At 72.4% G+C, this 56,740-nt stretch carries 52 protein-coding genes, 1 pseudogene and 1 riboswitch (1 of these 54 cut by a window edge); of the genes and pseudogenes, 34 read left to right on the top strand and 19 right to left on the bottom strand.

Translation table 11 applies throughout. From position 1 onward, the window contains the following. Nucleotides 1-127, bottom strand: a pseudogene (locus QSK45_RS32775) (transposase); the annotation flags it as partial. Nucleotides 128-397: 270 nt separating this feature from the next. On the opposite strand from QSK45_RS32775, the gene QSK45_RS32780 reads away from it, so the two are divergent. The 5 genes from QSK45_RS32780 (at nt 398) to QSK45_RS32800 (ending at nt 7,610) form a co-directional block, all read left to right on the top strand. Next, nucleotides 398-1,921, top strand: a complete 1,524-nt coding sequence (locus QSK45_RS32780; protein WP_285562542.1) for an aldehyde dehydrogenase family protein — start codon at nt 398-400, stop codon at nt 1,919-1,921. Between the two features lie 170 nt (nt 1,922-2,091). After that, the gene (locus tag QSK45_RS32785; protein ID WP_285562543.1) at nt 2,092-3,630 is read left to right on the top strand and encodes a GMC family oxidoreductase; all 1,539 of its coding nucleotides are present in this window, start codon (nt 2,092-2,094) and stop codon (nt 3,628-3,630) included. Continuing rightward, a complete protein-coding gene (locus tag QSK45_RS32790; RefSeq protein ID WP_285562544.1) occupies nt 3,627-4,724 on the top strand; it encodes a quaternary amine ABC transporter ATP-binding protein in 1,098 nt (365 codons plus the stop codon). Before QSK45_RS32785 ends, QSK45_RS32790 begins: the two co-directional genes overlap by 4 nt. Continuing rightward, the gene (locus QSK45_RS32795) at nt 4,724-6,649 is read left to right on the top strand and encodes an ABC transporter permease (RefSeq protein ID WP_285562545.1); all 1,926 of its coding nucleotides are present in this window, start codon (nt 4,724-4,726) and stop codon (nt 6,647-6,649) included. Before QSK45_RS32790 ends, QSK45_RS32795 begins: the two co-directional genes overlap by 1 nt. Before the next feature lies 1 nt (nt 6,650). After that, a complete protein-coding gene (locus QSK45_RS32800; protein ID WP_285562546.1) occupies nt 6,651-7,610 on the top strand; it encodes an ABC transporter substrate-binding protein in 960 nt (319 codons plus the stop codon). A 6-nt stretch (nt 7,611-7,616) separates the two neighbouring features. Here the strand turns inward: QSK45_RS32800 and QSK45_RS32805 are convergent, their stop codons facing one another. Continuing rightward, on the bottom strand, nt 7,617-8,351 hold the full coding sequence (locus QSK45_RS32805) for an isocitrate lyase/PEP mutase family protein (protein WP_285562547.1): 735 nt from the start codon (nt 8,349-8,351) through the stop codon (nt 7,617-7,619). After that, nucleotides 8,348-8,845, bottom strand: a complete 498-nt coding sequence (locus QSK45_RS32810; protein ID WP_285562548.1) for a carboxymuconolactone decarboxylase family protein — start codon at nt 8,843-8,845, stop codon at nt 8,348-8,350. The genes QSK45_RS32805 and QSK45_RS32810 overlap by 4 nt, the downstream gene beginning before the upstream one ends. A gap of 46 nt (nt 8,846-8,891) precedes the next feature. Between QSK45_RS32810 and pdxR the strand changes: the two genes are divergently transcribed. After that, the gene (gene pdxR / locus QSK45_RS32815) at nt 8,892-10,280 is read left to right on the top strand and encodes a MocR-like pyridoxine biosynthesis transcription factor PdxR (RefSeq protein WP_285562549.1); all 1,389 of its coding nucleotides are present in this window, start codon (nt 8,892-8,894) and stop codon (nt 10,278-10,280) included. A 53-nt stretch (nt 10,281-10,333) separates the two neighbouring features. Here the strand turns inward: pdxR and QSK45_RS32820 are convergent, their stop codons facing one another. Continuing rightward, nucleotides 10,334-11,179, bottom strand: a complete 846-nt coding sequence (locus tag QSK45_RS32820) for a DMT family transporter (RefSeq protein WP_285562550.1) — start codon at nt 11,177-11,179, stop codon at nt 10,334-10,336. A gap of 117 nt (nt 11,180-11,296) precedes the next feature. On the opposite strand from QSK45_RS32820, the gene QSK45_RS32825 reads away from it, so the two are divergent. The 5 genes from QSK45_RS32825 to QSK45_RS32845 all read left to right on the top strand — a co-directional run bounded on the left by QSK45_RS32825 (nt 11,297) and on the right by QSK45_RS32845 (nt 16,825). Continuing rightward, nucleotides 11,297-11,659 carry a hypothetical protein gene (locus QSK45_RS32825; protein ID WP_285562551.1) on the top strand — a complete coding sequence of 121 codons (363 nt, stop codon included), beginning with the start codon at nt 11,297-11,299 and terminating at the stop codon, nt 11,657-11,659. A gap of 11 nt (nt 11,660-11,670) precedes the next feature. Beyond that, entirely contained in the window at nt 11,671-12,855 is a 1,185-nt protein-coding gene (locus QSK45_RS32830) for a glutathionylspermidine synthase family protein (protein WP_285562552.1), read from the top strand. Between the two features lie 435 nt (nt 12,856-13,290). Next, nucleotides 13,291-13,379, top strand: a riboswitch (ZMP/ZTP riboswitch). 30 nt (nt 13,380-13,409) lie between these two features. Next, complete coding sequence (locus tag QSK45_RS32835; RefSeq protein ID WP_285562553.1) at nt 13,410-14,858, top strand: glycine hydroxymethyltransferase; 1,449 nt, start codon at nt 13,410-13,412, stop codon at nt 14,856-14,858. A 154-nt stretch (nt 14,859-15,012) separates the two neighbouring features. Next, nucleotides 15,013-16,038, top strand: a complete 1,026-nt coding sequence (gene trpS / locus QSK45_RS32840; RefSeq protein ID WP_395483650.1) for a tryptophan--tRNA ligase — start codon at nt 15,013-15,015, stop codon at nt 16,036-16,038. A gap of 202 nt (nt 16,039-16,240) precedes the next feature. Beyond that, nucleotides 16,241-16,825, top strand: a complete 585-nt coding sequence (locus tag QSK45_RS32845; RefSeq protein ID WP_285562555.1) for a 2'-5' RNA ligase family protein — start codon at nt 16,241-16,243, stop codon at nt 16,823-16,825. A 7-nt stretch (nt 16,826-16,832) separates the two neighbouring features. On the opposite strand, the gene dprE2 is transcribed toward QSK45_RS32845, so the two are convergent. Next, the gene (gene dprE2 / locus QSK45_RS32850) at nt 16,833-17,588 is read right to left on the bottom strand and encodes a decaprenylphospho-beta-D-erythro-pentofuranosid-2-ulose 2-reductase (RefSeq protein WP_285562664.1); all 756 of its coding nucleotides are present in this window, start codon (nt 17,586-17,588) and stop codon (nt 16,833-16,835) included. Between the two features lie 163 nt (nt 17,589-17,751). Between dprE2 and QSK45_RS32855 the strand changes: the two genes are divergently transcribed. Continuing rightward, nucleotides 17,752-18,663 carry a YihY/virulence factor BrkB family protein gene (locus tag QSK45_RS32855; RefSeq protein ID WP_285562556.1) on the top strand — a complete coding sequence of 304 codons (912 nt, stop codon included), beginning with the start codon at nt 17,752-17,754 and terminating at the stop codon, nt 18,661-18,663. Here the strand turns inward: QSK45_RS32855 and QSK45_RS32860 are convergent. Further along, nucleotides 18,611-19,831, bottom strand: coding sequence for a D-alanyl-D-alanine carboxypeptidase family protein (locus QSK45_RS32860; RefSeq protein WP_285562557.1), 1,221 nt, complete (start codon nt 19,829-19,831; stop codon nt 18,611-18,613). The two genes, QSK45_RS32855 and QSK45_RS32860, sit on opposite strands and share 53 nt — an antisense overlap. A gap of 79 nt (nt 19,832-19,910) precedes the next feature. Here QSK45_RS32860 and QSK45_RS32865 point away from each other — a divergent pair, with 79 nt between their 5' ends. Then, the gene (locus QSK45_RS32865) at nt 19,911-20,159 is read left to right on the top strand and encodes an SCO4848 family membrane protein (RefSeq protein WP_285562558.1); all 249 of its coding nucleotides are present in this window, start codon (nt 19,911-19,913) and stop codon (nt 20,157-20,159) included. Between the two features lie 228 nt (nt 20,160-20,387). Continuing rightward, complete coding sequence (locus QSK45_RS32870) at nt 20,388-21,932, top strand: ABC transporter substrate-binding protein (RefSeq protein ID WP_285562559.1); 1,545 nt, start codon at nt 20,388-20,390, stop codon at nt 21,930-21,932. 209 nt (nt 21,933-22,141) lie between these two features. On the opposite strand, the gene QSK45_RS32875 is transcribed toward QSK45_RS32870, so the two are convergent. The 8 genes from QSK45_RS32875 to QSK45_RS32910 form a co-directional block, all read right to left on the bottom strand. Next, nucleotides 22,142-22,894: a TetR/AcrR family transcriptional regulator gene (locus tag QSK45_RS32875; RefSeq protein ID WP_285562560.1), complete on the bottom strand. Its 753-nt coding sequence runs from the start codon at nt 22,892-22,894 to the stop codon at nt 22,142-22,144. A 37-nt stretch (nt 22,895-22,931) separates the two neighbouring features. Beyond that, nucleotides 22,932-23,342, bottom strand: a complete 411-nt coding sequence (locus tag QSK45_RS32880; protein ID WP_285562561.1) for a VOC family protein — start codon at nt 23,340-23,342, stop codon at nt 22,932-22,934. A gap of 54 nt (nt 23,343-23,396) precedes the next feature. Beyond that, nucleotides 23,397-23,924, bottom strand: coding sequence for a hypothetical protein (locus QSK45_RS32885; protein WP_285562562.1), 528 nt, complete (start codon nt 23,922-23,924; stop codon nt 23,397-23,399). 95 nt (nt 23,925-24,019) lie between these two features. Beyond that, nucleotides 24,020-24,799 carry a succinate dehydrogenase iron-sulfur subunit gene (locus tag QSK45_RS32890; RefSeq protein ID WP_285562563.1) on the bottom strand — a complete coding sequence of 260 codons (780 nt, stop codon included), beginning with the start codon at nt 24,797-24,799 and terminating at the stop codon, nt 24,020-24,022. Continuing rightward, nucleotides 24,799-26,553, bottom strand: coding sequence for a succinate dehydrogenase flavoprotein subunit (gene sdhA, locus QSK45_RS32895; RefSeq protein WP_285562564.1), 1,755 nt, complete (start codon nt 26,551-26,553; stop codon nt 24,799-24,801). Before sdhA ends, QSK45_RS32890 begins: the two co-directional genes overlap by 1 nt. Before the next feature lie 19 nt (nt 26,554-26,572). Then, on the bottom strand, nt 26,573-27,055 hold the full coding sequence (locus QSK45_RS32900; RefSeq protein WP_180329749.1) for a succinate dehydrogenase hydrophobic membrane anchor subunit: 483 nt from the start codon (nt 27,053-27,055) through the stop codon (nt 26,573-26,575). Nucleotides 27,056-27,060: 5 nt separating this feature from the next. Continuing rightward, nucleotides 27,061-27,441 carry a succinate dehydrogenase, cytochrome b556 subunit gene (sdhC, locus tag QSK45_RS32905; protein ID WP_078967379.1) on the bottom strand — a complete coding sequence of 127 codons (381 nt, stop codon included), beginning with the start codon at nt 27,439-27,441 and terminating at the stop codon, nt 27,061-27,063. A 191-nt stretch (nt 27,442-27,632) separates the two neighbouring features. Further along, nucleotides 27,633-28,205 (bottom strand): 2-oxo-4-hydroxy-4-carboxy-5-ureidoimidazoline decarboxylase, encoded by a 573-nt coding sequence (locus tag QSK45_RS32910; RefSeq protein ID WP_285562565.1) that lies wholly within the window; start codon nt 28,203-28,205, stop codon nt 27,633-27,635. Between the two features lie 157 nt (nt 28,206-28,362). Between QSK45_RS32910 and QSK45_RS32915 the strand changes: the two genes are divergently transcribed. From QSK45_RS32915 to QSK45_RS32950, 8 genes are all read left to right on the top strand, one after another. Further along, on the top strand, nt 28,363-29,979 hold the full coding sequence (locus QSK45_RS32915) for a beta-N-acetylhexosaminidase (protein WP_285562566.1): 1,617 nt from the start codon (nt 28,363-28,365) through the stop codon (nt 29,977-29,979). Between the two features lie 151 nt (nt 29,980-30,130). Next, a complete protein-coding gene (locus QSK45_RS32920; RefSeq protein ID WP_285562567.1) occupies nt 30,131-30,850 on the top strand; it encodes a DUF4328 domain-containing protein in 720 nt (239 codons plus the stop codon). 91 nt (nt 30,851-30,941) lie between these two features. Further along, complete coding sequence (locus tag QSK45_RS32925; RefSeq protein ID WP_285562568.1) at nt 30,942-31,481, top strand: hypothetical protein; 540 nt, start codon at nt 30,942-30,944, stop codon at nt 31,479-31,481. A gap of 403 nt (nt 31,482-31,884) precedes the next feature. Continuing rightward, nucleotides 31,885-32,226, top strand: a complete 342-nt coding sequence (locus QSK45_RS32930) for a hypothetical protein (RefSeq protein ID WP_285562665.1) — start codon at nt 31,885-31,887, stop codon at nt 32,224-32,226. A gap of 158 nt (nt 32,227-32,384) precedes the next feature. Next, a complete protein-coding gene (locus QSK45_RS32935; protein ID WP_285562569.1) occupies nt 32,385-33,005 on the top strand; it encodes an RNA polymerase sigma factor in 621 nt (206 codons plus the stop codon). Nucleotides 33,006-33,035: 30 nt separating this feature from the next. Then, nucleotides 33,036-33,680 carry a hypothetical protein gene (locus QSK45_RS32940; RefSeq protein WP_285562570.1) on the top strand — a complete coding sequence of 215 codons (645 nt, stop codon included), beginning with the start codon at nt 33,036-33,038 and terminating at the stop codon, nt 33,678-33,680. Between the two features lie 361 nt (nt 33,681-34,041). After that, nucleotides 34,042-34,788, top strand: a complete 747-nt coding sequence (locus tag QSK45_RS32945) for an RNA polymerase sigma factor (RefSeq protein WP_285562571.1) — start codon at nt 34,042-34,044, stop codon at nt 34,786-34,788. Then, nucleotides 34,788-36,014 carry a hypothetical protein gene (locus tag QSK45_RS32950; protein WP_285562572.1) on the top strand — a complete coding sequence of 409 codons (1,227 nt, stop codon included), beginning with the start codon at nt 34,788-34,790 and terminating at the stop codon, nt 36,012-36,014. The genes QSK45_RS32945 and QSK45_RS32950 overlap by 1 nt, the downstream gene beginning before the upstream one ends. Before the next feature lie 233 nt (nt 36,015-36,247). On the opposite strand, the gene QSK45_RS32955 is transcribed toward QSK45_RS32950, so the two are convergent. After that, nucleotides 36,248-37,012, bottom strand: coding sequence for a L,D-transpeptidase family protein (locus QSK45_RS32955; RefSeq protein ID WP_285562573.1), 765 nt, complete (start codon nt 37,010-37,012; stop codon nt 36,248-36,250). Nucleotides 37,013-37,091: 79 nt separating this feature from the next. Between QSK45_RS32955 and QSK45_RS32960 the strand changes: the two genes are divergently transcribed. After that, entirely contained in the window at nt 37,092-38,672 is a 1,581-nt protein-coding gene (locus tag QSK45_RS32960) for an acyl-CoA mutase large subunit family protein (RefSeq protein ID WP_285562574.1), read from the top strand. Nucleotides 38,673-38,744: 72 nt separating this feature from the next. Beyond that, nucleotides 38,745-39,395 (top strand): leucine efflux protein LeuE, encoded by a 651-nt coding sequence (gene leuE, locus QSK45_RS32965; RefSeq protein ID WP_285562575.1) that lies wholly within the window; start codon nt 38,745-38,747, stop codon nt 39,393-39,395. A gap of 192 nt (nt 39,396-39,587) precedes the next feature. Here the strand turns inward: leuE and QSK45_RS32970 are convergent, their stop codons facing one another. Genes QSK45_RS32970 through QSK45_RS32980 form a run of 3 tightly spaced genes read right to left on the bottom strand, consistent with a single transcriptional unit; the run spans nt 39,588 to nt 43,062 of the window. Continuing rightward, a complete protein-coding gene (locus QSK45_RS32970; RefSeq protein WP_285562576.1) occupies nt 39,588-40,748 on the bottom strand; it encodes an acyltransferase family protein in 1,161 nt (386 codons plus the stop codon). A gap of 5 nt (nt 40,749-40,753) precedes the next feature. Further along, entirely contained in the window at nt 40,754-42,088 is a 1,335-nt protein-coding gene (locus QSK45_RS32975; protein ID WP_285562577.1) for a polysialyltransferase family glycosyltransferase, read from the bottom strand. Further along, nucleotides 42,085-43,062, bottom strand: a complete 978-nt coding sequence (locus QSK45_RS32980; protein ID WP_285562578.1) for a glycosyltransferase family 2 protein — start codon at nt 43,060-43,062, stop codon at nt 42,085-42,087. Before QSK45_RS32980 ends, QSK45_RS32975 begins: the two co-directional genes overlap by 4 nt. 199 nt (nt 43,063-43,261) lie before the next feature. On the opposite strand from QSK45_RS32980, the gene QSK45_RS32985 reads away from it, so the two are divergent. From QSK45_RS32985 to QSK45_RS33000, 4 genes are read left to right on the top strand one after another with little or no spacing between them, the layout of a single operon-like run. After that, entirely contained in the window at nt 43,262-44,572 is a 1,311-nt protein-coding gene (locus tag QSK45_RS32985; RefSeq protein WP_285562579.1) for a DUF6716 putative glycosyltransferase, read from the top strand. 23 nt (nt 44,573-44,595) lie between these two features. Continuing rightward, nucleotides 44,596-45,825: an N-acylneuraminate cytidylyltransferase gene (locus QSK45_RS32990; protein ID WP_285562580.1), complete on the top strand. Its 1,230-nt coding sequence runs from the start codon at nt 44,596-44,598 to the stop codon at nt 45,823-45,825. 12 nt (nt 45,826-45,837) lie between these two features. Beyond that, nucleotides 45,838-46,776 carry an N-acetylneuraminate synthase family protein gene (locus tag QSK45_RS32995; RefSeq protein WP_285562581.1) on the top strand — a complete coding sequence of 313 codons (939 nt, stop codon included), beginning with the start codon at nt 45,838-45,840 and terminating at the stop codon, nt 46,774-46,776. Between the two features lie 36 nt (nt 46,777-46,812). Further along, nucleotides 46,813-48,153: a hypothetical protein gene (locus QSK45_RS33000; RefSeq protein ID WP_285562582.1), complete on the top strand. Its 1,341-nt coding sequence runs from the start codon at nt 46,813-46,815 to the stop codon at nt 48,151-48,153. A gap of 86 nt (nt 48,154-48,239) precedes the next feature. Here QSK45_RS33000 and QSK45_RS33005 read toward each other — a convergent pair whose 3' ends face one another. Next, the gene (locus tag QSK45_RS33005; RefSeq protein WP_285562583.1) at nt 48,240-49,241 is read right to left on the bottom strand and encodes a helix-turn-helix transcriptional regulator; all 1,002 of its coding nucleotides are present in this window, start codon (nt 49,239-49,241) and stop codon (nt 48,240-48,242) included. A gap of 92 nt (nt 49,242-49,333) precedes the next feature. On the opposite strand from QSK45_RS33005, the gene QSK45_RS33010 reads away from it, so the two are divergent. The 6 genes from QSK45_RS33010 to QSK45_RS33035 form a co-directional block, all read left to right on the top strand. Continuing rightward, complete coding sequence (locus QSK45_RS33010; RefSeq protein ID WP_285562584.1) at nt 49,334-49,714, top strand: VOC family protein; 381 nt, start codon at nt 49,334-49,336, stop codon at nt 49,712-49,714. A gap of 546 nt (nt 49,715-50,260) precedes the next feature. Then, a complete protein-coding gene (locus tag QSK45_RS33015; protein ID WP_285562585.1) occupies nt 50,261-51,490 on the top strand; it encodes an amidohydrolase in 1,230 nt (409 codons plus the stop codon). Nucleotides 51,491-51,800: 310 nt separating this feature from the next. Beyond that, the gene (locus QSK45_RS33020; protein ID WP_285562586.1) at nt 51,801-52,859 is read left to right on the top strand and encodes a BMP family lipoprotein; all 1,059 of its coding nucleotides are present in this window, start codon (nt 51,801-51,803) and stop codon (nt 52,857-52,859) included. A 226-nt stretch (nt 52,860-53,085) separates the two neighbouring features. Then, on the top strand, nt 53,086-54,612 hold the full coding sequence (locus tag QSK45_RS33025) for an ABC transporter ATP-binding protein (RefSeq protein WP_285562666.1): 1,527 nt from the start codon (nt 53,086-53,088) through the stop codon (nt 54,610-54,612). Next, nucleotides 54,609-55,739, top strand: a complete 1,131-nt coding sequence (locus tag QSK45_RS33030) for an ABC transporter permease (protein ID WP_285562587.1) — start codon at nt 54,609-54,611, stop codon at nt 55,737-55,739. The genes QSK45_RS33025 and QSK45_RS33030 overlap by 4 nt, the downstream gene beginning before the upstream one ends. Then, nucleotides 55,739-56,740, top strand: the 5' portion of a protein-coding gene (locus tag QSK45_RS33035; protein WP_285562588.1) for an ABC transporter permease. Its footprint extends 288 nt past the window's final position; only the first 1,002 of its 1,290 coding nucleotides appear in the window; its start codon is at nt 55,739-55,741; its stop codon lies off the right edge, out of view. Before QSK45_RS33030 ends, QSK45_RS33035 begins: the two co-directional genes overlap by 1 nt.

Below are 56,740 nucleotides of genomic sequence, written 5' to 3' on the forward strand. Positions count from 1 at the left end.
TGGCCCGCACCGCCTCCGCGGCCTGCCGGTCGGTCAGCCTCTCCACGAACTGCAACACCAGCACGAGCGCGAGCCGACCCGGGGACCAGGCGGGCTTGCCCCGGGCCGGGAAGAGGTCCTTGAACTCAACGTCGGCCTTCAAGACCACAACCGGGTCTTGAAGGCCGACGTCACGCAGGCCCCGAATTAACCAACAGCGTCCGGTTTCTCCGGAGCGGGGCCCACGTGTTCGTACCGCCGGGTCTGTCCGTTTTCCACCGCCTTTTCAGTGACGCCGCGCACTTTCGGTACCTGATTCCGCATGCAAACGGAGCGCTTGGGCAGGGGGCCACGGTCCCTGAGCCCGCCCTTCGCGTGACACAGGGGCGCCGAACAGTAACGGAAGGCGACACCGATCATGGCGGAAAGCAGCACGGCCCGACAGACCCGGGCGACCATCCACGTGGCAGGCGAGTGGCTGGCGGCGATCTCCGGGGCGACCCGGGAGATCCTCGACCCCGCGGACGCCCGGCCGTTCGCCGTGGTCGCGGAGGGGGACGAGAAGGACGCCGACAGCGCCGTGGCCGCGGCCCGGCAGGCGTTCGACGACGGCCCCTGGCCCCGCACCCCCGTCGCCGAGCGCGCCGCCCTGCTGCGCCGCGTCGCCGACCTCCTCGTACGCGATCGCGAAGCACTCGGCCGCCTGGAGGCCCAGGACGCGGGCAAGACCGTGGAAGAGGGCCGGATCGACGTCGACTGCGTCGCCGACGCCTTCCGCTACTTCGCCGACCTGGTGGCCGCCGAGGCACCCGGCCGCGTCGTGGACGCCGGCTCGCCCGACGTCCACAGCGTCGTCGTGCACGAGCCGGTCGGCGTCTGCGCGCTGATCACCCCCTGGAACTACCCGCTGCTCCAGGCCAGCTGGAAGATCGCGCCGGCCCTCGCGGCCGGCGACACCTTCGTGGTCAAGCCCAGCGAGATCACCCCGATGACCACCGTCGCGCTGATCGGGCTGCTCGCCGAGGCCGGGCTGCCCGCGGGCGTCGCCAACCTCGTCACCGGCCCCGGTCACACCGTCGGCGCCCGGCTCGCCGAGCACCCCGACGTGGACCTCGTCTCCTTCACCGGCGGACTGGCCAGCGGCACCGCGGTCGCCCAGGCCGCCGCCCCGAGCGTGAAGAAGGTCGCCCTCGAACTCGGCGGCAAGAACCCCAACGTGGTCTTCGCCGACGCGTGCGCCACCGAGGAGGGCTTCGACACCGCCGTCGACCAGGCCCTCAACGCGGCCTTCGTGCACAGCGGCCAGGTCTGCTCGGCCGGCGGCCGGCTCATCGTGGAGGAGTCGGTGCGCGAACGCTTCGTCGCCGAACTCGCCCGCCGCGCGGAGCGGATCAGGATCGGCCGCGGCACCGAGGACGGCGTCGAGGTCGGCCCGCTCGTCTCCGAGCGGCAGCGCGCGAAGACCGAGGCGTACGTCGCCTCCGCGCTCGCCGAGGGCGCGGTGCTGCGCTGCGGCGGCCGGCGCCCCGGACCCGCCCACGAGCGGCCCGGGTCCGGCTACTTCTACGAGCCGACCGTCCTCGACGGCTGCCACCGCGAGATGAGGGTCGTCCGCGAGGAGGTCTTCGGACCCGTCCTCACCGTCGAGACCTTCACCACCGAGGACGAGGCCGTGCGTCTCGCCAACGACACCGAGTACGGCCTCGCCGGCGCGGTGTGGACCGCCGACCCCGGCCGGGCCCGGCGCGTCGCGGCCCGGCTGCGTCACGGCACCGTCTGGATCAACGACTTCCACCCCTACCTGCCGCAGGCGGAGTGGGGCGGCTTCGGCAAGAGCGGCACCGGCCGCGAGCTGGGCCCCGCCGGGCTCGCCGAGTACCGGGAGACGAAGCACGTCTACCAGAACCTCGCGCCGAAGCCGGTGCGCTGGTTCGCCGGCTGAGCCCGACGCCGCCCGCCCGCGCCCCGACCCGCCTGCGCCCCGATCCGCCTGCGCCCCGATCCGCCCGCGCCCCGATCCGGCCGCGCCCCGATCCGGCCGCGCCCCGATCCGGCCGCGCCCCGATCCGGCCGGGCCCCGAGACTCCCGACACCCCCTGGAGCAGTACCCCCATGTCCCACACCCCCCACCTCTACGACTACGTCGTCGTCGGCGGCGGCACCGCGGGCTCGGTCATCGCCTCCCGCCTCACCGAGGACCCCGACGTCACCGTCGCCGTCATCGAGGGCGGACCGAGCGACATCGACCGCGAGGACGTCCTCACCCTGCGCCGCTGGCTGGGCCTGCTGGGCGGCGACCTCGACTACGAGTACACGACGGTCGAGCAGCCGAACGGCAACTCGCACATCCTGCACAGCCGCGCCAAGGTCCTCGGCGGCTGCTCCTCGCACAACACCCTGATCTCCTTCAAGCCGCTGCCCTCCGACTGGGACGAGTGGGAGCGGGCCGGCGCCGAGGGCTGGGGCGCGGTGCCGATGGAGGCGTACTACGCCCGGCTGCGCAACACCATCGTGCGCGTCGCCGACAAGGACCAGAACGCCGTCGCCAAGGACTGGATCGACGCGACGAAGACCGCGATCGGCGTCCCCGAGGTGATCGGCTTCAACGACAAGCCGTTCCACGAGGGCGTCGGCTTCCTCGACCTCGCCTACCACCCGGAGGACAACAAGCGCTCCTCCGCCTCCGTCGCCTACCTCCACCCGCACATGAAGGCCGGGGACCGCCCCAACCTCACCCTGCTGCTGGAGACCTGGGCGTACCGGCTGGAGCTGGACGGCAAGCGCGCCACCGGCGTCCACGTGCGCACCAAGGACGGCGAGGAGATACTGGTCGGCGCCCGCCGGGAGGTCGTCGTCTGCGCCGGCGCCGTCGACTCGCCGCGCCTCCTGCTGCTGTCCGGCATCGGCCCGAAGCGGGACCTGGAGGAGCTGGGCATCCCGGTCGCGCATGACCTGCCGGGCGTCGGCGAGAACCTCCAGGACCACCCCGAGTCGGTGATCGTGTGGGAGACCAACCGGCCGCTGCCGGAGAACTCGGCGATGGACTCCGACGCCGCGCTCTTCGTACGCCGGGACCCGTCGCTCGACGCCCCCGACCTGATGTTCCACTTCTACCAGATCCCCTTCACCGACCACCCCGAGCGGCTGGGCTACGAACGCCCCGCGCACGGCGTGTCGATGACCCCGAACATCCCCAAGTCCCGTGCGCGCGGCCGTCTTTACCTCACGAGCGCGGACCCGCGGGTCAAACCGGCCCTGGACTTCCGCTACTTCACGGACGAGGACGGCTACGACGCGCGCACCCTGGTCGACGGCGTGCGGATCGCCCGCGAGATCGCGCGGACCGAGCCGTTCGCCGGCTGGCTCGCGCGCGAGGTCTTCCCCGGCCCCGAGGTCACCGACGACGAGCAGCTCGGCGAGCTGCTGCGCAAGGCCCACCACACCGTCTACCACCCCGCCGGAACCTGCCGGATGGGCGCCGCTGACGACGAACTCGCCGTGGTCGACCCCGAGTTGAAGATCCGGGGCCTCGACGGCATTCGCATCGCCGACGCGTCCGTCTTCCCGACCCTTCCCGCCGTCAACCCGATGATCGGGGTGCTGATGGTCGGGGAGAAGGCCGTTGACCTGATCGGAGGCGATCGCCGATGACCACCACCGTCCCCACCCGCAAGCCGCCCACCACCGCGGACGCCCCGGTCTTCTCCGTCTCCGGCCTGTGGAAGGTCTTCGGTCCCAAGCCCGAGCGCGTCCCGGCCGACCCTGACCTCGGCGCCCTCGACGCGGCCGGACTGCGCGCCCGCACCGGCTGCACCGCCGCCGTCCGCGACGTCTCCTTCGACGTCCGCAGGGGCGAGGTCTTCGTGGTCATGGGCCTGTCCGGCTCCGGCAAGTCCACCCTCGTGCGTTGCCTGACCCGGCTCATCGAGCCGACCGCGGGCACCATCGCCATCGACGGCGAGGACGTACGGGCCATGGACAAGTCCCGGCTGCGCGAACTGCGCCGCCACCGCGCCGCGATGGTCTTCCAGCACTTCGGTCTGCTCCCGCACCGCACCGTGCTCGACAACGTCGCCTACGGTCTGGAGATCCAGGGCGTCGGCAAGGCCGAGCGCCGCGAGCGCGCCGCCGGGATCGTCGCCAAGGTCGGCCTCGCCGGCCTGGAGCACCGCCGCCCCGGCCAGCTCTCCGGCGGCCAGCGCCAGCGCGTCGGCCTCGCCCGCGCACTCGCCGTCGACCCCGAAGTGCTGCTCTTCGACGAGCCGTTCAGCGCCCTCGACCCCCTCATCCGCCGCGACATGCAGGACGAGGTGGCCCGCCTGCACCGCGAGGAGGGCCGCACGATGGTCTTCATCACCCACGACCTCGGCGAGGCCCTCAAGCTCGGCGACCGCATCGCCCTGATGCGCGACGGCCGGGTCGTCCAGCTCGGCACCCCCGAGGAGATCGTCGGCTCCCCGGCCGACGACTACGTCCGCGAGTTCGTCAGGGACGTACCGCGCGAGCAGGTGCTGACGGCGCGCACGGCCATGCGCCCCGCCTCCTCCACCGAGACCGGCAGCGGTCCCGCCGTACGCCCGGACGCCACGGTCGCCGAGGCCATCGAAGCCGTGGCCCGCGCCGGCGAACCGGCCCGGGTGATGGACGAGGGCAAGTGCCTGGGCGTCGTCGGCCACGAGCAGCTGCTGGGCGTGGTGGCCGGTGTGGCCGCCCCCCGGGCCCGCAGGACCCCGGAGGCCGTCTGATGGCAGCGCTCACCGTCCCCGTCCTCCGCACCAAGGCCCCCCTCCTCCGGAACCGGGCCGCGGCCAAGCTGCTCCTGCTCGCCCTGATCACGGCCGTCCTGCTCCCCCTGCTGCACGGCCACAGCTGGCCCCACCACCTCACGGTCAGCCTCACCAGGCCCCTGACCGACGCCAGCGACTGGATCATCGACAACCGCGACACCCACCCCCTCTTCCTCTACTTCTTCGGCTACGTCAGCAACGCCGTCGTCCTCTCCGTCCGCGCCGTCTACGTCGCCCTCCTCGCCATCGGCTGGCCGGGCGTCACCGCGCTGGGCGCCCTCGTCGCCTGGCGCGTCGCCGGCCCCCGCCTGGCCGCCGGCACCGCCGCCGCCTTCCTGGCCTGCGGAGCCCTCGGCATGTGGGAACCGACGATGCAGACCTTCGCGCTGATGGTCGTCGCCGTCCTCGTCTCGGTGCTTCTCGGCGCCGCACTCGGCCTCGCCGGCGGCCTCTCCGCGCGCCTCGACCGCGCCCTGCGCCCGGTCCTGGACACGATGCAGGTCCTCCCGGCCTTCGCCTACCTCCTCCCCGTCGTCCTGGTCTTCGGCATCGGCGTCCCCGCGGCCGTCCTCGCCACCGTCGTCTACGCCGCCCCGCCGATGGCCCGCCTCACCGCCCTCGGCCTGCGCGGCGCCGACCCCGAGGTCCTGGAGGCCGTGGAGTCGCTCGGTGCGACCCGCCGCCAGCGGCTGCTGACCGCCCGTGTCCCGCTGGCCCGCAGGGAACTCCTGCTGGGCCTCAACCAGACGATCATGATGGCCCTCTCCATGGCCGTCATCGCCTCCGTCATCGGCGCCGGCGGGCTCGGCGACCGCGTCTACCAGGCCCTGTCCACGGTCGACGTCGGCCAGGCCCTCGCCGCGGGCATCCCGATCGTGCTGCTCGCCGTGGTCCTCGACCGGGTCACCGGCGCGGCCGGCGCCACCCGGGACGAGGGGCCCCGGACGATCGGCCGGCCGTACGTGCTCGCCGTCACCGCGGCCGCCGCCCTCGCCGCCCGCCTCCTCGGCGTCCTCGACTGGCCGAACGGCTGGACGGTGCGGATCGCCGCCCCGGTCGACCACGCCGTCGACTGGATGACCTCCCACCTCTACTCCGGCGTCCCGGTCGTCGGCGGCACCGCCGACTGGGCGGCCCACTTCACCACCTGGGTCCTCGACCCGGTCCGCGACGGACTCCAGTGGCTGCCCTGGTGGTCGGTACTGCTGGTCGTCGCCGCCCTCGCCTGGCTGATCGGCACCTGGCGCACCGCGCTGACCGCCGTGCTCGCCCTGGCCGCGATCGGCGTGCTCGGCGTGTGGGAACCGTCCCTCGACACCCTCTCCCAGGTGCTCGCCGCCGTCGCCGTCACCCTCGTGCTCGGCTTCGCCACCGGCATCGCCGCCGCCCGCAGCGACAGGGTGGAGCGCGCCCTGCGGCCGGTCCTGGACGTCTGCCAGACGATGCCGCAGTTCGTGTACCTGATCCCGGTCGTCGCCCTGTTCGGCGTCGGCCGCGCCCCCGCCGTCGCCGCGGCCGTCGTCTACGCGCTGCCCGCCGTCGTCCGCATCACCGCCCAGGGCCTGCGCCAGGTCGACCCGGCGGCCCTGGAATCGGCGCGCTCGCTCGGCGCCACCGGCCGCCAGCAGCTGTGGCAGGTCCAACTCCCGCTCGCCCGACGCGCGTTGCTGCTCGCCGTCAACCAGGGCGTGGTCCTGGTCCTGGCGGTCGTCATCATCGGCGGTCTGGTCGGCGGCGGCGCCCTCGGCTACGACGTCGCCTTCGGCCTCGCCCAGGGCGACCTGGCGACCGGCCTGGTGGCCGGTGCCGCCATCGTCTGCCTGGGCCTGGCGCTGGACCGGGTCACCCAGCCGACCGGGCGCCGCCCGAGGAAGGGAGCCTGACATGCGGACCCGACCGCGTACGACGATCCCGGTCGCCCTCGCCGTGCTGGGCCTGGCCGGCGGCTGCGGCGCCGCCGACATGACCGAGCAGGCCAGCCCGTTCGCCCACACCGGCGGCGGCAGGAGCGTCACGCTGTCCGTGCAGTCCTGGGTGGGCGCCGAGTCCAACGTGGCCGTCGCCCGGTACCTGCTGGAGCACAAGCTCGGCTACCGCGTCGACACCGTCCAGGTGGACGAGGTGCCCGCGTGGGACGCGCTGAGCCAGGGCCGCGTCGACGCCATCCTGGAGGACTGGGGCCACCCGGACCAGGAGAAGCGGTACGTCGAGGACAAGAAGACCATCGCGCGCGCCGGCGATCTCGGGGTGACCGGTCACATCGGCTGGTTCGTGCCGACGTACCTCGTCAGGCAGCACCCCGACATCACCGACTGGCACAACCTGGACAAGTACGCCTCCCTCTTCCGCACCGCGGAGAGCGGCGGCAAGGGCCAGCTGATGGACGGCTCCCCGTCCTACGTCACCAACGACAAGGCGCTGGTGAAGAACCTGAGGCTGGACTACCAGGTCGTCTTCGCCGGTTCCGAGGCGGCGCAGATCACCCAGATGAAGCAGTTCGCCAAGGAGAGGAAGCCCTTCCTGACGTACTGGTACTCGCCGCAGTGGCTGTTCAGGAAGGTCCCGATGACCGAGGTGAAGCTGCCGCCGTACAAGGACGGCTGCGACGCGGACGCGGCGAAGATCGCCTGCGCCTACCCGCGCACCCCGCTCCAGAAGTACCTCAACGCGGACTTCGCCAGGTCGGGCGGCAAGGCGGCGGAGTTCCTGAAGAAGTTCCGCTGGACCACCGACGACCAGAACGAGGTCTCCCTCCTGATCGCCCAGGACAAACTGTCCCCCGACCAGGCGGCCGCGAAGTGGGTGGACGGCCACCCCTCCGTCTGGAAGCGGTGGCTGTCCTGAACGTCCTCAGGGAACGAGGCCAGCGGCGGTCTCCCGCAGCGCCGCCATAGCCTTGCGCTGGAGCCCCGGCCCGAACGTGATCCGGGTGGCCCCGAGTTCGCCGAGCGCGGCGGGCGAGGGGCCGCCCGTGTCCAGGCGGGCCAGCGCGTTCAGCGGTCCCTCGATCCCGGCGCGCAGCAGGGGCAGTACGTCCGCCGGGGCCATGATCGGATACACGCAGTCGGCGCCCGCCGCCACGTACGACGCCGCCCGCTCGATGGCGCGTTCGGGATCGCCGTCGCCGTGCACGAAGGTGTCGACGCGGGCGTTGAGGAAGATCCGCCCGGCGGCGGCCTCCCGGAACCCCGCCAGGTAGTCCGCGTGCTCCCGCGGGTCCTTGAGCACGCCCCCGGTGGAGTCCTCGATGTTGCAGCCGACGACCCCCGCCGCCAGCAGCCGCTCCACCAGCTCCGCCGGGGCGATCCCGTAGCCGTCCTCGACGTCCGCCGTGACCGGCACGTCCACCGCCCGCGCGATCCTGGTGACCGCTGCGAACATCTCGTCCGCCGGGAGGTGCCCGTCCTCGTACCCGAGCGCGGCGGCGACCCCCGCGCTCGGGGTGGCCAGGGCCGGGAACCCCGCCTGCGCGAGGGCCCGCGCGCTGGCCGCGTCCCAGGGGCCGGGCAGGATCAGCGGATCACCGTGCGGGCGCCCCCGGTGCAGCGCGCGGAACGCCTCCGCCTTGCCCGGAGCCGCGGTCACCGGTGCTGCCCCGGCTGGTAGTGGCCCGGGGTCATCCGGCAGGTGACGCCGAACCGGTTCCAGGCGTTGATCACCGTGATCGCGGCGATCAGACGGGCCAGCTCCGGCTCGTCGAACTGCTTGGCGGCCCGCTCGTACACGTCGTCCGGCACGAAGCCGTCGGTGAGCACCGTGACCGCCTCGGTCAGCTCGATCGCCGCCAGCTCCTTCTCCGTGTAGAAGTGCCGCGACTCCTCCCACGCGCCGAGCTGGATGATCCGCTCCACACTCTCCCCGGCCGCCAGGGCGTCCTTGGTGTGCATGTCCAGGCAGAAGGCGCAGTGGTTGAGCTGCGAGGCGCGGATCTTCACCAGTTCGAGCAGCTTCGGGTCGATCCCCTGCCGGGCGGCGATGTCCAGCCGGACCATCGCCTTGTACACGTCAGGGGCGTGCTCGCTCCAGTTCAGGCGGGGGGCGTGCTCGGTGGCGTACTCGGTGTTCTCGTCCGTGTTCATGCCTCCAACCTAGAAGCGAGGCAGCCCAGGGGTATGGTCCATTTCCATGGCGGAATCCTGGGCCACTTTGGGCGTCGACCTGCATCTGGAACCGGCCGGCGCGGGCGGGCTGCGCCGGGGCCTCACCGACGCCCTGCGCGACGCGGTGCGCACCGGCCGCCTCGCCCCCGGCACCCGGCTGCCCTCCTCCCGGACCCTCGCCGGCGACCTCGGCATCGCCCGCAACACGGTCGCCGAGGCATACGCCGACCTGGTCGCCGAGGGCTGGCTCACCGCCCGGCAGGGCTCCGGCACCCGGGTCTCCGAACGCGCCGTGGTCCCGCCGAGCGGCCCCGCCCGCCAGCCCCGCGTCCCCGCCCGGCCCACCCACAACCTGGTCCCCGGCACCCCCGACCTGGCCGCCTTCCCCCGTGCCGAGTGGGCCAGGGCCGCCCGCCGCGCCCTGACCGCCGCCCCCAACGAGGCGCTCGGCTACGGCGACCCGCGCGGCCGCGTCGAACTGCGCACCGCCCTCGCCGGCTACCTCGCCCGCGTCCGGGGTGTGCGCGCCGACCCCGACAACCTGGTCGTCACGGCGGGCTTCTCACACGCCCTGCGCGTCCTCGGGCAGGTGCTGCGCGCCCGCGGGGTGCGCTCGGTGGCCGTCGAGTCGTACGGCCTCGACGTCTACTGGGGCCTCCTCCAGACCGCGGGCCTCGCCACCCCCGCGCTGCCGTGGGACGAACTCGGCACGGACACCCGCGCGCTGGGCACCGAGGGAGCCGTACTGCTCACCCCGGCCCACCAGTTCCCCATGGGCATGCCCCTGCACCACGACCGGCGCGCGGCCGTCGTGGACTGGGCGCGGCGCAACGACTCCCTCGTCCTGGAGGACGACTACGACGGCGAGTTCCGCTACGACCGCCAGCCCGTCGGCGCGCTCCAGGGCCTCGATCCCGACCGCGTCGTCTACCTCGGCACCGCCAGCAAGTCCCTCGCCCCCGGCATCCGGCTCGGCTGGATGGTGCTGCCGCCGGCCCTCGCGGAGGAGGTGATCGGGGCCAAGGGGCACGCCGACACCGTGGGCGTCCTCGAACAGCTCACCCTCGCCGAGTTCCTCACCTCCGGCGCCTACGACCGCCAGGTCCGCTCCGCCCGGCTGCGCTACCGGCGCCGGCGCGACGCCCTCACCGCGGCCGTCGCCGAACGGGCCCCCGGCGTCCACGTCACCGGCATCGCCGCCGGCCTGCACGCGGTCCTGCGCCTGCCGCCCGGCACCGAACCCTCCGTCATCCAGGCCGCCGCGTGGCAGGGCCTCGCCCTGCACGGCCTCTCCTTCCACCGCCATCCCGAGGCCCGCGCGGAGCACGTGGACGCGCTGGTGGTGGGGTACGGGACGCCGCCGGACAGCGCGTGGTCGGCGGCGCTGGAGGCCCTGTGCAGGGCGCTGCCGTAGGCGATGCGAGGCCGGCCGAAGGCCCCGTCGAACGACCCTCGTGGACGACCCCCTCAGCCGGCCCCTGCCCCCTCGGCCGCCTCCTCCTGATCCGGCGCCTCCCCGAAGCGCGCCAGCGCCAGCGCTCCCGCCACCGCCACCAGGAACCCCAGGACGGCCAGCCAGGCCATGCCCTCGCGGGTGCGGTCGCCCAGCCAGACGACGCCGATCGCGGCGGGACCGATCGTCTCGCCGATCACCATCCCGGCCGTCGCCGTCGTGACCGAGCCGCGCTGGACGGCCGAGGTGAGCAGCATGAAGGCGGCACCCCCGCCGATCACCAGGGCGTAGGCGGCCGGGTTGGCGAGCAGTGTGCCCGGCGCGAGGCTGTCGATCAGCCGGACCGACACCTCGACCACCCCGAACCCGCACCCGGCCCCGAGCCCCAGCACGAGCCCCCGCGACCTCCCGGACAACCGCCCGCCCGCGAACCCGAGCAGCAGCAACCCGGTCGCCACCGCGAGCATCACCCACCGCAGCACGTCCGACCCGGCCCGCCCGCCCTCCGGCCCGGAGGCCAGCCCCAGCATCGCGAGCCCGGCGCACACCACGCCCACCGCGCCCCACTCGCTGCCGCTGAGCCGCACCCGCAGCAGCCGCGCCGCGACCACCGCCGTCACCGCGAGGCTGGCCGCGAGGGCCGCGCCGACCGCGTAGATCGGCAGCGAGCGCAGCGCCGCGATCTGGAACAGGAACCCCAGCCCGTCCAGCGCGAGCCCCGCGAGGTACCGCCACTGCCGCAACGCCCGCAGCAACAGCGCCGCCTCACCGCCCCCACCCGGCCCCGCCTGCCGCGCCGCGACCGCCTGCAACACCGTCGCGGTACCGAAACAGACCGCCGCGCCTAGGGCGCACACCATTCCAAAGAGCACAAAGGGACTCTAAACGAGTCCTGTCATGCTCACCCCCCTTGGCCGGTTCTCTCACCCATCTCTAGGCTTGGCGCACCGCACATCGCACACGGGGGAGACGAGAACATGGCCGAAACCAGGCGACGGCTGCGCTCCGGCACGGTGGTCCTCGGGGGTGTCGGGCTGCTGGCCGCCGCGCTCACCGCCTGTTCGTCGGAGCCGGACAAACGCTGCGTGGACCGGAACAGCTACGACTACGCCAAGGGCTACAAGGTCGTCTCGAACAAGAACTGCGGCTCCGTCAAGTCGGCGGTCGACGGCGCCTGGTACTACGGCGGCAAGAAGAAGGGCTCCTGGGTGGACGGCGGTTCCTTCACCGAGCCGCGCCACGGTTCCGGGCACTCCACGAGCCACTCCTCGACCCACTACGGCACCGGCGGGGTGCACCGCGGCGGCTTCGGCGGCGGTTCGCACAGCTCCGGCGGCTGACCGGGGCTCGGATGGAACGCCGTACCACCGCCCCGCGCCCGGACTGGCAGCGCACCGTCGAGGAGCAGGGGCTGATCTACCCGCTCACCCGCCACCCCGACGGAAGCCTGCGCCCGTACTGGGACGAGAGCGCGTACTACGTCTTCTCGCTCCCCGAGGTCGAGGCGCTGGAGGAGACCGTCGCCGAGCTGCACGCCATGTGCCTCGCGGCCGCCGGGCACATCGTGGCGGAGAACCGCCTCGCCGACCTCGGCATCACCGACCCGCGGGTCGCCGCCGCGGTCACCGAGTCCTGGCACCGCCGCGCCGAACTCCCCTCCTTCTACGGCCGTTTCGACCTGCGCTACGACGGCACGGGCCCGGCCAAGCTGCTGGAGTACAACGCGGACACCCCCACGTCCCTGGTGGAGGCCGCCTCTCCGCAGTGGTTCTGGATGGAGGACCGCTTCCCGGGCGCGGACCAGTGGAACTCCCTGCACGAACGCCTGGTGGACTCCTGGCGCAGGCAGGCCGCGCTGCTGCCGCCCGGCAGCCCGCTGCACTTCGCGCACTCCGCCGCCGACGAACTGGGCGAGGACCTGATGACGGTCGCCTACCTGAAGGAGACCGCGGAGCAGGCGGGGCTGGACACCGACTGGCTCGCCATGGAGGAGATCGGCTGGGACACCCTCTCCGGCCGCTTCGTGGACAAGCGGCTCCGGTTCATCCGCGCCCTGTTCAAGCTGTACCCCTGGGAATGGCTCACCACCGACGCCTTCGGCGGCCACGTCCTGGACACCCTGGACAACGGCGGCGGCACCGGCAGCACCCTGTGGATAGAGCCCGCCTGGAAGATGCTCCTCAGCAACAAGGCCCTCCTGGCCGTCCTCTGGGACCTCCACCCCGGCCACCCCAACCTCCTCCCGGCCCACCTCGACGGCCCCCGCGACCTCGCCGCCACCACCGGCTACGTCGCCAAGCCCCTCCTGGGCCGCGAGGGCGAGGGCATCACCCTGCACCCGCCGGGCACCCCGCCCGCCGACCACCCCGGTTCCCGCTGCTACCAGCAGCTCGCCCCCCTGCCCACCTTCGACGGCAACCACGTCGTCCTCGGTGCCTGGGTCATCGGCGACGAGCCCGCGGGCCTCGGCATCCGCGAGTCCACGGGTCCCGTCACGGACGAGTACGCCCGCTTCGTGCCGCACGTGATCCTCTGACGCCACCGGACCCTTCCTTCCTGACGGCGTCGGCAAGCGACCCCGCTCGTGCGCACGTCCGGGAACGCCCGCGCGCACGACGTCCTCCAGGCGGCGCACGCCGTCGTACAGCACGGTGGAGACCACGCGGACCGGGCGCCGCAGACCGCGGCGGGCCGTGGCCCGGTGACGTGGGGCGGCGCCCGCCGGGCCCACCGTGACCGGCGACCGGCCGGACGGCACGCCGAGCGCCGAGACCAACGGCGACCGGGTCCGCGAGGTCCACCTCGGCACGGGCCCGGACAAGCGCACGCCCGCCGGAGACGGACACGCCCGCCGGAGACGGACACGCCCGCGGAGACGGGGGGAGCGGCGGTCCCGGCCCCGGCACCGTCCACGCCCTCGCCCGCATGGTGGACGCCGGATCTCCGCCCTCCGGCGCGGCCGGTACGCTGAGCCACGGGCCGTGACTGGCGCGCTGGGATGGGACGGACCATCGGGGAGCGGCCTTGCGGGAATCAGTGCCGTGCGCCTGGGCCGAACGTGAACGCTGAGCACGCCGTCCGGAGGTCCCCATGCCAGAGCAGCCCCTGTCCACCGAGTCCACCGCCTTCCGCGCCGCCCTCGACGTGATCCGCGCCGTGGAGCCGCGCGTCGCCGACGCCATCGGCCAGGAGGTCACCGACCAGCGCGCGATGCTCAAGCTGATCGCCTCCGAGAACTACGCCTCCCCGGCGACCCTCCTCGCGATGGGCAACTGGTTCAGCGACAAGTACGCCGAGGGCACCGTCGGCCGCCGCTTCTACGCCGGCTGCCGCAATGTCGACACCGTCGAGTCCCTCGCCGCCGAGCACGCCCGGGAACTCTTCGGCGCCCGGCACGCCTACGTGCAGCCGCACTCCGGCATCGACGCCAACCTCGTCGCCTTCTGGGCCGTGCTCGCCGACCGGGTCGAGGTCCCCTTCCTGGAGAAGACCGGCGCCCGCCAGGTCAACGACCTCACCGAAGCCGACTGGGCCGAGCTGCGCCGGGCCTTCGGCAACCAGCGGATGCTCGGTATGTCCCTGGACGCCGGCGGCCACCTCACCCACGGCTTCCGCCCGAACATCTCGGGCAAGATGTTCGACCAGCGCTCCTACGGGACCGACCCGGCGACCGGCCTCATCGACTACGACGCGCTGCGCGCCCAGGCCCGCGAGTTCAAGCCGCTGATCATCGTGGCGGGCTACTCGGCGTACCCCCGGCTGGTGAACTTCCGGACCATGCGCGAGATCGCCGACGAGGTCGGCGCGACCCTCATGGTCGACATGGCGCACTTCGCCGGTCTCGTCGCGGGCAAGGTCCTCACCGGCGACTTCGACCCGGTCCCGCACGCCCAGATCGTCACCACCACCACCCACAAGTCGCTGCGCGGCCCGCGCGGCGGCATGGTGCTGTGCGACGACTCCCTCAAGGACCAGGTCGACCGCGGCTGCCCGATGGTCCTCGGCGGCCCGCTGCCGCACGTCATGGCCGCCAAGGCGGTCGCCCTGGCCGAGGCCCGGCAGCCCTCCTTCCAGGACTACGCCCAGCGCGTCGTGGACAACTCCCGCGCGCTGGCCGAGGGCCTGATGCGCCGGGGCGCCACCCTCGTCACCGGCGGCACCGACAACCACCTCAACCTGATCGACGTCGCCGGCTCCTACGGCCTCACCGGCCGCCAGGCCGAGGCCGCGCTCCTCGACTCCGGCATCGTCACCAACCGCAACGCCATCCCGGCCGACCCCAACGGCGCCTGGTACACCTCCGGCATCCGCATCGGCACCCCCGCCCTGACCACCCGCGGCCTCGGCACGGCCGAGATGGACGAGGTCGCCGGCCTGATCGACCGCGTGCTCACGACGACGGAACCGGGCACCACCAAGTCGGGCGCCCCCTCCAAGGCCGCCCACGTCCTGGACGAGAAGGTGTCGCGGGAGATCGCCCAGCGGGCGACGGACCTGGTGGCGGGCTTCCCGCTGTACCCGGAAGTCGACCTGGGCTGAGGAACGCCCTGAGGGGCGGCCGACCAAGGGGCGCGGGGCCGTGTCCGCCGCGCGGCTCCACCGCGGGGCGCGCCGGGCCACGGCCCGCCCGCGGTCTCCCGCGCCCGCGCCGCCCCCGCCTCAGGGGCCGATCCCACCCTCAGCCGATGAGAGAATGGGGGACATGGCCTCTGCTGAAAAGCCCCGCGTGCTGTCCGGCATCCAGCCCACCGCCGGCTCGTTCCATCTCGGAAACTACCTCGGCGCCGTTCGCCAGTGGGTGTCCCTCCAGGAGACCCACGACGCCTTCTACATGGTCGTCGACCTGCACGCGATCACGGTCCCCCAGGACCCCGCGGAGCTGCGGGCCAACACCCGCCTCGCCGCCGCCCAGCTCCTCGCCGCCGGTCTGGACCCGGACCGCTGCACCCTGTTCGTGCAGAGCCATGTCCCCGAGCACGCCCAGCTGGCCTGGGTGATGAACTGCCTCACCGGCTTCGGCGAGGCCAGCCGGATGACCCAGTTCAAGGACAAGTCCGCCAAGCAGGGCGCCGAGCGCGCCTCGGTCGGCCTGTTCACGTACCCGATCCTCCAGGTCGCCGACATCCTGCTGTACCAGGCCCACCAGGTGCCGGTCGGCGAGGACCAGCGCCAGCACATCGAGCTGACCCGGGACCTGGCCGAGCGCTTCAACGGCCGTTTCGGGCAGACGTTCACGATCCCGGCGCCGTACATCCTCAAGGAGACGGCGAAGATCTACGACCTCCAGGACCCGTCGACCAAGATGAGCAAGTCGGCGTCCACGCCGAAGGGCCTCATCAACCTCCTGGACGAGCCGCGGACCACCGCCAAGAAGGTCAAGAGCGCGGTCACCGACACCGACACCGTGATCCGCTACGACGCGGAGGCCAAGCCCGGCGTCTCCAACCTGCTCACCATCTACTCGGTGCTCACCGGCAGGTCGATCGCGCAGCTGGAGCAGGAGTACGAGGGCAAGATGTACGGCGCCCTCAAGACCGACCTCGCCGACGTCATGGTGGAGTTCGTGACGCCGTTCCGCGAGCGCACCCAGCAGTACCTGGACGACGCGGAGACGCTCGACTCGATCCTGGCCAAGGGCGCGGAGAAGGCGCGCGCCGTCGCGGCCGAGACCCTCGCACAGACGTACGACCGCGTCGGCTTCCTGCCGGCGAAGCACTGAACGAAGCACGGAACGGCACGGCCCGCGCCGAGGGGCACGGAACCGGCGCGAAGGCGCGTGACCGTTCGCACGCCCAGGTGGGCAGAGCGCTGCACATCACTTCCGTTGCGCCTGCCCACAGGACACCCATGGCCGTACAGTCGAAGCCGAAGGCCCGTACGAGTCGGCCGAGTAGACGACGGACGCGACGACAGGAGACGACGTGGGGACCGTAACGATCGGCGTGTCGATCGCGGTTCCGGAGCCTCACGGCAGCCTGCTCCAGGAGCGGCGCGCGGGCTTCGGCGACGCCGCGGCCTACGGCATCCCCACACACGTCACCCTGCTGCCGCCGACCGAACTGGACCGCGCCGCGCTGCCCGTGGTCCAGGCACACCTCGGCAAGGTGGCCGCCTGCGGTCGCCCGTTCCCGATGCGGCTGCACGGCACGGGCACCTTCCGGCCCGTCTCCCCGGTGGTCTACGTCCGCGTCGTGCAGGGGGCCGAGGACTGCGCCCTGCTCCAGCAGCGGGTCCGCGAGGGCTCCGGGCCCTGCGCCCGTGAGCTCCAGTTCCCGTACCACCCGCACGTCACGGTGGCGCACGGCATCGAGGACGAGGCGATGGACCGCGCCTTCGCGGAGCTGGCCGACTTCGAGGCCGAGTGGCCGTGCACCGGGTTCGCGCTCTACGAGCAGGGCGCGGACGCCGTCTGGCGCAAGCTGCACGAGTACACCTTCGGCGGCTCCGTCGTGCCGCCCCAGGCGGGCCCCGCCGACATCGGCCGCGGGACCATCGCCAGCCGGTAGGCGCGCCTCACAACGGCAGCCTGCGGAACAGCGCCCGCGGCAGGTGCCTCAGCACGGCCGCCACCAGCCGCAGCGCTCCCGGCACCCACACCGTCTCCGAGCCCCGGCGCAGGCCCAGTTCGATCGCGGTGGCGACCTCCTGAGGGGTCGTGGCGAACGGTTCGCGGGCCCGCCCCGCCGTCATCCGCGTGCGCACGAACCCGGGTCGTACGACCATCACCCGCACGCCCGTGCCGTACAGCGCGTCCCCGAGGCCCTGGGCGAAGGTGTCCAGGCCCGCCTTGCTGGAGCCGTAGATGAAGTCGGCGCGGCGGGCGCGTTCGCCGGCGGTGGCGGAGAGGACGACGAGCGAGCCGTGGCCCTGGCTCTGGAGCGCGCTCGCGGCGACGAGGCCCGCGGAGACCGCCCCGGTGTAGTTGGTCTGGGCGACCCGCACGGCGCGCAGCGGTTCGCGCTCGTCGTGGGCCTGGTCGCCGAGGAGGCCGAAGGCGAGCAGCACCAGGTCGACGGCGTCCTCGGCGAAGACCTTGCCGAGCCCGGTCTCGTGGGAGGCGGGGTCGAGGGCGTCGAAGGCGACCGTGCGGGTGTCCGCGCCGAGCGCGCGCAGACCCTCGGCGGCCTGTTCCAGGGCGGGGGAGGGGCGGCCGGCCAGCCAGACGGTGCGGGCGCCGCGGGCGATCAGCCGGCGGGCGGTGGCGAGCCCGATCTCCGAGGTGCCGCCGAGGACGAGCAGGGACTGGGGCAGGGCGGGGGCGTCCTTCACAGGCATGCCCGTGACCGTATCGTCAGCCTGTGCGCCCCTCGCCCCTGATCGTCACCTTGGCGGGCCGAAGATCACCCGAAGGTGGGACGGTCGACTCCGCCGCCCCGCGCGTGGTCGCGGGTACCCGGACATGGGACGTCGCGCAGAGGGCAGGAAACGGATCATGGACTGGCTCAAGAGACTGCCCGTCATCGGGCCGCTGGTGATCTGGCTGACGGCCACGCACGCGTGGCGGGCGTACGAGCGGCTCGACCGCGTGAAGTGGTCCCGGCTGGCGGCGGCGATGACGTTCGTCAGCTTCGTGGCGCTGTTCCCGCTGCTCACCGTGGCCGCGGCCGTCACCGCCGCCACCCTGGGCCCGGCGCGGCAGAAGGCGGTCGAGCACAAGATCGCCGAGCAGTTCCCGGGCGTCATCTCCAGCCGGCTCGACCTCACCTCGCTGGTCGACAACGCCGGCACCGTCGGCGTGATCGCGGGCACCGTGCTGCTGTTCACCGGCGTCGGCTGGGTCGGCCAGGTGCGGTCCTGTCTGCGCGCGGTCTGGGAGCTGCCGGACCCCGAGCAGAACCCGTTGGTCGCCAAGGCCAAGGACGCCGTCATCCTGATCGGCTTCGGCGGCGCCCTGCTGGTCACCCTCGCCGCGTCCACGCTCGCCTCGGCCGCCGTCGGCAAGGTCTCCGGACAGCTGGGGCTCGCCCAGCACGGCTGGGGCACCGCGCTGCTGCAGGCCGCCGCCTTCGCCGTCGCCGTGCTCGCCGACTTCCTCGTGCTGCTCTACGTTCTGACCCTGCTGCCCGGGGTGGAGCCGCCGCGCCGCCGCCTGTTGCTCGCGGCCCTGCTCGGCGCGGTCGGCTTCGAACTGCTGAAGCTGCTGCTCAGCGGCTATATCCAGGGGGTCGCCGCGAAGAGCGTGTACGGCGCGTTCGGCGTCCCCGTGGCGCTGCTGCTGTGGATCAACTTCACCGCGAAACTCGTCCTGTTCTGCGCCGCCTGGACGGCCACGCCGAGCGGGACGGCGAAGGTCACGGCCGCGGCCGACGGCGCATCAGATCCGGCAGCGGCCACCGGCGGTTGACCAGGAAGGCCCCGCCCACCAGCAGCACGAGCAGCCCGCCCGCGACGGCGAGCGCGGTGCCGATCCCGCGGGAGCCGGTCGTGGCGGCCGCCACCGGCGTGGAACCGGCCTGACCGGCGGGGGCGGACGCCTTCGGGGAGCCGCTCGGCGCACTCGTCGCACCGGCGTTCCTCGGCGGCACCAGCTCGCCCACCGGCGTGACCTTGCCGGCCGCCTGGAAGCCCCAGTCGAACAGCTTCGCCGTCTCCTTGTAGACCTCGTTGTGCTCGCGCTTCCGCGGGTTCATCACGGTGACGAGCAGCACCCGGCCACCGCGCTCGGCGACCCCGGTGAAGGTGGCGCCCGCGTGGGTGGTGTTGCCGTTCTTCACGCCCGCGATGCCCTGGTAGACGGGCACATCGGTGTCGCCGCTGAGCAGCCGGTTGGTGTTGCGGATCGTCTCGCCGCCGAATTCGGCGCTCACGGTGGAGCAGTAGTCCCGGAAGTCCTTCTTCTGGAGCCCGGAGCGGGCGATGAGCGAGAGGTCGTACGCCGACGACACCTGGCCCGGCTCGTCGTAGCCGTCGGGGGAGACCACATGGGTGTCCAGGGCCTGCAACTCGTCGGCGTGGGCCTGCATGTCCCTGACGGTCTGCGGGACGCCCTCGTTCATCGCGGACAGTACGTGCACGGCGTCGTTGCCCGAGCGCAGGAACACCCCGAGCCACAGGTCGTGGACGCTGTAGGTGCGGCCCGCCTTTATGCCGACCACGCTGGAGCCGTCGCCCATGCCCGCGAGGTCCCGCGCGGCCACCTTGTGCTCCATCGTCCGCGGGAAGCGGGGCAGCAGGGTGTCCGCGAACAGCATCTTCATCGTGGAGGCCGGGGGCAGCCGCCAGTGCGCGTTGTGCGCGGCCAGCACCTCGCCCGACTCGGCGTCGGAGACGATCCAGGAGCGCGCGGTCAGGTCCTTCGGCAGCACCGGGACGCCGGGCGCGAGGTTCACCTGGGTGCCGGGCTGTCCGAGCCGGGCGCCGCCGAGGGCCGACATGCGGGCCGGGGGCGTGGCCGCCGGGGTCCCGTCGGCGGCGGGGACGGCGAGGGCGGCGGGCGCGGTGGCGGCGAGGGACAGCAGGGTCGCGGCGCTGACCAGGAGTGATCGCCGGGTGGTCTTCGTGGATGCGGGCACGACCGAGAACGTACCGGTACCGGACCGGCCGGTCCCGCCCCAGCCCCCGTGGCGAAAGCGGGCACCGGATACTGGAGGTATGAAACTCAGCCGCCCGGTCTCCTGGTTCCTGCTCGCCTTCGGGGTGTGGAGCTGGTTCATCTGGGTCACTTTCGTAAAGAACCTGGTCAAGGACGGCAGCGGTCTTGCCTTCCACGACGGCCATCCGACCGCCTACTTCTGGGTGCACCTGCTGCTGGCGATCGTCTCCTTCGTATTGGGGACGGTCATCGGGGTCATCGGGTTGCGCGGTCTGCGGGCCCTGCGCCGGGGGCCGTCGCCCATGTGACCGGAATCTCTTCCTTCACCTATGGAGGAGCCGTGAAGGCCCGACGGACGTCGAGCGGAGACAACGTCTTGGGCAAGTTCTTCCACAACCGGTCAGAAAGCCCTTCCCACACCGAAACACCTGTGATTAGGTGAGCCGCGTCACTTTAGGGGAGTGGCTTGATTTGTGCTGACCAGGGGTAGGACCCGGCAGGGGTCTGGGGAGGGCACCACCGTGCGATCGGTTCGCATGCGGATACTCGTGACGTTGCTCGTACTGGCGATCGTGGGTATCGGCGGCTGGCAACTGCTGCCTTCGCAGGAGAACAAGAACAGGACCATCACAGTCGGGACGACGGACGCGGTCACGTCGCTCGACCCGGCAGGGGCGTACGACGCGGGGTCATGGGCCCTGTTCAGCAACGTCTTCCAGACACTGATGACGTTCGAGCCGGACGGCGTCGAGCCGGTGCCGGACGCGGCGAAGAGCTGCGCCTTCGTCGGCAGCGACCTGAAGACGTACCGGTGCACCCTGCGTGACGGGATCACCTTCCCCAGCGGGCGGGCGATGACCGCCGAGGACGTGAAGTTCTCCTTCGACCGGGTCAAGCGGATCAACTCCGACGTCGGCCCGTCGTCGCTGCTCGCCCTGCTCGCCTCGGTGACCGCCGACGACGCGCGGACCGTCACCTTCCACCTGTCGGCGCCGGACGCCACCTTCCCGCTGAAGGTCGCCACCGGAGCGGGCGCGATCGTGGACCGGGACACCTACCCGGCGAACGCGCTGCGCAAGGACTCCTCGGTCGACGGCACCGGCCCGTACCGGCTCACCTCGTACACCAAGGACAAGCAGGCCCGCCTCGCGCCGAACCCGAGCTACAAGGGCTACCTCGGCGCCACCGGCCGCCCGATCGCGCTGCGGTACTACACCGACTCGGCGCAGCTCGACGCGGCGTGGAAGGCCAAGGACGTCGACGTGGCCTCGCGGACGCTGCCGCCTGCCGTGCTCTCCCGGATGAACCCGAGCGACCCGAACGAACGGGTCACCGAGTCCGACACGTCCGAGACCCGCAACCTGTACCTGAACACCCGCACCAGCTCCCCGCTGCACGACGTGCGGGTGCGGCAGGCGGTCGCCTGGCTGGTCAACCGGGAGGAGCTGGCGGCCACGGTCTACCAGGGCACGGTGGACCCGCTGTACTCCCTGATCCCGACCGGCATCACCGGCCACACCACGTCCTTCTTCGACACCTACCCGACGCAGAGCGCGAAGAAGGCGCGCGCCCTGCTCACCCAGGCCGGGGTGAGCCTGCCGGTCCGCTTCACCTTCGCCTACGGCAAGGGCCAGGGACCGGGCGAGCAGGAGGCCGCGGCGCTGAAGAAGCAGCTGGAGGCGGGCGGCCTGTTCAAGGTCGACGTCAAGGGGTACGAGTGGACGGACTTCCAGGAGCGGATGGCCGCGGGCAAGCTCGACGCCTGGGCCGTCGGCTGGGTCGCGGACTACCCCGACGCCGACACCTTCGGCCAGCCCCTCGTCGGCACCGGCTCCACCATGGCCACCGGTTACAGCAACAAGACCGTCGACCAGCTCATCCGCAGCAGCCAGCAGTACGCCGACCGCGGCCGCGCCGCCTCCGACTTCGAGCAGATCCAGTCCACCATCGCCACGGACGTCCCGCTGATCCCGCTCTGGCAGCGCAAGGAGTACACGGTCACCTCGGAGGACGTCGGCGGCGGCCAGTACCTGATGGACGGCACGGGCGTGTACCGCCTGTGGCGCCTGAGCTGGATCTGATCAGCCGTCCCGGTCCTGGTCCTGCCCTGCCCGGGTGATCTGCCCGACGTCGGGGGTGACCTTGGCACCGGGGGAGTCGGGGAGCGCGACGGACTGCCGGGGGCGTGGACGCGATGGTTCGCGTACTCGCTCCCGGCGTGGCACCGGTTCGGGCCGCAGGGCGGACCGACGGCCGGACGTCCTCTGCCCGTGCCTTCACCCGGAAGTGATCACTCGCGCCCGTCCCGTTCCCGCCCCGCGCCCGGTGCCGGCAGCAGCCTCGTCATCCCCGGCAGGAAGTCCGTGAACAGTTCGTGGACCTCCAGGACCAGGGGGCGCAGGACGCGGAAGCGGGAGAGGGTGACGCCGCGGGTGGTGAGGCGGGCGCCGCGGCGGGCCAGGCGGTAGCTGCGTTCACGGTTCTCGGTCCGGTCGAAGATCCAGTACATGATGAGGCCCATCTGGGACAGCCACATCAACTCCGGCAGCACGTCGCGGAGTTCCTCCGGGACCTTGGCCCTGGAGCCGGCCAGGACCTCCCGGTGCACCTGGATCGCCAGCTCGCGCGCGTGCTCGCTCTCCTGGGAGAAGGGGCTCAGCGGACTGTCCGGATCGGCCGCGTTCTTGAAGAACTGCACGGCGAACTCGTGGTACGGCCGGGCGATGTCCAGCCACGCGGTGAGCACCCCCGCGAGCCGCGCCTCCAGATCCGTCTGCCGCTCCAGGATCCCCCGCACCGCCTGCCGGTGCTCGGCCGCGATCCGGTCGTAGAACCCCTGGATCAGGTGTTCCTTGCCCTCGAAGTAGTAGTACGCGTTGCCGACGGAGACCCCGGCCTCCTGGGCGATCGCCCGCATGGTGGTCTTGTCGTACCCCCGCTCCCGGAACAGCCGCATGGCCGTCTCCAGGATCAGCGCACGGGTCTGCTCGGACTTGCTGCTGGGGGTACCGGCCGCCTCGGGACCGTCGTTCTTCACGGGCACGCCACAGAGCCTAACCAGTGCCGCGCGAGCGCTCGGCTCAGCCTCGGCGCCCCAGCTCGGGCCGCCGGGTGTAGTCGGTGAGACCGAGCACGTTGCCCCAGGGGTCGGCGATCTCCACCGTCCACCCGGTCGCCGTCTGGAACACCTCGTCCACCGGCCGGATGCCCGCGGCGACCAGCCGCCGCGCCGCCACCCGCGCGTCCGGCACCTCCAGCCAGACGCGCGGCGAGGGCCACGGCGGACTGCGGTGGCCCAGCGCCTCCTCCACCCGCAGCAGGATCCCGGGCGTCTCCGCCCCCGCCCTGAGCAGCGCGATCCCGGCCTCGTCGAACCGGAACCCCACCCCGAACCCGGCCCGCTCGTAGAACCCGACGGCCTCCGCGAGGTCCCCGACGGGGAGCAGTACGTTGTCGAACCCGAGCAGTTCGTACGACCCTTCGTCTGACATGTCGTCAGATTAGAGCGCCGTCCCCCGGGATTCCGTGATGACCGGGCCGTCGGTTCACATGCTGCTCAGCGAGCGGGCGTAGTTGACCTGACCCATGATCGCCGGGAACGTCTCCGGACCGTGGGCCGGGATCATCGTCTGGTGGTGCCGGCCCGCACTGGTCACGGTGACCTGGATGTAGCCCGTGGTCTTCCTCTCCTTCATCAGCAGGAAGAGCAGCCCGAGCAGGCAGAAGAGGAAGAACACGATCGCGAGCACGATCGCGTGCGTCGGTATCTTCTCCTCGGTGTGCGACATGTCCGTCGCGTTCCATATCGCCCCGCGCAGCGGCAACTGCCCGGCGGGGGTGATGATCTGGTCGCCCATCACCGTGATGTCGCCGATGGCGAGGACGGGGGCGCCGCCCGCCGGCATCGGCGCACCCGACATGGGCGCCGCCGGCTGCTGCGGAAAACCGTAACCCTGCGCGGGCGCGCCCGGGGCGGGGTATCCGTACCCGGGCGGCGGCGTGTCGGACGGCACGGGCGGATGACCGGGGCCCCAGTCGCCGGCGCCGCTCTGGTACGGGTTCTGCTCGGTCACGCTGGTGCCCCCGGTGTGTGGTGAATACGTGGATAGAGACGAAGGGCCGTTCCCCCGAACGGAGGAACGGCCCTCGTATTGTGCCAGGCGACGCGTCAGTAGCGGCGGGTGATCAGAGCCCGCTTGACTTCCTGGATCGCCTTCGTGACCTCGATGCCACGCGGGCACGCGTCGGTGCAGTTGAAGGTCGTACGGCAGCGCCACACGCCGTCGCGGTCGTTCAGCACCTCCAGACGCTGCTCCCCGGCCTCGTCACGCGAGTCGAAGATGAAGCGGTGGGCGTTGACGATCGCGGCAGGGCCGAAGTACTGGCCGTCGTTCCAGAACACCGGGCAGGACGACGTGCACGCGGCGCACAGGATGCACTTGGTGGTGTCGTCGAAGCGGGCCCGGTCCTCCACGGACTGGAGGCGCTCACGCGTGGGCTCGTTCGTCTCCTTGGTGATCAGGAACGGCATCACGTCCCGGTACGCCTGGAAGAACGGCTCCATGTCCACGACCAGGTCCTTGAGGACCGTCAGGCCCTTGATGGCCTCGATCGTGATCGGCTTCTCGGGGTTGATGTCCTTGATCAGGGTCTTGCAGGCAAGGCGGTTCTTGCCGTTGATCCGCATCGCGTCCGAGCCGCAGATGCCGTGCGCGCACGAGCGGCGGAAGGTGAGGGTGCCGTCGATGTCCCACTTGATCTTGTGGAGGCCGTCGAGGACACGCTCCTTCGGGTCGATCTCCAGCTGGAAGTCTTCCCAGACGGCCTCCGCCGAGACCTCCGGGTTGAACCGGCGGATCCGGAAGGTGACCGTGATGTAGGGGGAGTCGGCGAATCCGGGCTCGGGCCGGCCCGCCGCGTCCGCCTTGTCCAGAACAGGGGTAGCCATCAGTACTTACGCTCCATCGGCTGGTAGCGGGTCTGGACGACCGGCTTGTAGTCGAGACGGATGGACTCGGTGCCGTCGTCGCCCACCTCGCGGTACGCCATGGTGTGGCGCATGAAGTTGACGTCGTCGCGGTTCGGGTAGTCCTCGCGGTAGTGACCGCCGCGGGACTCCTTGCGGGCCAGCGCCGACGTGGCCATGACCTCGGCCAGGTCGAGCAGGTTGCCCAGCTCGATGGCCTCGAGCAGGTCCGTGTTGAACCGCTTGCCCTTGTCCTGGATCGACACGTTCTTGTAGCGCTCGCGCAGCTCGGCGATCTTCTCGACCGCCGTCTTGATCGTCTGCTCGGTGCGGAACACCATGACGTTGGCGTCCATGGTCTCCTGCAGCTCGCGGCGCAGGGTGGCCACCCGCTCGTTGCCGGTGGAGTCGCGCAGCCGCTCGATCTGCTCGACGACGAAGGACTCCGGGTTCTCCGGCAGCTCGACGAAGTCGGCCTTGTGGGCGTACTCGGCGGCGGCGATGCCCGCGCGACGGCCGAAGACGTTGATGTCCAGCAGCGAGTTGGTGCCCAGGCGGTTGGCGCCGTGCACCGACACGCAGGCGACCTCGCCGGCCGCGTACAGACCCGGCACGACGGTGGTGTTGTCCGCCAGGACCTCACCCTCGACGTTGGTCGGGATGCCGCCCATCGCGTAGTGCGCGGTCGGCTGGATCGGGATCGGGTCCGTGTACGGCTCGATACCGAGGTAGGTGCGCGCGAACTCGGTGATGTCCGGGAGCTTGGCGTCCAGCTGCTCCGGCGGCAGGTGGGTGAGGTCCAGGTACACGTGGTCGCCCTCGGGACCGCAGCCGCGGCCCTCGCGGATCTCCGTGTAGATGGAGCGGGACACGACGTCACGGGACGCCAGGTCCTTCATGACGGGAGCGTACTTCTCCATGAAGCGCTCGCCGTCCTTGTTGCGCAGGATGCCGCCCTCACCGCGGGCGCCCTCGGTGAGCAGGATGCCCATGCGCCAGATGCCGGTCGGGTGGAACTGGAAGAACTCCATGTCCTCCAGCGGCAGACCGCGGCGGTAGCACGCGGCCTGGCCGTCACCGGTCAGGGTGTGCGCGTTGGAGGTCACCCGGAAGAACTTGCCGGTGCCGCCGGACGCGTAGATGACCGACTTCGCCTGGAAGATGTGGATCTCGCCGGTCGCCAGCTCGTAGGCGACGACACCGGCCGACTTCTTGACGCCGTCGACCTCGGTGATCAGCTGGTCCAGGACGTAGAACTCGTTGAAGAACTCCACGCCCTCCTTGACGCAGTTCTGGTACAGCGTCTGGAGGATCATGTGGCCGGTGCGGTCGGCCGCGTAGCAGGCACGGCGCACCGGGGCCTCGCCGTGGTTGCGGGAGTGACCGCCGAAGCGGCGCTGGTCGATCTCACCCTTGGGCGTCCGGTTGAACGGCAGGCCCATCTTCTCCAGGTCGAGGACCGCGTCGATGGCCTCCTTCGCCAGGATCTCGGCGGCGTCCTGGTCGACCAGGTAGTCGCCGCCCTTGATCGTGTCGAAGGTGTGCCACTCCCAGTTGTCCTCCTCCACGTTGGCGAGCGCGGCGGCCATACCGCCCTGCGCGGCGCCCGTGTGGGAGCGGGTGGGGTAGAGCTTGGTCAGCACCGCGGTGCGGCTGCGCTTCGTCGCCTCGATGGCGGCACGCATGCCCGCGCCACCGGCGCCGACGATGACGGTGTCGTACTTGTGGATCTTCATGATTCTCGCAGCCCCGTGCCTAGCGGATGTTCGGGTCGAAGGTGAAGATCACCAGCGTGCCCAGCAGGATGGTCCACACCGTGGCGGTGTACAGCAGGGCCTTCAGCCACATGCGGGACGCAGGCCGCTCGGCGTAGTCGTTGATGACCGTGCGCAGGCCGTTGGCGCCGTGCAGCATCGCGAGCCACAGCATGGCCAGGTCCCAGACCTGCCACCAGGGGGACGCCCAGCGGCCGGCGACGAAGGCGAAGCCGACCTTGGAGACGCCGCCGTCCAGCACCAGCTGGATGACCAGGTGGCCGATGACGAGGACGACCAGCACGATGCCGGACAGGCGCATGAACAGCCACGCCGCCAGCTCGAAGTTGCCGCGGGTGGACTTCGGGGTCTTCTTGGTCCGCTTGCGCGGCGCCTCGATCAGCGGGGCCGGGTTGTCCACGTTGTAGACGGCGGCACCCTCGACGGGGCCGACCCCGGAGGCGGTGGTCTCAGTGGTAGACATCGGCGTCAGCTCCCGAACAGAACACGAGCGGCGTGGCCGAGCACGGGGTAGATCGCGCCGAGCATGAGCACGACCCAGACACCCATCACGGTCCAGAACATCTGCTTCTGGTAGCGCGGGCCCTTCGACCAGAAGTCGACGGCGATGACGCGCAGACCGTTGAGCGCGTGGAAGAGGATTGCGGCGACGAGGCCGTACTCCAGCAGCGCGACGATCGGCGTCTTGTACGTGGCCACGACCTTGTCGTAGGCCTCGGGGGAGACACGCACGAGAGCGGTGTCCAGCACGTGAACGAACAGGAAGAAGAAGATGAGGACGCCGGTGACTCGGTGAGCCACCCAGGACCACATTCCTTCCCGGCCGCGGTACAGCGTTCCAGCCGGCACGGAAGAACCCTCCGGGAGCGGGGACTAGGGCCGCGCCGGCTTCACTGTCGGTCGGGCCCGGCCGGGTACGGTCCACCGGCCCCCAGCATGGTATCCGTGTGACGCCGCGACGCTTACGGGGGGCCTACCGGTGTGATCAAACTGGCACGCGGTTGGGCTAGCCGGGGCGGCTGCCGGGGTGGTCCGTCCCGTTATCTGCCGGGCGCGGACGCGTTCGCGCCGCTCGCGCCCCGCGGCGGAACCGCAGATGGAGAGGGCCCCGCGCCCCTGAGGTAGGCGCTCAGCCGCCCCTTGGCGAGGTGCCGGAGTTCCTCTGCCGCTATGAGCCGCTCTTCCTCCGGATCGTTCGTCAATCGTGACCGGATGCGTTCGAGAGTGCGGTCGAGTGACTCCGCCGGTGGGATGTCACCCAGATAGATGACGAACACATGTCCGAACCGCGCCTCGCAGGCCGCGTGCGCCGCGTCCAGGGCCATGTGCGCGGCGGAGTACGTGTCCTCGGGCAGCTCCGGCAGGGACTCGTGGGACAGGGCCTCCGAGAGGTCCGCCGGGGACAGGTCGTACGCCGCCTCGTCGGCCGCGGCCAGGAGGGCGTCCAGGTCGGGGTAGGGGCGGTGGGCCGCGACGCGGTGGGACCAGCGCGGGCTGTGCAGGCAGCGCAGCAGGAGGGTCCGGGCCTCGGTGGCACAGGCCGCGTTGAAGGCGTCGAGGGGCCGGGGCAGGTGCGGCAGGCGGTGGGCGGGCAGCGTGGGTCCTCGCGTCACGGATGGTGTGTGGCAGGGGAATGCTGTGAAAGGTGTGTCTTCAGGTTATCGAGAGTGGTAACTCTGTGTCCGCGCGATGCCTGAAATTCACCTGGACGGGAGAGTTTGCGAATGCTCGGGTGATCGTTCGAGTGGCGAGGGGCCTTACGTTGGCGGAGTGAGCCAGCACAGGCGCCGGGCGACGGCGCAACAGGTGAAGCGGAAGCGGACGGCGGTGGCGGCCGCGGTGGTCGGGACCGTCGCGCTCGGTACGGGTGTCGGGGTGTGGGCCGCGTCCGGCGGTGGCGGCGGACAGGGTCCCGCCGGGCAAGCGACCGTCGCGGAGACGAGCCCGTCGCCCACCCGGTCGTATCCGATGTCCCGGGCGCCGCAGACGATCCCGGCGGTGCGCTCGCACACCCCGGCGCGCGGTCCCGGCTGGCGGCCGCGGCACGGCGACCGCGTGGTGATCGCCGACCCGGCGCTCGCGGACGAGGGCCGGCTGATCGCCGGCGAGCTGGGGATGAGCTACGCCGGCCGGGTGAACGACACCAAGGCGGGCGACGTACGGCTGTCCCTGGGCGGGAGCGGCAACCAGGAGTCGTACACCATGACCGTCCGCGGCGGCCGCGTCGACATCAGCGGGCCGGGCCAGGCGGGCGTCTTCTACGGCACCCGCACCCTGAAGCAGGAGGTCCACGGCGGCGGTACGGCGCCGGAGGGCGTCGTGCGCGACGAGCCGGCCAAGCCGGTGCGCGGCCTCATGCTGGACATCGCGCGCAAGCCGTACTCCGAGTCCTGGATAGAGGACCGGATACGGGAGCTGGGGGACCTGAAGTACAACGAGCTGGGGCTGCACTTCTCCGACGACCAGGCCTTCCGGATCGAGTCCGGCACCCACCCGGAGATCGTCTCCCCGGACCATCTCACCAAGGCGCAGGTCAGGCGGATCGTGGAGCTGGCCGCCAGCCGGCACATCACCGTCGTACCCGAACTCGACTCGCCGGGGCACCTGGGCGCGGTGCTCGCCGCCCACCCCGATCTCCGGCTGCGCAACGCGAACGGCGTGGTGACCAGGGGGGCGATCGACATCTCCAAGCCCGCCGCCGCCCGGCTCGTCGACGATCTGCTGAACGAGTACGCGGGCCTGTTCACCGGCGACCAGTGGCACCTGGGCGGCGACGAGTACCAGGCGCTGATGGCGAGGAGTCCCGAGACCGCCTATCCGCAGCTGGCCGCGGCCGCCCGGCAGAAGTTCGGCGCGAGCGGCGACGTCGCCGACCTCGCCACCGGCTGGCTCAACGACCGCGCCGCCACCGTCCGCGCCCACGGCAGGACGCTGCGGGCCTGGAACGACGGCTTCTACCGCAGCGCCACCGCCGTGCGGCCGGCGGGCGACCTCCAGGTCGCCTACTGGACCGGCAAGGAGATCGGCGCCCGGCCGCCGGAGGACTACCTCGCTGCCGGCCGCAAGCTGATCAACTACAACGACGAGTTCCTCTACTACGTCCTCGGCCAGCCGCAGACCTTCGTCTATCCGACGGGACAGCGGATCTACGAGCAGTGGACCCCGCGGGTGGTGCGCGGCACCACCGCCGTCCCGGCGCGGTACGACAGCCAGATCCTCGGCGGGACTTTCGCGGTGTGGGGCGACCTCCCGGAGGCCCAGACACCGGACCAGGTCGCGGCCGGCATCCGGATGCCGCTGCGGGCCACCGTCCAGAAACTCTGGGACCCGGGCACACCGGCGCTCTCCTGGGCGGACTTCACGTCCCTGGCGAACCGGCTGGGCTGAGGGGCCGGTGACGCCGGGGGCCGGAGAAACCGGGTGAATCCCGTGGACGCGGAGTGATCGTCGGTCGTATCTTCCGGTGTTCACATGTCCGGCGGGCCGTCGCCGTGCGCCGCCCGCCGGGCACCGTCCTGACCACGGGGGAATCCCACTCATGACCGCGCCCACGCCCGTCCCGCCCCAGCCGGCTCCGCCCCCGGCGCTTCCGCTCGGCGCCCGGCTGCGCTCGCCCGCCGGGCTCGGCCTGGCCACGGCCGTCCTGCTCGGACTGGTCGTCGGGGCCGACCTGTTCGCCTGCCTCGCGGACCAGATGGAGGCGAACGTCGCCCAGGACCTCCTCGACCGCGGCGTCGACGAGCACCTGGTCCGCCGGGCCGGCCGCGCCGACGCGCTCCACGACGCGGCCGCCGTCACGCAGGGTGCCACCCTGGTGGCCACGATGGTCGTCTATCTGTGCTGGCTGTGGCGGGCACGGCTGAACGCCGAGGTGTTCGAGCCGTACGGACACCGCATGAAGCGCGGCTGGGTCATCGCCGGCTGGTTCGTGCCGCTCGTGAACCTGTGGTTCCCGCGCCGGGTCGTCCTGGACGTCTGGACGGCCAGCGTCCCCCCGGGCGCGCGCGTGCGGACGACCGCGGTCAACGCCTGGTGGACCCTGTGGGTCGTCGGCCTCCTCGTCGGCCGGGCCGCCTCCCGGCAGTACGACGCCGCCCACTCCCCGGACGAGATCGGTGACGCCGCCCGGCTGATGCTGTTCTCCGACGCTCTCGACGCCGCGGCCGCGGTCCTCGCCGTCCTGGTCGTCGTGCACCTGACCCGGATGCAGCGGCACCGGCTCGGCGCCTATCTCGGCACCGCGCCCACCTTTGGCTGAAACTCGATGCCTGTGACACTTCCGTCCGGTTGCACGCAGTAAGGGGAAGTGCGGGCTCCGTATCGGTCGGCGCCCAGACCAGGGAGGCTTCATGAGCCTTGAGGAACGGATCGCGCGGGCCGACGAGCGAGGACTGGCCGCCAGCGGGTTGGCCTGTTTGGATCGGTGCCTGCCGCTGCTCGACGGTGACGAGGAGCTGCTGCGCCCGCTGTGGGGGAGCCTCGCCGCCGGGGCGGACTGGGGCGGCCCTCTGGAGGAGGCGCGGAGCGCGCTCGGAGCCGGCGACGGCGAGCACGAGGAGGCGGCGCGGCTCGTCCGCCGCATGCTGGACACGGTCCCGGCCGAGCGCACCGCCGAGGCCGTACGGCCCTGGGCCGAGTCCTGTTCGGCAGCCTCCCTGCGCGTCCACCGCCTGCTCGACCCCGCCGCCGAGGGGGAGCCGGACGACGCGGGGGCACCCTCCCCGCTCGTCGCCGCCGAGCTGCGCCGCCAGCTCACCGTCCTCGAACTCCTCGAAGGCCATGGCAAGCACGGTCTGCGCCGCGCCCTCGACGTGTCGGGCGAGGGACGCCGGGTGCTGCGCGCGGTGGTCTCACGCAGGGCTCGGGGGGTGTCGGAGACCGGGGCGTGACGGCCGTACCGAGGCGTGGTGCCCCCCGGGGCGCGCCGGTCGTACCGGACTCCCGGAGCGCGTCGGCCGTACCCGGCAGGTCGTGTCGGTCGTGTCGGACGGCGTGTGACGGCACCGGCGCGGGCGGACCCCGGGAGTGCGCGCGTCCTGTGCCGGTCGTGCGGTGGCGGTGGGGCGGTCCTGCGACGGTTGGCGAAACGCTTCCGCGACGGGTGACGAAACGCCCGCCCCGCTCGCTCTTCCCTATGTGAGCGCCCATGTGACAGCCGCAGTGCCGGCCGAAGCGACCGACCGCCCGACCCACCGCGTGACCGACCGCGCGGCGGACACCGAGCCGTTCCGGCGGCCCGCCCCCGAGGGGGCCGCCCCACAGGAGACCAGGCCCCACGCCGCCACCAAGCCGGTGCGCTGGGCGGCGGACGCGGTCGCGACCATGCGCGAGGGCGCCCGGGTGCGGCTCGACTACTCGGCACAGAGCCTGTGGCGCGTGGACCGCGTGATCGAGGAGATACGGCGCGAAGGCGCGCCGATCGAGGCGGTCGACAGCGTGCTGCGCGGCTTCGGCGCCTACGCCGGCGAGGTCGTCGTGCGCCGCACCGGTGCCGAGTGGTGGACGACCGGCGGCGAGCACTGGGTGCGCACGCCCGACGGCCGGCTCTGGGACCCCATCGAGGAGGCCCGGCGCTGCTTCGCCGGCCACGGCTCGCTGCGCCTGCTGTGCCGGGACGCGACCGCGGACGCCTGACGGGCCGTCCACCGCGGTCCGGTGCCTGTCCTTGCGCTGTGACACTTCCGTGCGGGCGGACGCTGATGACCATGGAGGCGAAAGACACGGCCGGAGCGTGTCGCACCGTGCGGGACGCGCCATGCGGTGGCCATGAACTCGGCACGACGGGGACGGTCTTGGGCCAGGGAGGAGAACCCCGCAGCCGATGGCCGCGGGACGGGGAACTCGGCGCGGCCGTCGCGCGGGCCCAGGACGGCGACGAGGGCGCCTTCGCGGTGGCCTACCGGATCGTGCAGCCCGGCCTCCTCGGCTATCTGCGCGCACTGGTCGGCGAGGACGCGGAGGACGTGGCCGCCGACGCGTGGCTGGAGATCGCCCGGGACCTCGGCCGGTTCACCGGTGACGGCGCGGGCTTTCGCGGCTGGACCGCGACCATCGCCCGCCACCGCGCCCTGGATCATCTGCGCCGCCGCCGCACCCGGCCCCGTACCACCGTGCTCGACCAGGACGTGCTGGACCGCGCGGCCCCGCACAGCACCCACGACCAGGCGCTGGAGTCGCTGTCCACCGCGCGCGCCCTGGAGTTGGTGCGCGCGTTGCCCCGGGACCAGGCGGAGGCGGTGCTGCTGCGGGTGGTCGTCGGTCTCGACGGCCCCGCCGCCGCCCGCGTCCTCGGCAAACGCCCCGGCGCGGTCCGCACCGCCGCCTACCGCGGTCTGAGACGCCTCGGCCGCACCCTGGCCCCGGAGCCGGGTGTGACGGATGCGGGCCCCGGCACGCTGGGGGAGTCGAAGTGAACGGCGCGGGGGACGAGGACGGAATCGGACATGGCTGAACGCAACGGCGGCGACGGACCGCCCGGCCACCGGCACGGCACCCTCGACGTCGAGGCGCGCCTCGGCGCGGCCCTGCGCGCGTACCACCCCGACCCCGAGGCGGAGCACCGCGCCGTCGCCGCCTTCCGCACCGCCCGCACCCCCGGCGCCCGCCCGCCGCGGACCCGCCCCCGCGACGACTGGCGCCCGGCCTCCCCCCGCCGCTCCCTGCGCACCGCCCTGTCCCTGGCACTCGCCTCCCTCGCCCTGGGCGGTGTCGCCACGGCGGCGATCGGCGTGTCCGGAAGCCGGGAGGCCGAGCAGGGGGTGCGTCGGCCGCACCCCTCCACGACGGCGACGCCGCCGGTGCCCGTCGCCCCGTCGTCCGCCGTCCCGCCGTCCACCGCGACGCCGCCCCCGCCCGCCGAGTCCGGACCCCCCGCCGCTCACCCGGTCACCGTCCACGGCACCCGGGCCCGCTGCCAGGCCTTCGGGAAGACCGCCCCCCGGGGCCACGCCCTGGACGCCACGGCCTGGCAGCAGCTCGTCGCGGAGGCGGGCGGCCAGGAGGAGGTCGCGGCCTACTGCGCGGCCCGGAACGCGGACAGGCCGGGCGAAACCGGCGCGGGTCCGACCCGGGGCGATCGTAAGAAGTGAGGTAAGAGGTTCCCCGGCGGGAGGACGCCCTCAGGCCGGTGCGACCCGCGGCGAGGCCGCGGACCGGTGGCGAGCCGCCCCGGCCGGTCCCCACCAAGGGCAACGGCCGGGGCCGCCACCCCCCACAGGAGAGGCCCCGACCGTCGCTCTGAGGGCCGCTCGGCGACCCGTACTTCCTACAGCGCCGCGGGTGCGTTTTCTGTCACACCCCGGCCGCGCTCAGTTCCCACCCGCGCTCACCCTGCGCACACCCGCACCCGGTCACGAGTTAGTTGCATCTTCTACGGACATGGACGGGGCAAGGTTTCACGCCGTAACGTGCCATTCGCGCCGACCAGGAGACAGGCGTAAAGGGAGTGCGGTGCTGGGGGACGACGCGGAGCTGACCGCCGCGGTGCGCGCGGCACAGGACGGAGACGAGAGCGCGTTCCGTTCGGTGTACCGCGCGGTGCATCCACGGCTGCTCGGGTACGTGCGCACGCTCGTCGGCGATGCCGACGCCGAGGACGTGGCCTCCGAGGCATGGCTGCAGATCGCCCGCGACCTCGACCGGTTCAGCGGCGACGCCGACCGGTTCCGCGGCTGGGCGGCCCGGATCGCCCGCAACCGGGCCCTGGACCACATACGCATGCGCGGCCGCCGCCCGGCGATCGGCGGCGACGAGACCGAGCTGACCGGCCGCGCAGCCGACTCCGACACCGCCGGCGAGGCCATCGAGGCCCTCACCACCGGCAGCACCCTCTCCCTCATCGCCCGGCTCCCGCAGGACCAGGCCGAGGCGGTCGTGCTGCGCGTGGTCGTCGGACTGGACGCCAAGACCGCGGCCGAGACCCTCGGCAAACGCGCCGGCGCCGTCCGCACCGCCGCGCACCGCGGCCTGAAACGGCTCGCCGAACTGATCGGCGACGACCCCGAGACGGCGGGCGTGCTCGACGCGCTGCCGCCCCAGCGGGACCCCGAGCAGCCACCCCGGAGGACCTCCCGGCGAGAAGCCCAGCGGCGGCGCGAGCGAGCACCCCAGCAGGACCCCGAGCGAGAACCGCGCCGAGGCGCGGTGACGTCCGCCACTGTGACGCATACGGGCGCGCGGACGCAGAAGGACATGTGATGGCCGACGAGCAGGACAAGTGGCTCAACCGGGAGACGGCGGAACGCCTGCTGCGCGGTGAGCCCCTGGAAGCCGTCGACCCCTCCGCCCGTGACCAGGCGGAACGCCTGTCCCGGGCGCTCGGCGCGCTGTCCGCCGAGGCCGCCCCGGCCCCCTCCGAACTTCCCGGTGAACAGGCCGCCCTGGCCGCGTTCCGCAAGGCCCGGGAGGCCGCGGCGGACGAGCGCACGGCCGCCCTCGCCGCGGGAGGCACCGGCCGGCGCACGGGCGCGCGGGGACACGACGCGGGCGCGGTCCGCATCGGCGCCCCCGCCCGCACCGGCGCCCGCCGCCCCCGCTGGGGCCGTCCGGCGCGGCTCGCGCTCGCCGCGGTGGTGGCCGCCGGCACGCTCGGCGGGGTCGCCGTGGCCGCCGGCACCGGGGTGCTGCCCACGCCGTTCGACCTGAGGCGGCCCGGCCCCGCGGCCACCGCCACCGCGGACACCTCGGGCCGGCCGCCGGCCACGCCCGGTCCGCGGGCGTCCGGTGTCCCCGGCGGCGACGCGGACTCCGGTCGCCCCGACGGCGCCGACCGGGCCGACGGCGGCGGAACGGACGGCCGTCCGGGCACGAGCGCCCACCCCCGCACCGGCACCACCACGCCCGGCGGCCGCTGGACCGGCGCCGTCACCGCCTGCCGCGATCTGCGCTCCGGCGCCGGACTGAACGCCGACCGAAGACGCGCCCTGGAGCACCTCGCGGGCGGCTCGGCCCGGCTGAGCCAGTACTGCAGGCAAGTCCTGTCCGCGGGCGACCACGCCGTCGGCGACCCGGCCCAGGGCACGAGCCGCGACGGCGGCGGCCAGAGCCAGGAAACGGGCCAGGGCTCCGGTCACGGCGGGAGCGGCGACCGCGGCGGCAGCGGCGGCAGCGGCGCGGGCGACGACGAGGGCCACCCCGGCAACGGCCTCGGCGACAGCGGCGGCAGCGGCGGCGACGACCGCACCGGAAACGGCAGCGGCGCCGGAAACGGCGGCACCAGCGGCGGCGGGGAGCGCGTCCGGCACCGCGGCCCCGCCGTACCGGCACCCGCCCCGCGCGATCCCGGGCGGGGTCCGGGCGGTGGTTCCGGGCGTGGCCCGGGAAGCGGCTCCGGCGGCGGTCCCGGCCGCGGCCACGGCGGGTCCGCGTCCCCCGCGTCCCCCGCCTCCCCCCGGCCGACCCCCGCGCCCCTCCCGGCTCGCTGATCGATCTCGATCGCGGTCGCCCCCTCTGACCTGCCCTTTCGAGAAGTCGCCAAAGTTTTTCCGCGCAGGGTGTGACACTTCCGGACCCCGCGACGCAGTACTGAGTGAGCCGACTGGTCATCGGCCGCAGCACTGAGCCGGGGTTCCCCCCGTACCCGCGGCTCGTGCCCTGGCGCGGGCGGGACATGTTCCCCCGGTCCCGCCCGCGCCCCAAAGCCCCTCCACCGGAGGGCTCACCGGTGGACGACCACCTTGTCGCCCACCCGGACCTCCGCGAACATCGCGGCGATCGCCGCCTCGTCCCGTACGTTCACGCACCCGTGCGAACCCCCGGCGTAGCCGCGCGCCGCGAAGTCGTACGAGTAGTGCACCGCCTCGCCGCCGCTGAAGAACATCGCGTACGGCATCGGCGAGTCGTACAGGGTCGACACATGGTGCCGTGACTTCCAGTAGACGTGGAAGGTGCCCTCGCGGGTCGGGCTGTACCGCGTGCCGAAGCGCACCGCCACGGTGGACACGGTCCGCCCGTCGACCATCCAGCGCAGCGTCCGGCTGGTCTTGCTGACGCACAGCACCCGGCCGGTCAGACAGCGCGGATCGGGCGCGGCGGCGGGCTGGCCGCCCATCAGATACAGCTCCCACCTGCCCGGCGTACGCGTCATCGCCACCAGCCGCCGCCAGGTCACGGCGTCCGTCTCGCCGGTCACCGGCAGCCCGCGTCTGCCCTGGAAGCCCCGTACGGCCCGCTCGGTGAGATCGTCGTACGAACCGGTGGGTCCGTCGAACAGCCAGTCCAGCTGCCGCAGCCGCGCCTGGAGCCCCCGTACCCCCACCCCGCTGTCCCCGGGCCCCCACAGCACTCCCGGGCCCCCGGCGGACACCCGGCCCGGTCCCAGCGGCCGGCCGTCGGCGTCCAGCGGCCGCACGGTGCACCCGCAGAGCGCGGCGAGCGCGGCAAGAACTCCGAGCGCGGCGGCGCTCCTGACCCTCGTCCTCATCCCCGGATGCTTCCCCGCGTGACCCCGGCCGAACTACAGGGCATGGTGAGGAGGTACGGAACGTACCGCGGAGGCACCCATGGCACGTGAGTCGGAGTCCGGCCTGCCGATCGAGCCGGTCTACGGGCCGCAGGACCTGGCCGGCTGGGACCCGGCCGAGAAGCTCGGGGAACCGGGGGCGTACCCCTTCACCCGCGGGGTCTACCCGAGCATGTACACCGGCCGCCCCTGGACGATGCGCCAGTACGCCGGGTTCGGTACGGCGGCGGAGTCCAACGCCCGCTACCGGCAGCTGATCGCCCACGGCACGACCGGCCTGTCCGTCGCCTTCGACCTGCCCACCCAGATGGGCCACGACTCCGACGCGCCCCTCGCGCACGGAGAGGTCGGCAAGGTCGGAGTGGCGATCGACTCGATCGAGGACATGCGGGTGCTGTTCGACGGCATCCCGCTGGACCAGGTGTCCACGTCCATGACGATCAACGCCCCGGCCGCCCTCCTGCTGCTGCTGTACCAACTGGTGGCGGAGGAACAGGGCGTCCCGGCGGACAGGCTGACCGGCACCGTCCAGAACGACGTGCTCAAGGAGTACATCGCCCGCGGCACCTACATCTTCCCGCCCAAACCCTCGCTGAGGCTGACGGCGGACATCTTCCGGTACTGCACCGCCGAGATCCCCAAGTGGAACACCATCTCGATCTCCGGCTACCACATGGCCGAGGCGGGCGCGTCCCCCGTGCAGGAGATCGCCTTCACCCTCGCCGACGGCATCGAGTACGTCCGTACCGCGATCGCGGCCGGGATGGACGTGGACGACTTCGCGCCGCGCCTGTCCTTCTTCTTCGTCGCCCGTACGACGCTCCTGGAGGAGGTTGCCAAGTTCCGCGCCGCGCGCCGGATCTGGGCCCGGGTGATGCGGGAGGAGTTCGGGGCGCGCAACCCCAAGTCGCTGATGCTGCGCTTCCACACCCAGACCGCGGGGGTCCAGCTCACCGCGCAGCAGCCGCAGGTGAACCTGGTCCGGGTCGCCGTGCAGGCACTCGGCGCGGTCCTCGGCGGCACCCAGTCCCTGCACACCAACTCCTTCGACGAGGCGATCGCGCTGCCCACCGCCACGTCCGCGCGGCTCGCCCTGCGCACCCAGCAGGTGCTGGCGCACGAGACGGACGTGACCGCGACCGTCGACCCCTTCGCCGGTTCCTACGCGGTGGAGCGGATGACCGACGAGGTGGAGGCGGCGGCCGTCGGGCTGATGGACAAGGTGCGGGAGCTGGGCGGCGCGGAGGCCGCGATCGAGCAGGGCTTCCAGAAGGCCGAGATCGAGCGCAACGCCTACCGCATCGCCCAGGAGACCGACTCCGGGGAGCGGGTGGTCGTCGGCGTCAACCGCTTCCGGCTGGACGAGGAGGAGCCGTACGAGCCGCTGCGCGTGGATCCGGCCATCGAGGCCCGCCAGTGCGAGCGCCTCGCCGCCCTGCGCGCCACACGCGACCAGGGCGCGGTCGACTCCGCCCTGACCGCCCTGAAGAAGGCCGCCGGGGGCGAGGACAACGTCCTCTACCCCATGCGGGAGGCCCTGCGGGCGCGGGCCACGGTGGGCGAGGTGTGCGGGGCGCTGCGGGAGGTGTGGGGGAAGTATGTGCCGACTGACGCCTTTTGAGCGGGTGGCCGGAAGGCGCCGGCGGACCCCGGCCGCGGTGCCCTGTCACACCCCCGTGCGAGACTCCTCCCCATGTTCGGTGTCGTCCATCTCCCCACCTATCTCGCGGGCGTGGCCCTGATCGTGCTGCTGCCCGGTCCCAACTCCCTCTACGTGCTGTCCGTCGCCGCCCGCCGCGGGGTGCGGACCGGGTACACGGCGGCCGCCGGGGTGTTCTGCGGGGACACCGTGCTCATGGTCCTGTCCGCCGCCGGTGTCGCCTCGCTGCTCCAGGCCAACGCCGTGCTGTTCGGGATCGTGAAGTACGCCGGCGCCGGCTATCTGACGTGGCTGGCGATCGGCATGATGCGGTCCGCCCGGCAGATGTGGCGGACCCGGCGGGAGCGGGCGGCCGAGGAGACGGCGACCGCGGCGGTGGCCGCCGAGGAGCGCCCTTACCGCCGCGCCCTCGTCGTCAGCCTCTTCAACCCGAAGGCGATCCTGTTCTTCGTCGCCTTCTTCGTGCAGTTCGTGGACCCGGCCTACGCCTACCCGGCCCTCTCCTTCGCCGTCCTCGGCGCCTTCGCCCAGGCGGCCAGCGTGCTCTACCTCAGCGCGCTCATATTCGGCGGCACCCGCCTCGCCGCCGCCTTCCGCCGCCGCAAGCGCCTGTCCGCGACGGCCACTTCGGCGGCCGGCGCGCTCTTCCTCGGCTTCGCGGTGAAGCTGTCGCTGGCTTCGTAGCCTCGTCCGGGCGGGCCGGGAGGACGCCGGGGCCACCGGACTCGGGCGCGCGGCAGGGTCCGTCCTCGCCGGGACACGGGGGAGCGGTCGCGCCCCGAGCGGGTGCTCCCTCGGTACGACGGTCCGTGGAACCCCTGCGAGGGCCTGGGGCCGGGTGGCAAGGGGTCCACGGCGCCTGCCCGGGGGACCGCCTCAGAAGCCGACGCGCGGTGGACGGCTCGCCGGTTTCCCGCCCTTCAGCGCCCGTCTGAGCCGCGGCCCGAAGGGTTTCTCCACCAGGCGGTGGATCAGCCAGGCCAGCAGCAGCATGGCCAGGATCGTCGCCCCGAGGGTGACGCGCGGGGGCAGGCCGAGGGCGCGGTGCAGGACACGGATCACGAACCAGCCCAGGTGTTCGTGGACCAGGTAGAAGGGGTACGTGAGGGCGCCCGCGGTGGTCAGCCACCGCCAGGAGGCCCAGTGGGTCCAGTCGACGGCCACCGCGGCGACGGTGGCGAAGGCGAGGGCGACGATCAGGACGACCACGTAGGGGTCGCGGTGGAAGTCGGCGTGGGCGGCGGGGTGCCACAGGCCGCGCGTGGCCTCGCTCTGGCCGAGCAGCAGGGACACCGCGACGATGCCCCACAGCAGCAGGTCGCCGCCGAAGCGGTGGATCAGGTAGAGCGCCAGGCCGCCGATGAAGAAGGGCGCGTACTCGGGCATGAGGACCTGGTCGGTCAGCTCGTTGCCGGTGGTGCGGCAGACCACCAGCGCCAGCGTCCACACGGCGCAGAACAGCACCACCCGGCGGTAGGTGACGCCCCGCAGGACGACGATCAGGGCGAACAGCGCGTAGAAGCGGACCTCGGCCCACAGCGTCCAGCACACGCCGAGCACACGGGTCGCGCCCATCGGCTGCTGGAGCATCGTCAGGTTGACCAGGAACTCGTCCAGGCGGACCGGCTCGACGACCGCCGGGAGGATCAGGGACGCGCCGGTGACCAGCACCAGCGCGACCCAGTAGGCGGGGTAGAGGCGGGAGACCCGGGAGCGGAAGAAGTCGCCCAGGGTGCGGCCCCAGCTGCTCATGCAGATCACGAAGCCGCTGATGACGAAGAAGAACTGCACGCCCAGGTTGCCGTAGACGGACACCCGGGACAGGGTCGGGAAGATCTCGGACGGGCTCTGGTGCCAGGACTCGGAGACCGTGCCGCCGCGTCCGGTGTAGTGGTAGAGGCAGACCATCAGCGCGGCCACCAGCCGCAGCCCGTCCAGGGCGAGCAGCCGGCTGCGGCGTTCGGCGGGCGCGGGGGGCGCCGTCGCCTCGGCCGGGGGTATCGGGACGCCGTCGAGGGCGGAGGAGGAAGTGGTCATGGCGTTCAGCGCCGCACCGTCCTGCGCAGGCCGCGCGCCTTCTTCGCCACCCTGCGCACGGTCGCGTTGCGCGGGATGAACGCCAGCTGGGCGGGGATACCGCCGGGCAGGGCGAGCGAGGTCAGCCGGCGGCGCTTGAAGTAGCGCGAGGTCCGCGGGCCGAAGTTCGCCGCGAGCCAGGTCTCCGTCTCCGCGCGCAGCCCCGGCAGGATCTTCGACTGCATCGCGAAGCCCACCGCACGCACCAGCGCGCCCAGCCGGTCCACGTCCATGCCCCGGCGCCGCTCGGTGACCGCGGCCGCGTCGGCCAGGTCGGGCAGCAGGGCGTCCACGATCGTGACCGGGATCCGGTTGCTGTTCTCGTACGGCGTCAGCCGCTCCAGCAGCAGCTCGGTGCCCACCCGGGCGACCGGCAGGCCGTAGAGCGCGGAGGCGGTGAGCAGCGCCGTGGAGAAGCAGCCGACGACCAGCGCGGGACGCATCCGCTGGTACAGCACCTCGGCGAGGACCGGCGTGTCCACGACGGTCAGCTCGACGCCGAGCCGCTCCGCCTCCCGCTCCAGCGAGCGGGTGTAGCGGGCCGGGGCGGTGGGGTGCGGCTTGAACACGACCTTGGTGTGGCCCAGCGCGGCCGCGCCCTTCAGCATCCGCACATGCAGGTTCTCCTCCTGTTCGGCGGTGAGGATGTCCAGCGCCGACAGGTACTGCCCGAGCAGCAGCGCGGGCTCCTCGACCTCCGGCGACTCCCCGGCGGCCGAGCCGAGTTCGGCGAGCACCTTGGTGAACGCCTGGGTCGGGACCAGCTCGCCGGGCACCCCGAACTCGGTCAGCAGCAGCGGCGCGAGGCCCGGCACCAGATCCAGGTGGAGCACCCGGTCGACACGCGTGCCGACCAGCGGGTCGATCTTGTTGCGCGTCGGGCCGTAGGACATCAGGCCGTCCGCGTAGACCGTGACCGGCGCCCCGTTGAAGATCTGGCCGAGCGCCAGCGCCGGGTTGACCTGGATCGACTCGACCGCCAACTCGACTGCGTCGTCGCCCAGTCGCCACTCGTGCCGCAGGAAGCGTTCCCACAGCGGCATGTCGTCCACCCGGGGGGCCCAGCCGCCCGGGTGGAACGGGAAGATCGTCTCGTTGTACGAGACCACGTCGTCGAACCGGTCGCGCAGCCGCTCGAACCCCGGCATCTCGTCGGGACCCGGCGTCGTCTCGGGCGTCGCCGCGTTGTTGCAGACCAGCAGGATCCGCCGGTCGGCGGCGTCGAAGCAGCCGGAGTCCAGGGCGGCGGCGAGGGTGGCGATACCGTACAGCGTCGACGCCTGGAAGATCTGGGTGGTCACGCGGCGGCCCCCGCGGCGGCGGGACGGCGGCGCAGCCGGCGCAGCTTGGTCGCGCGCTGGAGGTCCATGGAGTCCAGCGCGTCGTCCAGCACGTCCTGCGGCATGCGGCGCAGCGCGGCGGCACTCAGGGATTTCAGTTTCTTCGCCACCGCGGGCTCGAACCTTTCGATGGATCCCAGATGATGGGAAATGATGGCGCAATACGTGCGGACCGCCTTCGGCAGCAATGCGTCCGCGTCACGGTCCTCGGCGGTTTCCGCGATCACCTGATCGAATGCCCGAATGAAATCGAGCTGGCGCACATCGCCGATCTGGGTGAGCGAGGAGGCGACCCCGCGCCGGTAGAACACACCGAGCAAACTCACCGCGGCGAAGGATTCCGCCTCCCGGTGCAGCTTCCAGATCCACGGCCGGTCCTCGGCCGTGCGCAGCCCGTCGGTGAAGTGCAGCAGGCCCCTGTCGACCAGCCGGCGGTGGTAGGCGCCCGCCCAGGCGAACGCGTAGTCCACCGAGGTGGAGCGGTCCGCGGGCAGGATCGCCTCCCGCGGGTCGAGCACCCGGCCCCGCCGGCCGACCGGCACCCGCTGCACCTGGCGGGCCCGCGCGGTGCACTGCACATGGTCGGTGCGGATGAAGTCGACGCCCAACTCCTCGATCGCGTCGACCAGTTGCCCGAAGTAGCCCGGGGCGAGCCAGTCGTCGCCGTCCAGGAACGTCAGGTACTCGCCGCGCGCCCGGTCGATGCCGGTGTTGCGCGCGGTCGCCAGACCCCCGTTCTGTTCGTGCCGGACGAGGACCGCCCCGGGCAGCTCGCGCTCCGCGCGCGCGAGAATCTCGGGTGTCCCGTCGCGGGAACAGTCGTCGACGAGAATGAATTCGAAGTCCTCACGCGCGTTCGCCCTCAGGCTCCTGAGCGTGTCGGGTGCGTATTGCTGCACGTTGTAGAACGGCACGATGACGGAGAGCTTGACCACGTCAGGGACGTTAGGGGGGATGCCCGTCATTCGTCTTGACGCCTTGCTTGATACTGGGTGAATGGCACATGGCGAAGCCGTGAACCAGGCTTGTTTCCGGGCCTTCCACGAGCCGATTCGTCATCCGGCGGTGTGCTGTTAACCGTTTGTTGCGTTCGGGTTGGGCGGAACGGCGGAATGGCTTCCTAGCGTCTTGGACGTGCCAGCAAGTGCAACGAAGTCCCTGCGGGTCGCCGTCCTCGCGGACTCCGACACCCGGTGGAAGTGGGGCGCGCTCACCGCGCAGCGGCTCACTCCGGCGGATGCCGAGGTCCGGCTCGACGGGTACCTCCTGCGCGGACGAGCCACCCCGACCGCCCGCCAGCTCCAGGAGGTCGGCGTCCGCGCCGACTCCCTCAGCGAGGTCACCGGCGTCGAGTTCCTCCACGCGATGGGCCAAGAGCCTTACGACGTCCTGGTGCTGGCCCTGGTCGGCGGCGGTGTGCAGGCCATGCTGCACGGCCTGCGCACCGTGTGGGGCACCGGCCGGCGGCCCGTCGTCGTCACCGGCTACGTCGGCGTCGTCTACGAGAAGCTCGCCGACGGCCTGCTCCTGCGGCACGGCGCGGACCTGGTCCTCGCCAACTCCCGCCACGACGCGGACCGGTTCCGGGCCGTGTACGAGGGGGTCGGCGCGGACGCCTCCGCGGTCACCGAGGTCGCGCTGCCCTTCCTCGGCGGGGCGCCGTACGCCGGCGAACACGACCCGTACACCGTGGTGTTCGCGGCCCAGCCGTCCGTCCCGGACAACCGCCGCGACCGCACCTACCTCCTCGACCGCCTCATCCGGCACGCCCGCAAGCATCCCGAGCGCGAGGTGCTGCTCAAGCTGCGCTCCAAGCCCGGCGAACACACCACGCACATCGAGGAACTGCCCTACCAGAAGCTGGTCCAGGGCAAGGACGTGCCCGCCAACTTCCGCCTGGTGTACGGGCACATGGGCGAGGTGCTCGACCGCACCGACCTGCTCGTCACGGTCAGCTCCACGGCCGCCCTGGAGGCCCTCCACCGCCGGGTCCCCACGGTCGTCCTGACCGACCTCGGCGTGCGCGAGGCGCTCGGCAACCACCACTTCACCGGCTCCGGCTGCCTCGCCTCCTGGGACCAGCTCGACGCCGGACACCGGCCCGCCCCCGACGAGGAGTGGGTGGCCCGGCAGGGGGTCGCCGCCGACGGCTCGTACGACACCGCCTTCGACGCGGCCCGCGAGCGCATCGCGAAGCTGCTCGACCGGGCGGACGGGCTGCCGCCCCTGACCCCCTACTACACCCCCGAGACCGCGCCCGGCTATCTGCCCGGCATCCTCGCCCGCCACCACCTCGGCCCCGACGGCGCCCCGCTGCCCGGCGCGCCCACCGCCGACAAGGCCCCCGGACCCGTGCGCCAGATCGTGCGCCGGGCCGCGCGCGGCGCCTACCGGCACGGCGTCCAGCGGGTCGCCCCGGTGATCCGGCGGATGGGGGAGCTGTGACCTCTACACAAGGAGTAGACCCCATGTCCGACCCGGAAGCGGGCCAGGGCGCCTCGGTGCGCCGGGTGCTCGCGGTGATCCCGGCCCGCGGCGGCTCCAAGGGCGTGCCCGCGAAGAACCTCGCCCCGGTCGGCGGCGTCCCGCTGGTGGCCCGCGCGGTGCGCGAGTGCCGCGCCACCCGCCTGGTGACCGATGTCGTGGTCTCCACCGACGACCAGGCCATCGCGGCCGCCGCCCGCGAGGCGGGCGCCGAGGTGGTGCTCCGCCCGGCCGCCATCGCCGGGGACACCGCGACGTCCGAGGCGGCCGTGCTGCACGCCATGGACGCCCACGAGGCGCTGCACGGCGCGGCCGTGGACGTCGTCCTGCTCGTGCAGTGCACCAGCCCCTTCATCGTCCGCGAGGACGTGGACGGAGTGGCCGGCGCGGTGCTGGAGAACGGCGCGGACACGGCGGTGACCGTGGCCCCCTTCCACGGCTTCGTGTGGCGCGAGGACGACGCCGGGTCCGCGGGCGGGGTCGGGGTCAACCACGACAAGTCGTACCGTCCCCGCCGCCAGGACCGCCCCCAGGACTTCCTGGAGACCGGCACGGCGTACGCCATGGACGCGGCCGGTTTCCGCGAGCACGGGCACCGTTTCTTCGGCCGCACCGAACTCGTGCGCACCGATCCCGCGCGGGTGCTGGAGATCGACGACCCGCACGACCTGGCGAGGGCCCGCGCGCTGGCCCCCCTCTTCGACGCGGAACGCCCCGGTGCGCTGCCGGCGGCCGACGACATCGACGCGGTCGTACTCGACTTCGACGGCACCCAGACGGACGACCGGGTGCTGATCGACTCCGAAGGGCGGGAACTCGTCTCCGTGCACCGCGGGGACGGACTCGGCATCGCGGCGCTGCGCAGGAGCGGCCTGAAGATGCTGATCCTGTCCACGGAACAGAACCCCGTGGTCGCCGCCCGCGCCCGGAAGCTGAGGCTTCCCGTGCTGCACGGCATCGACCGCAAGGACCTCGCCCTCAAGCAGTGGTGCGAGGAGCAGGGCATCGCGCCGGAGCGCGTGCTCTACGTCGGCAACGACGTCAACGACCTCCCCTGCTTCGCCCTCGTCGGCTGGCCCGTGGCGGTCGCGAGCGCCCACGACGTCGTACGCGGCGCCGCACGCGCGGTCACCTCCCTGCCCGGCGGTGACGGCGCGATCCGAGAGATCGCCAGCTGGATCCTCGGCCCCTCTCTCGATTCCCTCCCCAAGTAAGGACACCCCCTGATGAGCACCAACTCCCGTCTGCGTACGTTCGGTTCGCGCGAGGTCGGCCCGGGTCGCCCCGTCTACATCTGCGGCGAGATCGGCATCAACCACAACGGTGAGCTGGAGAACGCGTTCAAGCTGATCGACGCCGCCGCCGAGGCCGGCTGCGACGCGGTCAAGTTCCAGAAGCGCACGCCCGAGATCTGCACCCCGCGCGACCAGTGGGACATCGAGCGCGACACCCCGTGGGGCCGGATGACCTACATCGACTACCGCCACCGCGTGGAGTTCGGCGAGGACGAGTACCGCCGGATCGACGAGTACTGCAAGGAGAAGGGCATCGACTGGTTCGCGTCCCCGTGGGACACCGAGGCCGTCGCCTTCCTGGAGAAGTTCGACCTGCCCGCCCACAAGGTCGCCTCCGCGTCGCTGACCGACGACGAGCTGCTGCGCGCCCTGCGTGCCACCGGCCGCACGGTCATCCTCTCCACCGGCATGTCCACCCCGAAGCAGATCCGCCACGCGGTCGAGGTCCTCGGCTCGGACAACATCCTGATGTGCCACGCCACGTCGACCTACCCGGCGAAGGCCGAGGAGCTGAACCTCCGTGTGATCAACACGCTGGAGAAGGAGTTCCCGAACGTGCCGATCGGCTACTCCGGCCACGAGACCGGCCTGCAGACCACGCTGGCCGCCGTCGCCCTCGGCGCCGCGTTCGTCGAGCGCCACATCACCCTCGACCGCGCCATGTGGGGCTCCGACCAGGCCGCCTCCGTCGAGCCCCAGGGCCTCACGCGCCTCGTGCGCGACATCCGCACCATCGAGGCTTCCCTGGGTGACGGCGTCAAGAAGGTCTACGACTCCGAGCTCGGCCCGATGAAGAAGCTGCGCCGCGTCACCGGCGTCGTCGCCGAGGCGGAGATCGCGGCCGCGGCCGGCGAGCCGGTCACGGTGTGATTCCAGGTCACTTACGACGGGACGGTCGTACCCCCGATGAGCCCCCGCGCCGGCCGCACCGGCCACCCCGCCCGCACGCTCGCCTTCGTGGAGAGCCCGGTCCAGCTGCTGAACGTCCTGGAGTGGGCCCACCTGCACGGGCTACGAGATCCGGACCCGGGCCCGGCGGGGGGCGCGGGGGCGGGTGCGGACCCGCTGCCGCCGGTCGGCCTCCTCCCGCCCGCCGGTCCCCTGCCCTCCGTGCCCGCGCAGGTGCGGCGGACACCGGCGGGCGGAACGGCGGTGGCGGACGGGGGGGCTCCGGCCGGTGGAGCGTCCGCGGACGGCGGGGTGTCTCCGACCGGCGGGGCGCCGTCGGCCGACGGGGGGTCACCGCCCGGGGGAGCGTCACCAACCGGTGGGACCCCACCGGTTGGCGGTGACCTCACGGTCGTCGTCCTGTCCCCGACCGATCCCATGACCCGCGGCCAGCTGCGCCGGATGGCCGACCTGGCGCGGGACGAGGGCTACCGGGTGCGCTGGGAGGAGGCCCGCGGCGGCCCGACCGCGCCCTTCGCCACCATCGGCGGCCTCGCGGGCCTGCTCCGCCGCGCCGACCGCGTGGTCATGGGCGATCCCTTCTCCCGCTACGTCCAGCTGCTGCTGACCATCACCCGGGCGCGCGACCTGGTGGTGGTGGACGACGGCACCGCGACGATGGAGTTCGTCGCCCAACTCGCCCGCGGCGAACGCCTGGTGCGCTGGCACCGCAAGGGCGGCCGTCCCGGCCCCCGCGACCTGCTCTTCGCGCCGGTCTCCTTCTCGGCCCGCCGCCGCCTGACGCCCAGCGCGCACCGCCGGGTGGAGGTCTTCTCCTCGATGCCGGTGCACGAGATCCCCGAGGGCGTCACGGTCACGGCCAACGACTTCTCCTGGACCCGGGCCCGTTTCGGACCGCCGCGCATCACCAAGGGCGCGGACATGGTGGGCACGTCCCTGGTGGAGACGGGCGTGGTCGACGGCGACTCCTACCTGGAGGCCGTCCGCACGCTGGCCAAGGCCCACGGCACCACCCGTTACTTCGCCCACCGCCGCGAGAGCACGGAGAAACTGCACCGCCTGGCCACCGAGACCGGCCTGGAGATCGTCCGGCCCGACCTCCCCCTGGAACTGATCGCCCGCCGCGGCCCCATCGGCCGTACGATCCTCAGCTTCCCCTCCACGGTCGTCCACACCCTCCCCCTGGCCCTGGCCGGCACCGGCGTCCGCGTCGCGGTGTGCGACATCGACCCGACCTGGCTCACGGAGAACGCGTCACCACGGGCCCAGGGCTTCCTGTCGGGAGTGACGGGGACGGCGCGCGACGTGCACCGACTGGCGTCGGTGAGCCTGGCGTAGGCCCCTCGCCGCGGGCTCCCGGAGGCGTGCCCCCTGGGCTTCGGCGCCGGGTCGGGCACTTCCGGCCGCCGCCGCGCCGGCTCCGATCACGCGTCGGCGCAGGAGCGGAGGCGCTGGGCCAGGGCGTGGACCAGGGTGCGGAGTTCGGCGGGGCGTTCGATGGCGAAGGGGCGGTCGAGGGCGGCGAGGGCCGGTGGCAGCCAGTCGAGGCGTTCCACGCGGAGTTCGACGCGGAGCCAGCGTTCGTCCGTCCGGTCCCCGGTCGCCGTGGGTTCGTCCTCCGTCAGGGTCGCGACGGCGGCCGGGAGGCGGGCACGGATCTGTTCCGGTGTGCCGTGGACGCGCAGGGTCACCGCGTGCCGGTACTCGGCCGTGGCGAAGCCGGAGAGGACGCGCTGGGCGGGATCGGGCACCGGGGGCGCCTCGAAGGAGCCGGGCAGGGCTCTGGCGTCCGTGACGCGGTCGAGCCGGAAGGTCCGGTCCTCGTCGAGCCGGGGGTCGAGGCCCGTCACGTACCAGCGGCCCGCGTGCGCGACGATCCCGTACGCGTGCAGCGTGCGCTCGCTGCGGCGCCCGTCGCGGTCGGTGTACCGGATCGAGACGGGCCGGTGGTGGCGTACCGCGTCGGCGAGGGTGAGCAGGACCCCGGCGTCCGGGGTGGCGGGTTCGCCGGGCCGGTCCGTGAAGGCGAGGGAGTCCAGGAGCGCGTCGAGGCGCCGGACGAGGTGCCCCGGCAGCACCCGGCGGATCTTGGCCGACGCCGTCTCGCTCGCCGTCCGCTCCGTCAGCCCCGCTCGGCGGCCGGCGGCCAGGCCGAGGAGTACGGCGAGTGCCTCCTCGTCACCGAGCATGAGCGGGGGCAGCCGGTACCCGCGGCCGAGCCGGTACCCGCCGTAGCGGCCGCGGACCGACTCCACGGGCACGTCGAGGTCGATCAGCTGGTCCACGTACCGGCGCACGGTCCGTCCCTCGACGCCGAGCCGGTCGGCGAGTTCGGCCACCGTCCGGGTGCCGCCCGACTGCAGCAGCTCCAGGAGGGTCAGCACGCGGCCGGTGGGGCGGGGCGCGCGGCCGGTGCGAGGAGACATGTCCGCAGCGTAACGCGGATAGGGGACCGATTCTGTCCCCTTTTCCTCCTAGCGTTCGGGGCGCAGCGGTTCCCCCAGCCAAGGAGATCACCATGGACTTCGTCTCGATCCGCGTCATCACCGGCGACGTCGAGCGCCTCGTCGGGTTCTACGAGCGGGCCACCGGAGTGCGGGCCGTCCGGGCCACCGAGGACTTCGCGGAGCTCAGGACCCCCCACGCCACCCTCGCGATCGCCGGCACCCGCACCGTCCCGCTCTTCGCCCCCGGCGCCGCCCGTCCGGCGGACAACCACAGCGTGATCATCGAGTTCCGCGTCGACGACGTGGACCGCGTGCACCGGAACCTGACCGGCCTGGTCACCGATTTCGTCAACGAGCCCACCACCATGCCCTGGGGCAACCGCTCGCTGCTGTTCCGCGACCCCGACGGCAACCTCGTCAACTTCTTCACCCCGGCCGTGGCCCGGGGATAGGCCGCCGGGCCGGCGCGAACGTCCGCGCCCGGACGGAGCAGCGGCCGAGGAGGCCGCCGGGCGGGGCGCCGGGGCGCCCGGGGAGGTCATCGAACCCGTGCGGCCGCGGCGTCGGGGACGGGTCTCGCGGGCCGGCGCCACCCGCTCGGGGAGAGGCCGGTGCCGAACGCCGGGCCCCGGTCCGGGGAGCGGGGATCGGGCTCCGGTCCGGGAGGACGCGGGAGGCTGGAGGGTGGTGCGCCGCGTAGTCCCCGGCGATCGCGTCGTGGGCGGCACGGGTCGTCCGGAGGAGGCCCCCGGTCGTATCGGTCACCGGTCGTGACCCTAGTGGGTGCGGGCCGAGTGGAGGTCCGGTTCGTGGACATGGCGAGCGTGACTCGGCCAAGGCGTGGTATGCGTGGAAGGAGAAAAAAGTGGTTTTACCCATCACAGTCCACAGTCATGCGCCCAACGGTCAGATTTTCTTCCCCTGACGGGCTGAACTTTTGTTGATCCAGGGGCAGTTGACCACCCGGGCGTCCTACCCTTCAGAGGGTGAAGCAATTGATGTCCCTAGAGTCCGAGGCCGGCCTCGCGGGGGATGTGCTCCCCGGCGTGCTGAGCGAGTCCCTGCACGCCGAACTCGTCGCCTTCCGCCGCGACTTGCACATGCACCCCGAGCTGGGCAACCAGGAGTTCCGTACGACTGCCGCGATCAAGGAGCGGCTGGAGAAGGCCGGGCTGCGGCCCCGCGTCCTCTCCACCGGAACCGGACTCGTGTGCGACATCGGCCTGGCAGAGGGTGAGCAGCCCGCCGTGCCGGTGCTCGCGCTGCGGGCCGACATCGACGCGCTGCCGATCCCGGACACCAAGAGTGACTGCCCCTACCGCTCCACCGTGCCCGACCGGGCGCACGCGTGCGGTCACGACATGCACACGACCGTGGTCCTCGGCACCGGCCTCGTCCTCGCCGACCTGCACGAGAAGGGTCTGCTCACCCGCCCCGTACGGCTGATCTTCCAGCCCGCCGAGGAGGTGCTGCCCGGCGGCGCCCTCGGCGCCATCGAGGACGGCGCGCTCGACAGGGTCGGGCGGATCCTCGCCGTGCACTGCGACCCCCGTGTCGAGGTCGGCCGCGTCGGGCTGCGCCACGGCCCCATCACCAGCGCCTGCGACCGACTGGAGATCGCCCTGGACGGGCCCGGCGGGCACACCGCCCGGCCGCACCTGACCACCGATCTCGTCACCGCCGCCGCCCGGGTCGCCGTCGACGTCCCCGCGCTGATCGCCCGCCGCGTCGACACCCGCGTCGGGCTGGCCCTCACCTGGGGCCGGATCGAGTCGGGCCACGCCCCGAACGTCGTACCGCAGCACGCGGAGCTGGCCGGCACGGTGCGCTGCCTGGACCTGGAGGCGTGGCGGCAGGCCCCCGACATCGTGCACGCGGCCATCGACGAGGTCGCCACCATGCACCGGGCCAAGTCGGAGATCAACTACGTGCGCGGGGTGCCGCCGGTCGTCAACGACAAGGGCTCCGCCGACCTGCTGCGCCGCGCGATGGTCGCGCGCCGGGGCCGGGACTCCGTGGAGAGCACCGCGCAGAGCCTCGGCGGCGAGGACTTCTCCTGGTACCTGGAGCACGTGCCCGGCGCCATGGCCCGGCTCGGCGTGCGCCGCCCCGGCGAGCGCACCGTGCGCGATCTGCACCAGGGCGACTTCGACGCCGACGAGCACGCCATCACGGTGGGTGTGGAGATGTTCACCGCGGCCGCGTTCCTCTACGACAGCGAGGACTGACAGGGCCGCGGGGGCGACCGCTCCGAGGGGCGGCCCTTCCCGGAACCTCCCCTGGAGCGGCCGTCCCGCTCCGGGGGCGCCCGCCCGTCCCGGCGCAACATGTTCGCAAGCCAATCGTGCGCTGTGCGCAACAGAGGTGTGAGAGGACTCGCAGCACGAGTTCAGACGCTGTTTGCCTCGAATCGATAACGGCTTCGAGAGAGGGTTTTTTGCGACATCTACGCGCGTTACGATGCCGCGAAGCCGTCGCCGCCGGGGTGTTCGGCTCAAGCGCCGACATGGCGCTCAGGTCAGGTGAAGGAGCCTTCCCGTGCGCCGGGTAGCCAAGCTTTCCGCTGCGTGTCTCGCCACCGCAGCCCTCGCCCTTTCCGCCACTGCCTGTGGCAAGACGTCCTCCGAGGAGAACAGCTCGTCCTCGTCCTCGGGCAGCGCCAAGGGTGGTATCAAGATCGGTCTCGCCTACGACGTCGGCGGCCGTGGTGACCGGTCCTTCAACGACTCCGCCGCGCGCGGTGTCGACAAGGCCGAGAAGCAGTTCGGCGGTTCCATCAAGGAACTGACCGCGAAGACCTCGGACACCCCCGCGGACCGGGTGCAGCGCCTCACGGACCTGGCCCAGGCCGGCTACAGCCCGATCATCGCCGTCGGCTACACCTATGCGCCCGCCGTACAGCAGGTGGCGAAGCAGTTCCCGAAGACCTCCTTCGGTCTTGTCGACTCCGTCGTCGACGGCAAGAACGTCGACAGCATCACCTTCACCGAGGAGCAGAGCTCCTACCTGGCCGGTGTCGCCGCCGCGCTGAAGACCAAGAAGAGCCACGTCGGCTTCATCGGCGGTGTCGACAACCCGCTGATCAAGAAGTTCGAGGCCGGTTACGTCCAGGGCGTGCACGACACCAACCCCAAGGTGAAGGTCGACGTCCAGTACCTGAGCCACGGCCAGGACACCTCCGGCTTCTCCAGCCCGGACAAGGGTCAGCAGGCCGCGCAGGGCATGCTCGACAACGGCGCCGACGTCATCTACAGCGCGGCCGGCTCCTCCGGCACCGGCGCCATCGAGGCCGTCCACGGTGTCAAGGGCGCCTGGGCGATCGGCGTGGACTCGGACCAGTACAACGTCCCGGGCATGGAGAAGTACAAGAGCTCCATCCTGACCTCCGCGGTCAAGAACGTCGACGTCGGCGTCTTCGACTTCGTCCAGTCCGTCAAGAACGGCAAGCCGCTGGCGGGCAACAACGTCTACTCCCTCGCCAAGGGTGGTGTCTCCCTGGCCACCAGCGGTGGCTACCTGAAGGACATCCAGCCCAAGCTGGACGCCGCCAAGCAGAAGATCGTCGACGGCAAGATCAAGGTCAAGACCACCCCGTGATCTGACCTGACCGACAGGTGAGGGTCCGGCCGTCCACCGGACCCAGGCTCGGCGCGGGGAGCCGTTCGCGGCCCCTTCGCCGAGCCATAACAATGTGTCAACTCTACGCGTGTAGCACGGAGTTGCCGCGCTAGCGTCGCCGACGCCTGCCCTCCCTCCCCTACGCAGCCCCTTTCCCCGAGGAGAGTGCGCCATCAACGCGTCCAGCCCTCCCGCTGCCGTCGAACTGCGCGGCATCACCAAGCGTTTCCCCGGCGTCGTCGCCAACCGCGACATCGACATCACCGTGGCCAAGGGCACCGTCCACGCCCTGTGCGGTGAGAACGGTGCCGGCAAGTCCACCCTGATGAAGATCCTCTACGGCATGCAGCAGCCGGACGAGGGCACCATCACGATCGACGGCGAGCAGGTCGTCCTGCACAACCCCGCCGACGCCATCGCCCGCGGCATCGGCATGGTGCACCAGCACTTCATGCTCGCCGACAACCTCACCGTGCTGGAGAACGTCGCCCTCGGCGCGGAGAAGCTGTACGGCATCGGCGGCAAGGCCCGCGCGAAGATCAAGGAGATCTCCGACGCGTACGGCCTGAACGTGCGCCCCGACGTCCTCGTCGAGGAGCTGGGCGTCGCCGACCGCCAGCGCGTGGAGATCCTCAAGGTCCTCTACCGCGGCGCCAAGACGCTCATCCTGGACGAGCCGACCGCCGTGCTCGTGCCCCAGGAGGTCGACGCCCTCTTCGACAACCTGCGCGACCTCAAGGCCGAGGGCCTCACCGTCATCTTCATCTCGCACAAGCTGGGCGAGGTGCTGTCCGTCGCCGACGAGATCACCGTCATCCGGCGCGGTACGACGGTCGGCACCGCGGAGCCGTCCTCCACCACCCCCCGCCAGCTCGCCGAGATGATGGTCGGCAGCGAGCTGCCCACCCCGGAGACCGAGGAGTCCACGGTCACCGACGTCCCGATGCTCACGGTCGAGGGCCTGCACCTGAGCCAGACCGACCTCGACGGCATCGAGCGCGTCATCCTCGACCAGATCTCCTTCACCATCCACAAGGGCGAGATCCTCGGTATCGCCGGCGTGGAGGGCAACGGCCAGTCCGAACTGGTCGAGGCCATCATGGGCATGCGCCACCCGGAGACCGGGACCATCAGCCTCGACGGCACCGACATCTCGCAGCGCCCCACCCGCGACCGCCGCGAGGCCGGCATCGGCTACATCCCCGAGGACCGCCACCGCCACGGCCTCCTCCTGGAAGCCCCGCTGTGGGAGAACCGCATCCTCGGCCACGTCACCGAGCGGCCCAACTCCCGGGGCCCGCTGCTCGACATCAAGGGCGCCCGCGCCGACACCGAGCGGATCGTGGCGGAGTACGACGTCCGCACCCCCGGCATCGACGTCACCGCGGCCTCGCTGTCCGGCGGAAACCAGCAGAAGCTGATCGTCGGCCGCGAGATGAGCCACGCCCCCAAGCTGCTCATAGCCGCCCACCCCACCCGTGGTGTGGACGTCGGCGCGCAGGCGGCCATCTGGGACCACATCCGCCAGGCCCGCCGCGAGGGTCTGGCCGTGCTGCTGATCTCCGCCGACCTGGACGAGCTGATCGGCCTGTCCGACACCCTGCGGGTGATGTACCGCGGCCGCCTGGTCGCCCACGCCGATCCCGCCACCATCACCCCCGAGAAGCTGGGCTCCGCCATGACGGGTGCGGCCACCGGCCGTCTGGAGCACGCAGAGGACGACGCCCGATGAACAAGCTGACCTCACGGATCGACAAGGAGCGGCTGCTCCTCGGGATCGCGGCGCCGCTGCTCGCGATCGTCGCCGCGCTCCTCATCACCGCCCTGGTGATCCTCGCGACCGGCAAGAACCCCGGGCCCGCCTTCAGCGACATGCTGACCTACGGCTTCGCCAGCGACAGCCAGGTCTACATCCTCAACAAGGCCACCACGTACTACCTCGCGGGCATCTCGGTGGCCATCGGCTTCCGGATGAACCTGTTCAACATCGGTGTCGACGGCCAGTACCGGCTCGCCGCGTTCTTCGCCGCCGTCCTCGGCGGGGCGCTGACCCTGCCGGGCTGGCTCTCCATGCTGCTCATCCTGATCTGCGCCATGGCGACCGGCGCGGTCTGGGCGGCCATAGCCGGCGTCCTCAAGGTGACCCGCGGCGTCAGCGAGGTCATCTCGACCATCATGCTGAACTCGATCGCCACCGCGGTCATCGGCTATCTGCTCCAGCCCGGCAAGCTGGCCCAGCTCTACCAGGGCGGCACCGTCGTCGCCACCAAGCCGCTCCCGTCGGCCTCGCACTTCTTCCTCATCGACACCGGCGCCTCCGGCGAGCTCGACGGCTTCATCGTCATCGCCGCGATCGTCGGCGTCGCCTACTGGTTCGTCCTCGGCCGCACCCGGTTCGGTTACGACCTGCGCACCGTCGGCCAGTCCGAGAGCGCGGCCACCGCGAGCGGTGTCTCGGTGAAGAAGATGGTCGTCACCAGCATGATCATCTCGGGTGCCGCGGCCGGTCTGATCGGCATGCCGACCCTGCTCAACGAGAGCTACCAGTACAGCAGCGACTTCCCGACCGGCATCGCCTTCACCGGCATCGCCATCGCGCTGCTCGGCCGCAACAACCCGATCGGCATCGCCCTCGGCGCCCTGCTGTGGGGCTTCCTGGAGCGCACCACCAACCACCTGGAGTTCCAGGGCTACGACAAGGAGATCCTCGGCGTCATCCAGGGCGTCATCGTCCTGTGCGTCGTGATCGCCTACGAGGTCGTACGCCGCTACGGCCTCAAGCGCCAGCAGCACAAGGTCGGCGCCGAACTCGCCGCGCAGGCCGCCGCCGCCCCGATGAAGAAGCAGGAGGTGGCGTGATGACTGCCACGATGACCGACGCGCCGCCGCCCGCGGCGCCCAAGGCCGCGGGTGCCGCGCCCAAGAGCTCGGGCCGCTCGCTCGGCCAGATCCTGGTGCTCGTCGCGGGCGCGCTGCTGCTCCTGGCCGCCGTCCGGGTGATCACCGGGTCGCAGGACCTCGACTCCTCGGGTCAGGTCAGCGCCGCCCTCGGGCTCGCCGTGCCGATCGGCCTCGCCGGCCTCGCCGGTCTGTGGTCCGAGCGGGCCGGCGTGGTCAACATCGGCCTCGAGGGCATGATGATCCTCGGCACCTTCGGCGCCGGCTGGGTCGGCTGGCAGTCCAGCCCCTGGCTCGGCCTGCTGTGCGGCATCGGCTTCGGCGTCATCGGCGGCCTGGTGCACGCCGTCGCCACCATCACCTTCGGCGTCGACCACATCGTCTCCGGTGTCGCCCTCAACCTGCTCGCGCTCGGTACCACCCAGTACCTCGCCAAGCTGTTCTTCACCGACGGCGCCGCGTCCAACGCGGGCGGCAACCCGAAGCAGTCCCCGCCCGCGGACACGCTGCCGGACGTCACGGTCCCCGGGCTGTCCGACGGCCTGCAGTCGATCGAGAAGCACCACTGGTTCCTCGTCTCCGACCTGGCCGGCGTCCTCGGCGGCGTGGTCACCCACCTGTCCGTGGTGACCATCCTGGCCGCGGTGCTGTTCGTGGGCAGCTGGTGGCTGCTGTGGCGCACCCCCTTCGGGCTGCGGCTGCGCTCCTGCGGCGAGAACCCGGTCGCGGCGGAGTCCCTCGGCGTCGACGTCTACACCTACAAGTACGCGGCCGTGGCCGTCTCCGGCGGCCTCGCCGGCCTCGGTGGCGCCTTCCTCGCGCTGGTCACCTCGCACACGTACCTGGAGGGCCAGACCGGCGGCCGCGGCTACATCGGCCTCGCCGCGATGATCTTCGGCAACTGGCGGCCGGGCGGCCTCGCCATGGGCGCCGGCCTGTTCGGCTACTCGGACGCCCTCCAG

Origin of the sequence: Streptomyces hygroscopicus subsp. hygroscopicus, from assembly GCF_030269125.1 — a bacterium.
Taxonomy (GTDB): Bacteria; Actinomycetota; Actinomycetes; order Streptomycetales; family Streptomycetaceae; genus Streptomyces; species Streptomyces hygroscopicus_C.

Bases quoted from the DNA above. Each gene is read 5' to 3' on its own strand.
- QSK45_RS32955 (WP_285562573.1), bottom strand. From the start codon at position 37,012: ATGAGGACGAGGGTCAGGAGCGCCGCCGCGCTCGGAGTTCTTGCCGCG.
- QSK45_RS32940 (WP_285562570.1), top strand. From the start codon at position 33,036: ATGGCTGAACGCAACGGCGGCGACGGACCGCCCGGCCACCGGCACGGC.
- QSK45_RS32900 (WP_180329749.1), bottom strand. From the start codon at position 27,055: ATGTCTACCACTGAGACCACCGCCTCCGGGGTCGGCCCCGTCGAGGGT.
- QSK45_RS33010 (WP_285562584.1), top strand. From the start codon at position 49,334: ATGGACTTCGTCTCGATCCGCGTCATCACCGGCGACGTCGAGCGCCTC.
- QSK45_RS32830 (WP_285562552.1), top strand. From the start codon at position 11,671: ATGGAACGCCGTACCACCGCCCCGCGCCCGGACTGGCAGCGCACCGTC.
- QSK45_RS32925 (WP_285562568.1), top strand. From the start codon at position 30,942: ATGAGCCTTGAGGAACGGATCGCGCGGGCCGACGAGCGAGGACTGGCC.
- QSK45_RS32995 (WP_285562581.1), top strand. From the start codon at position 45,838: ATGAGCACCAACTCCCGTCTGCGTACGTTCGGTTCGCGCGAGGTCGGC.
- QSK45_RS33000 (WP_285562582.1), top strand. From the start codon at position 46,813: ATGAGCCCCCGCGCCGGCCGCACCGGCCACCCCGCCCGCACGCTCGCC.
- pdxR (WP_285562549.1), top strand. From the start codon at position 8,892: ATGGCGGAATCCTGGGCCACTTTGGGCGTCGACCTGCATCTGGAACCG.
- QSK45_RS33015 (WP_285562585.1), top strand. From the start codon at position 50,261: ATGTCCCTAGAGTCCGAGGCCGGCCTCGCGGGGGATGTGCTCCCCGGC.
- QSK45_RS33030 (WP_285562587.1), top strand. From the start codon at position 54,609: ATGAACAAGCTGACCTCACGGATCGACAAGGAGCGGCTGCTCCTCGGG.
- QSK45_RS32865 (WP_285562558.1), top strand. From the start codon at position 19,911: ATGAAACTCAGCCGCCCGGTCTCCTGGTTCCTGCTCGCCTTCGGGGTG.
- QSK45_RS32825 (WP_285562551.1), top strand. From the start codon at position 11,297: ATGGCCGAAACCAGGCGACGGCTGCGCTCCGGCACGGTGGTCCTCGGG.
- QSK45_RS32950 (WP_285562572.1), top strand. From the start codon at position 34,788: ATGGCCGACGAGCAGGACAAGTGGCTCAACCGGGAGACGGCGGAACGC.
- QSK45_RS33005 (WP_285562583.1), bottom strand. From the start codon at position 49,241: ATGTCTCCTCGCACCGGCCGCGCGCCCCGCCCCACCGGCCGCGTGCTG.
- QSK45_RS32810 (WP_285562548.1), bottom strand. From the start codon at position 8,845: ATGAACACGGACGAGAACACCGAGTACGCCACCGAGCACGCCCCCCGC.
- QSK45_RS32970 (WP_285562576.1), bottom strand. From the start codon at position 40,748: ATGACCACTTCCTCCTCCGCCCTCGACGGCGTCCCGATACCCCCGGCC.
- QSK45_RS32790 (WP_285562544.1), top strand. From the start codon at position 3,627: ATGACCACCACCGTCCCCACCCGCAAGCCGCCCACCACCGCGGACGCC.
- leuE (WP_285562575.1), top strand. From the start codon at position 38,745: ATGTTCGGTGTCGTCCATCTCCCCACCTATCTCGCGGGCGTGGCCCTG.
- QSK45_RS32960 (WP_285562574.1), top strand. From the start codon at position 37,092: ATGGCACGTGAGTCGGAGTCCGGCCTGCCGATCGAGCCGGTCTACGGG.
- QSK45_RS32870 (WP_285562559.1), top strand. From the start codon at position 20,388: ATGCGGATACTCGTGACGTTGCTCGTACTGGCGATCGTGGGTATCGGC.
- trpS (WP_395483650.1), top strand. From the start codon at position 15,013: ATGGGGGACATGGCCTCTGCTGAAAAGCCCCGCGTGCTGTCCGGCATC.
- QSK45_RS32800 (WP_285562546.1), top strand. From the start codon at position 6,651: ATGCGGACCCGACCGCGTACGACGATCCCGGTCGCCCTCGCCGTGCTG.
- QSK45_RS32855 (WP_285562556.1), top strand. From the start codon at position 17,752: ATGGACTGGCTCAAGAGACTGCCCGTCATCGGGCCGCTGGTGATCTGG.
- sdhA (WP_285562564.1), bottom strand. From the start codon at position 26,553: ATGAAGATCCACAAGTACGACACCGTCATCGTCGGCGCCGGTGGCGCG.
- QSK45_RS32820 (WP_285562550.1), bottom strand. From the start codon at position 11,179: ATGGTGTGCGCCCTAGGCGCGGCGGTCTGTTTCGGTACCGCGACGGTG.
- QSK45_RS32890 (WP_285562563.1), bottom strand. From the start codon at position 24,799: ATGGCTACCCCTGTTCTGGACAAGGCGGACGCGGCGGGCCGGCCCGAG.
- QSK45_RS32880 (WP_285562561.1), bottom strand. From the start codon at position 23,342: ATGTCAGACGAAGGGTCGTACGAACTGCTCGGGTTCGACAACGTACTG.
- QSK45_RS32785 (WP_285562543.1), top strand. From the start codon at position 2,092: ATGTCCCACACCCCCCACCTCTACGACTACGTCGTCGTCGGCGGCGGC.
- QSK45_RS32780 (WP_285562542.1), top strand. From the start codon at position 398: ATGGCGGAAAGCAGCACGGCCCGACAGACCCGGGCGACCATCCACGTG.
- QSK45_RS32835 (WP_285562553.1), top strand. From the start codon at position 13,410: ATGCCAGAGCAGCCCCTGTCCACCGAGTCCACCGCCTTCCGCGCCGCC.
- QSK45_RS32990 (WP_285562580.1), top strand. From the start codon at position 44,596: ATGTCCGACCCGGAAGCGGGCCAGGGCGCCTCGGTGCGCCGGGTGCTC.
- QSK45_RS32795 (WP_285562545.1), top strand. From the start codon at position 4,724: ATGGCAGCGCTCACCGTCCCCGTCCTCCGCACCAAGGCCCCCCTCCTC.
- QSK45_RS32920 (WP_285562567.1), top strand. From the start codon at position 30,131: ATGACCGCGCCCACGCCCGTCCCGCCCCAGCCGGCTCCGCCCCCGGCG.